Below are 57,671 nucleotides of genomic sequence, written 5' to 3' on the forward strand. Positions count from 1 at the left end.
ACACCCCGCAAACACCCGGTGGGCGGGCCGCAACCTCCCCCTTTCCCTTTTCTCCAAAAACCCCCCCCCCCCTGGGGGGCCGGCGGGGCGCCCGCGCCCCGGGCGGCACCGACCACCGAAGGCCACTCGACCAGAGGAGTCCAGATGGGTGTCACACGCAGAGTCTTCTTGAGGGCCGCGATCGCATCCACCGCGGTGGGAACCGTGGGAGCCACCGGCACCGTCCTCGCCCCGACCGCGGCGGCGGCCAGTGCACCGGGCGACGTGGTGGGCAAGGTCACCGTCGGCTACCAGGGCTGGTTCGCCTGCATCGGCGACGGCGCGCCCATCAACGGCTGGTGGCACTGGACCCAGAACTGGGGCCAGTCACCGTCCCCGACCAACACCGGCATCAGCTGCTGGCCCGATGTGCGGGAGTACACCAACACGTACCAGACGTCGTACGCCGCCCTGGGCAACGGCCGGCCCGCCAAACTGTTCTCCTCCTACGACCAGCAGACGGTGGACACCCACTTCCTGTGGATGCAGCAGAACAACATCGACACCGCGGCGCTCCAGCGCTTCAACCCCACCGGCGGCGAGGGCCCCACCCGCGACGCCATGGCGACCAAGGTGCGCGGCGCGGCCGAGTCGCACGGCCGGAAGTTCTACATCATGTACGACGTCTCCAACTGGACGAACATGCAGTCCGAGATCAAGACGGACTGGACCAACAAGATGTCCGCGCACACCGCGTCCTCGGCGTACGCGAAACAGAACGGCAAGCCGGTCGTCTGCGTCTGGGGCTTCGGCTTCAACGACCCCAACCACCCCTTCACCGCCGACGCCTGCCTCGACGTCGTCAACTGGTTCAAGGGCCAGGGCTGTTACGTCATCGGCGGCGTCCCGCGTGAATGGCGCACGGGTACCGGGGGCTCACGGCCCGGCTACCTGGGTGTCTACCACGCCTTCAACATGATCTCGCCGTGGATGGTCGGCGCCATCGGCAACGTGACCGAGGCCGACAACGCCTACACCACCTACACCGTCCCCGACCAGGCCGACTGCAACGCCAACGGCATCGACTACCAGCCCTGCGTCCTGCCCGGCGACGTCTCCGGCCGGCAGCGGGCGCACGGCGACTTCATGTGGCGGCAGTTCTACAACGTGGTGCGGGCCGGGGTGCAGGGCATCTACATCTCGATGTTCGACGAGTACAACGAGGGCAACCAGATCGCCAAGACCGCCGAGACCCAGGACTGGGTGCCCACCGACTCCGGATTCCTCGCCCTCGACGAGGACGGCACCGCCTGCTCCTCCGACTACTACCTGCGCCTGACCGGCGACGGCGGCCGCATGCTCAAGGGCCAGATCGCGCTCACCGCCACCCGTCCCACCCAGCCGACCCTCCCCACCGGCGGCGACACCACACCGCCCGCCGCACCGGGCGGCCTGACCGTCACCGGGCACACCAGCACCTCCGTCGCGCTGGCCTGGAACACGGCGACCGACAACGTCGGCGTGACCGGCTACCGCGTCCTGCAGGTCTCCGGCTCGACCAGCACACAGGTCGGCACCACCGGCGCCACCTCGTTCACCGTCACCGGACTCGGCGCGTCCACCGCGTACACCTTCGACGTCGTCGCCCTCGACGCGGCGGGAAACGTGTCCCAGCCCTCCAACCAGGTCACCGCCACCACCGACCCCCCTTCCGGCACCACCGACCTCGCCCTGCACCGCCCCACCTCGGAGAGCAGCCACACCCAGATCTACGCCTCGGGCAACGCGACCGACGGCGACAGCAACACCTACTGGGAGTCCGCCAACAACGCCTTCCCGCAGTGGATCCAGGTCGATCTGGGCGCCGCCACGGGCGTCAGACGGATCGTCCTCAAGCTTCCCCCGGCAACCGCCTGGGCCACCCGTACCCAGACCCTCTCCGTCCAGGGCAGCACCGACGGCGGCACCTTCGCCCAGCTGCTCGCCTCTGCGGGCTACACCTTCGACCCGGCGACCGGAAACACCGCGACCCTCACGCTCCCCGCCACCGTCACCACCCGCTACGTACGCCTCACCATCACCGCCAACAACGGCTGGCCGGCCGGGCAGGTCTCGGAGTTCCAGGTCTTCGGGGCCTGACGCGAACGTGCACGGCCGCGGAACCGGAGCTTCCCGCCGGCGGTTCAGCCGCGACTTCGATCGGCACACGGTTGACCTACAGTGGGTCGCATGAGCCGTTGGCAGGACCTGACCGGGGGGACGTCCGGGGCGGACTACGCCGCACGGTTCGCGGCCGTGGCCCGCAGCGGGAAGGACGTGCACGGCGAGGCGCGGTTCTGTGCCGCGCTCGTGCCCGCCGGAGCGCGGGTACTGGACGCCGGGTGCGGGACCGGTCGGGTCATGATCCGGCTCGCGGAGCTCGGGTACGACTGCGTCGGAGTGGATCTCGACGCGTCGATGCTCGCGGTGGCGCGGCGGCAGGCGCCCGGACTGCCCTGGTTCCAGGGAGATCTGACCGCATTCGACGCCGGCCTGCTCGGCATCGCGGCGGACTTCGACCTCGTGGTCGCCGCGGGGAACATCTTCCCGTTGCTCGCGCCCGGCACCGAGGCCGCGGTGGTCGAGCGCCTGTCCACGGCCCTGCGCCCCGGCGGCCTGCTGGTCGCCGGCTTCGGCCTGGACGAAGCCCATCTGCCCGTGCCGCCCGGCATCACCCTGCCCGAGTACGACGACTGCTGCGCCGCGGCCGGCCTCACCCTCGTCGACCACTTCGCCACCTGGGACGCCACCCCCTACGACGGCGGCGGCTACGCCGTCAGCGTCCACCGCCGCCGGACACCCTGACCACCCTCGCGCCCGCCGGACGGCCGGCGGGCCCCCCAGGGGCGCGTGAACCACCGGTGGAAACCCTGTGGAAGTGCTGTCGGTGGTGCCGCTTATGCTGCACCCGATGATCACGCGGATCTTGGGGAGGGCGCGGCATGTTCGGCAAGCTGTTCGGCAGAGGCGGGGAGAGACCGGCGGCGGACCCGCACGCCCTTCCCGTGCCGCGCAAGCAGAACGGGGTCTACAAGCTGCAGGCCCTCGGGGACACCCGGGTGATGGCGCTGGTGGTGGCGGCGGAGTCGGGTGATTGGGACGCGGTCAAGATGGCGTCGGCCCGCTTCGACCTCGGCCGTGACCACCAGGTGCTGGGCGAACTGTCCGACGTGGACGGAGTGCAGGACTGGATCGGCCGGGCCGTCGAGGAGGACAAGGAGCACCGCGCGACGGCCCTGCTGATATCCGGCTCGCGCCACATCATCTGGGGCTGGGAAGCGCGCACCTCCGCGCGTGCCTCGGACGTCTCGCGGGATCAGTGGCGCGTCTTCTACGAGCGGCTCCGCATCGCCGAGGAGCACCTGCTCGAAGCCGCCGAGCTGCGGCCCGAGTGGATCACGCCGTGGCGCCGCCTGCTCACCTCCGGCCGTGGCATGTCGCTGGGGACCGCCGTCAACGAGGCCCGGCTCGACGCCGCGCTGCGCCGCGACCCGCTGGACCTGGAGACCCACATCGAGTGGGTGTCGCACCTTCAGCCGCGGTGGCACGGTGAGCCGGGCGAGGCCCTGGAGTTCGCGCGCAAGGCGTTCGCCGACGCCCCCGACGGCCATCGTCTCGGCTGTGTGGTCGCCATGGCCCATATCGAGGACTGGGTGGAGTCGGACGACAAGAACCGCCTCGACACCCCGGAGATCCAGCGGGAGTTGAGCGACGCGGCCAAGCGCAGCATCCTCCACCCCGGCTACCAGCGGCGCCCGGGCTGGCAGGAGGACTTCAACATCTTCGCCATGGCCCTGTCGCTGGCCTCCGAGAGCGTGGTGGCCCCGCGCGTCTACCACGAGCTGGACGGTGCCTTCACCCGGTGGCCCTGGACCTACATGGCGCAACCGGAGAAGGCGTACGCCCGTTTCCGGCGCCACGCCTGAGCCGGCCACCGTCACCGGTGCCTCTCGCACCGCCCGGCACACCGCCCTCTCGCCACCCTTCGACCACCCCACCCCGGACTCCTTGATGACTCTGCCCCACGCCCCCGTGAGCCCGGCCGGCGCCGACCGCACCTTCCAGGTGGATCTGCGCGGCCTCGTCGATCTCCTCTCGCACCACCTCTACTCCAGCCCCCGCGTCTACCTGCGTGAACTCCTGCAGAACGCGGTGGACGCGCTGACCGCTCGGCACGTCCTCGAACCGGCCGCCCCCGCCGACGCGTTCGGCATCCGCCTGTACGCCGACGGTTCGGTGGTCCGGGTGGAGGACGACGGCGTCGGTCTCACCGATGCCGACGTGCACACCTTCCTCGCCACCATCGGCCGCAGCAGCAAGCGTGCCGAGAAGATCGCCGAGCAACGCGCCGATTTCATCGGCCAGTTCGGCATCGGACTGCTCTCCTGCTTCCTGGTCGCGGACGAGATCCACGTCCTGAGCCGGTCCGCCCGCACCCCCGACGCCCCCGCCGTCGAGTGGCGGGGCCGCGGCGACGGCAGCTACTCCGTCCGCGCCCTGCCCGCCTCCGCCCGCCCGCGGCCCGGCACCACCGTCACCCTGACGCCCCGCGCCGACACGGGCGACTGGACCCGGCCGGCCCAGGTGCACGCGCTGGCCCGGCACTTCGGCTCCCTGCTGCGCCACCCGGTGACGTTCGACGACGGCACCGGCGGCCGGGGCGCGTCCGTCAATCCCGAGCCCGCACCCTGGGCGCGCACCTATCCCACCCCGGGAGCACGCGCCCGCGCGCTGGCCGCCTATGGCGAGGAGACCTTCGGGTTCACGCCGCTGGACACCATCGAGCTGGACCTGCCGGCCGTGGGCCTCAAGGGCATCGCCTGCATCATGCCCGACGCGGTACCGGCCGGGCGCCGTCACGGCCATCGCGTGCACGTCAAGGGCATGCTGCTGTCCGAGCAGGCCGAGGAGATCCTGCCCGAGTGGGCGTTCTTCGTCCGCTGCGTCCTCGACGCCGAGAGCCTGCGCCCGACCGCGTCCCGCGAATCCCTGTACGAGGACGACACCCTCGCCGCCGTCCGTGACGCCCTCGCCGAACGGCTGCGCGCCTGGATCGCCCGCACCGCCGCCAGCGACCCCGACCTCCTCGGCCGCTTCCTCCAGGCCCACCACCTGGCCGTGAAGTCCCTCGCCGTGCACGACGACGAGATCCTGCGGATGCTGCTGCCCTGGCTGCCGTTCGAGACCACCGCCGGACACGCCACGCTCGACGAGTTCGCGCGCACCCACCGCACCGTGCTCGTCACCTCCAGCGTCGAGGAGTTCCGGCAGGTCGCGGCGATCGCCTCGGCCGCCGGGCTCGGCGTCGTCAACGGCGGCTACACCTACGACCGTGAACTGGTCCACCGGCTCCCGGAGATCAGGCCCGAGGTCAGCGTCGCCGACCTCGACCCGGCCACGCTCACCGCCCACCTCGACCCGGTCGACCGGGAGACGGAACTCGCCGCCGCGGCCTACCTCGCCCAGGCCCGTGACGCCCTCGCCGTCTTCGACTGCGACGTCGCGCTGCGTACCTTCCAGCCCGCCTCGGCCCCCGCCCTCCTCCTCGACAGCCGCGAGGCCCGGCACGAGCGCACCCGCTCCCAGCTCGCCCGCGAACAGCAGGGCGGGGTGTGGGGCGACATCCTCGGCCACCTGCGTCAGGAGGCCCCGCGGGCCCAGCTGATCCTCAACCAGCTCAACCCGCTGGTCCGCACCGCGGTCACCATCGACGAACCCGACCTGGCCCGCACCAGCGCCGAAGCCCTCTACGGGCAGGCCGCGATGCTGTCCCGGCGCCCGCTCAGGCCCGCCGAGTCGAGCCTCATCAACCGCTCCTTCCTCGACCTCCTCGCCCACGCCCTCCGCAAGGACAGCTGACGATGCCCACCGCACCCCATCCCCAGAACACGGACGAGCTGTACCGGGCGCTCCAGGAGAACGACCGGCGCCCCTACGGCCGTACCCGCACCGTCACGGCCGAGGAACTGGTCGACGCCGCCGAGCAGTTCGCGGAGCCCCGCCCGCTGGTCCACGCGCTCCTCGCACTCCAGAAGGCGTACAACTACGGCTCCGAGCCCCGGAAGTCGCCCGTCGTCTTCGCCCGCGTGCTCACCCTCTTCGACGAGCAGCCCGACGTCTTCGACGAGCCGCTGCGGCACACCCTGTTCTGGCGGTTCAAGTGGGTCGCCGGCGCCCTGCTCGCCCTGCCCGAGATACCCCTGGCCAGCCTGCGCCAGTGGCTGACCGAGATGCGTGACCGGTACGAGAAGGCCGATCTCGGACTCCAGCCCTACTACGGACAGGCGTACCACCTCGCCGCCCACGTCGGCGAGGACACCGACCTGGCCTACGAGCTGTGGGCGGGACGGGCCCGTACCCAGCTCAGCGACTGCGAGGCCTGCGAGATCTGCGAGCGCGCCCTGCACCACCTCGCGGCCGGCGACGACGAACGGGCGCTGCGCACCTGGGAGCCCGTCCTGGCCGGGAAGGAGTCCTGCCAGGAGGAACCCGCCCGCTCCGTCTCCTACGCGCTGCTTCCCCTGCTGCGCACCGGCGGCGCCGACCGGGCCCGCGAGCTGCACCTGGCCGGCTACCGCGCCTGCCGCCGCAACCCCTCGATGTCCGGCGAGGTCGGCCGGCACCTGGAGTTCTGCGCGCTGACCGGCAACGAGGCACGCGGCCTGGAACTCCTCGCGGAGAACCGGAACCTGTTCGACGACGTCGACTCGCCGCTGGACCTGCTCGCCTTCCTCACCGGCGTCGAGGTCCTCCTCCAGCGCGTAGAACTCCTCGGCCACGGCGACCTGCCCGCCGCCGGATACGCGGGCCGCGGCTGGACGGTGGCCGGCCTGCGCGCCGAGGTCCGCGGCCGGGCCGACGACCTCGCCGCCCGTTTCGACGCCCGCAACGCGACCACGGCCCACGCCGACCGGCGCCGGGCCCGGCTCGACCGCGCTCCCCTCCTGGACGCGCTGGAGCTGACCCTGCGCACCCGCGGCCTCGACGACGTGGCCCCGGCCGCCGTGCCCGCCGCCCGCCCGGCCGCCACCGCCGTCCCCGAGTCGCTGCCCGAACTCATCATCCGGGCACGGGAGCTGGAAGAGCAGGGACATCCGGACACGGTGGTCTGCTGGGCGCGGCTGCGCACCCTCGTCGCCGACCCCGGCTACACCCACCCCGACGACCCGGCCGTGGGTCCGCTCGCACAGCTGCGCGCGGACCTGCTGGCCGACGAGGCGGGCCGGGTGGGCCAGAAGGACGATTTCCACCAGGCGGCCGCCCTGTGGGAGGCGGCCGCGAGCCTGTACGACGAGGCCGGAGCGCCGGGTCACGCGGCGCTCGCCCGTGCCTGCGCCGTGCTCCCCACGGGGGACATCCCCGCGGAGGGTGGCGACGGACCCGAGGCGAAGGCCGCCGCGCTGACCGCCGCTCACGAGGCTCTCGTCCGGCTGCACGAGGAGACGACCGGCTTCGCCCCGTACCAGGAGGCCCGGGTGCTGCGGCTGCGGGCGAGCGCGCTCGGCCTGCGGCTGCAGACGACGAGGGACGAGGAGCACATCGCGCCGGTCCTCGCCGAGGTGGACCTGCTGCTCGCCTTCGCCACCCGGCACGAGATCGCCGGACAGGTCTCCGGCGCCCGCCTGCTGCGGGCCACCACGCGCGCCCTCACCGGCGACCTGCCCGCCGCGGTCACCGAGGTCGACGCCCTCCTCGACCGGCTGGCCGCGGACGGCCCCGCCTGGCACCTGCCCCGCACGCTCGGCCTGCGCGGCCGGCTCCGGCTCGGCCTCAGGGACGCGCAGGCCGCGCACACGGACCTGACCGAGGGCCTGCGGCTGGCCGCCGACTGGCCGTCCGACTCCACCGACACGGCACGCCTGCACGGTGACCTGGCCCAGGCCTGCATGCGTCTGGGCCGGCCCGACGAGACGCTGCGGCACCTGACGCGCTCCGCGGAGCTGGAACTGCGCCACGGCAGCCGGACGGAGGCGTTCTGCACCTACAGCAACGTGGCCCAGCTCAGCCTCGAACTCGGCCGCGTCGAGGACTGCATCGCGCTGCTCGACTCCCTCCTGGCCGAACCGGACGTCGCCGCCGGCGAGGTGGACGACCGTCTCGTCGCCCAGCTGCGCCTGTACCGGGCCCGCGCGCTGCACGCGGGGGAGGACCTCAAGGCCGCCACGGCGGAGTTCGCCGCCCTCGCGGCCGAGTCGGCCGGCTGGGACGACGACCCCGCGAGCCACGCCGCGATCGCCGCGGAGACCGCCGTACTGCTCGCCGAGTCCGGCGAGTTCGGCCGCGCCCGCGAGGCCGCTGACCAGGCCCTCGCCGCCCACGCCCGGGCCCCGCGCTACGAGCAGCTCAGCGGCAGCCTGCGCGAGATCGCCCGCCTCCAGGCCCAGCGGCAGGGTGCCGAGGGGCTGGCCGACGCCCTCGCCCTCCTCGCCGACGCGGGCAGGCTCGCCGACGAGGCCCGGGCCGCGGAGTACGAGGCCCGGGACCGCTCCCTGGACAGTGCCCTCGCCTACGAACACGGGCGGGTCAACGCCTACGCCGGCGAATACGAGACCGCCCTGGCCGCCCTGGACAGGGCCCTCACCCTGCTCGGCGAACCGGGACCCGACGACGACCACGCCGGCGAGTGGGCCGAGTGCGTCCGTCTCGCGTCCGTCGTCGAGGGCCTCTACCTGGAGCGCCCCGCCCCCGCCCTCACCCGCCTCGACGCCGCGGTCTCCCGCCTCACCGCCCTGGACCGGACCGAGGAGACGGAGTCGCTGACCTCCCTGGCGGCCCAGTTGCGCGACGAGGGGTGAGGACGAGGGGGAAAGGGCACCGCCCTTTCCCCCTCGTCCCCGGCGCACCCACCGTGGCCTGGGGCTCGGCCGGCCCGCCCGACGCTCCGGAGGTGCTGCCGCCGCTCCGGCCGAGGCTCGCCCCCGCCGGAAGAGGGGCCTTTGCCGAGAGGCCGTAACTCTCGCAAGGAATCGCACGGTTCGGCGCGGCTCCCGGTCTCTCCCGGGCCGGTGGCGGGCGCGCGTCCGCGACGCCACCGACCCGCGTGGACGGGCCGGCGGGGGCCTCGGTCGCCGGGGTCCGGCAGGCGGGCGCCCATGAACTTCGCACTCAGAAAGTCTTGTTGGCCTCGTTGACACGCCACAAGCACAGGCGTTTCACTCGACACTCGTGCATGGCAACGTTGTCAGGCCGTGGGAGCGACCCGAACCGTTGCCTGTCGCCGGCATTCCGGTGTTTTTCGGCGCGCCGACACCTGATGTGCGAAGCACGAACTGCTGCGGAGGCAACCGATGGTGAGACCCCGACGTCCAGCTGCACCAGCCGACCGAGCCAGATTCCGCCGACGCCTCGTCGCGGTGTGCGTCCTGGGCATGGCAGCGCTGCCGCTCCAGGCGGTCGGAAGCGCCCAGGCCGCGGGCAACGCGACACCGCCCCTCGTGAAGGACCCCGCGTCCCTCGTCAACCCCCTCATCGGCACCTCCGGTGCGGTGGACACCTTCCCCGGCCCCGACATGCCGGCCGGCATGGTGCAGTGGGGCCCCGACACCACCCCCCACCGCCCGGACGGCGGCGGCTACGAGTACGCCGACAGCAAGATCTCCGGCTTCAGCCTCACCCATGTCTCCGGGCCCGGCTGCCCCGTCGCGGGCGACCTGCCCGTCCTGCCGGTGACCGGTGCGCTCTCCGGCGACCTCGGCAACACCTCCGTCGGCTTCGGCCACGCCGACGAACAGGCCGGCATCGGGTACTACCGGGTCACCGATGCCCACGGGGTCAAGACCGAACTGACCGACACCACCCGCGCGGGGCTGGGCACCTTCACCTTCCCGTCGGACCAGCAGGCGAACCTGCTGTTCAAGCTCAGCGGGGGCGCCACCCAGGTGGACGGAACCCGTGTCCAGGTGGTGAACAGCAAGGAGATCAGCGGCGCGGTCGACAGCGGGCACTTCTGCGGCGCGAGCAACCGGTACACGCTGCACTTCGACATCAAGTTCGACCGGCCGTTCACCGCGAGCGGCACCTGGGTCGGCTCCACCATCACCCCCGACGCCACGTCGCTGAAGGCGGGCAAGGTCAGCCGGGCCCCGCAGGCGTCCAAGTCGGCGCCGCTGAAGGAGAAGCACTTCACCGTCCCGGCGAAGCCGGCCCCGACGATCCACGGGAGCGGTGCCAAGTCCTCCGGGGCGGCCTCCCTGGCGCCGAGCGCCAGTGCCGCGTCCCGGTTGTCGAAGACCGCCAAGGCCGCCCAGCCTCCCACGACCGGTGCGAACGGCATGTACCTGACCTTCGACACCTCGTCGAACCCCAAGGTGACGGCAAAGGTCGGTATCTCGTACACGAGTGACGCGAACGCGTCGGCCAACCTCGGCGCCGAGATCGGGAACTGGAACGTCGGCGCCGTCGAGCGGGCCAACCACGACGCCTGGAACACGGTGCTGAAGAACATCCAGGTCGGCGGCGGATCAACCGACCAGCAGACGCAGTTCTACACCGCGCTCTACCACGCCCTGCTGCACCCGAACGTCTTCTCCGACGTCAACGGCCAGTACATGGGCATGGACAACCAGGTCCACAAGCTGGCCAAGGGACAGAAAGCCCAGTACGCCACCTATTCGGGCTGGGACACCTACCGCTCCCAGACCCAGCTGATGGCGATGGTCGAGCCCAAGGTCGCCTCCGACGTCGTCACCTCGATGCTCAACGGCTACGACCAGACCGGCCTGCTGCCCAAGTGGGCCTCGAACAACGGCGAGAGCTACGTGATGGTCGGTGACCCGGCCGCCGGTATCATCGCCGACGCGTACGCCTTCGGCGCGACCGACTTCGACACGGACAAGGCCCTCGCGGCCCTCCAGCACGAGGCCACCGTCCCGAACAACGACCGCCCCGGCGAGTCGGTGCGGGACGCGAAGGGTTACCTCCCACTGGACGAGAGCTACGGCTGCTGCAACTTCTACGGCCCGGTCTCCACCCAGCTGGAGTACGACTCCGCCGACTACGCGCTCGCCGCCTTCGCCAAGTCGCTGGGCAGGACGTCCGTCTACGAGAAGTTCGCCACCCGCGCCCAGGACTGGATGAACGTCTTCAACCCGCAGACCGGCTACCTCCAGGCCAAGAACAAGGACGGCCAGTTCGCGACCGGTTTCACCCCCGGCACCTCCAACGGCTTCGTGGAAGGCACCTCGGCGCAGTACACGCCCATGGTCCCCTTCAACCTGAAGCAGCTCATCCAGGCCCGCGGCGGCACCAAGGCCTACTCGTCCTACCTGGACAGCCTGCTCGACGACATCACCCGGCCGGGCAACACCGACGCCGACCTCAGCAACGAGCCCAGCGTGGAGATCCCCTGGGAGTACGACTACACCGGCGAGCCGTGGAAGACCCAGGCGGCCGTCCGTGACGCCCAGCAGAACCTGTACTTCAACGCCCCGGTCGGCTCGTTCGGCAACGACGACCTCGGCGCCATGAGCTCCTGGTACGTCTGGTCCGAGCTGGGCCTGTACCCGGAGACCCCGGGCGCGGACACCCTGGTGCTCGGCAGCCCGGTGTTCCCGGCGGCCCAGGTGACCGTCGGCGGGAAGACCGTGCGCATCAACGCCCCGCAGGCCGCGACCGACGCGCCGTACGTGCAGTCCCTCGACGTCAAGGGCAAGGCATGGAACGCCTCCTGGCTGACGTACCGGCAGTTCAAGGGCGCGGGCACCATGGACTTCACGCTCGGTACCGCACCCGACACCTCCTGGGCGTCCGGCCCGTCGGTGGTGCCGCCGTCGGACACCACGGGCGGCGGCCGGGTACTGGCGGCGACCGGTCCCAGCAACGGTCTGGTCCTCCAGCCGGGCACGAGCGACGACGCCACCCTCGACCTGACCAACCTCGGCGGCAAGGCCGTCACGGTCGACTGGACGGCGACGGCGCCCGCCGGCGTCACCCTGGACACCGCGTCCGGCTCACTGACCGTGCCCGCCTCGGGTAGCGCCGAGGCGAAGGTCCACGTCACCGCGGGCCCGGACGAGGGCACGTTCCCGGTCACCTTCACCCTGGCCGACCACGACACCGGCGCGGCACTGTCCGGGGCGGCCCTCCGGGTCGCCGTGGCCAAGGCCGGCGCACTGTGGCCGTACGACACCAACGAGGGCATCTACCCCGACGGCAGCAGCTACTCGGGCGGTTTCGACGGCGGCGGCTGGGCCTTCTCGCAGAACGCGCTGTCGGCGGCCGGTGTCACCAGTGGCTCCACCCTCACGGTCGACGGTGTCTCCTACACCTGGCCGACGGCGAAGTCCGGACAGCCCGACAACCTGGAGATGGCCGGCCAGACCATCCCCATGCCGGCCGGTACCTCGGGCGCGTCGCTGGGTCTGCTGGGCGCGGCGGTCAACGCGCCGACCGACGGCAGCGGGGTCTCGGGCACGCTGACCGTCACCTACACCGACGGCACCACCTCGCGGGCGACGGTCGGCTTCTCGGACTGGACGCTCAACGGCGGGCCGAGCAAGCCGCTGCCGGGTGACACGACGGCCGTCAGCACGGCCTACCGGAACACCGGGGGCGGCGGCCGGGACAACGTGAAGACCTATGTCTTCGCCACGAAGGTCCCGCTGGACCCGTCCAAGCAGGTCGCGTCGGTCACGCTGCCGGTGACCGGCTCGACGGGCACCGACCACCTGTTCGCCTACGGCTTCGGCCGGTAGGAGCACCTCGGCACCGACGAGCAGGGGCGGTTCCCGGACGCACGTCCGGGAACCGCCCCTGCTGCGCGCGGACTTCGCTCAGGCGAGGCTGAAGTCGTCGGCGTTCACGGCTGCCTGGCCGTACCAGCCGTGGACGTAGACGGTGACCGTTCCGCTGCTGCCGGTGGTGAAGCTGACCTTGAGCTGGTTCCAGCTCGTGCCGTTCGACCAGGTGCTCGCGGTGGCACCGCCGCTGACACCGACGTAGGCGTACGGGCCCTGCACCCAACCGGAGAGCGTGTAGGTGTGGTTGGGGGAGAGGGTGACGGTCTGGTCGCATTCGCCGGTGCCGCTGGAGCTCGGCGTGACCTGGAGGCTGTGGCTGCCGCTGTGGACCGGGCTGGAGACGACCGTGCTGCCACCGGTGCAGGTCCAGGGGCTCGGACTGCCGGTCTCGAAGCCGGCGTTGGTCAGGGAGCCCCCGCCGCCGCCTCCGCCGCCGGAAGAGGTGACCGTGAGCGTGTAGGTCGCGCTGTGGCTGCCGCTCGCGGCGGTGCCGGTGACGGTGATCGGGTAGCTGCCCGCGGCCACCGAGGAGCCGACCGTCGCGGTCAGCGTCGAACTGCCCCCGGAGGTCACGGAACCCGGGCTGAAGGAGACGCCGACCCCGGAGGGCGCGCCGGACGCGGAGAGAGCGACGGACTCGGCGCTGCCGGAGGTGACGGCGGTGGAGACGGTCGCGGTCGCGGAACCTCCCTGGGCGGCCGACGCGGAGCCGGGCGACAGGGCCAGCGAGAAGTCGGTGGTGGTGCCTCCGCCGCCGCCCGAACTGCCCTCGTAGGGCACGAACGCGTCGGTGAAGGCGAGCGGGTTCTGGCTGATCTCACTGCACGTGGACAGTGAGTTGGCGCTGCCGCTGCACGGCTGGTCGCGGTTGGCCGACCAGAACGCCAGCCGCCCGACGCCGTTCTGCGCGGCGAAGCTCTCCACCGTCTGGGCGTCGGCCAGGGTGAAGGTGGACCCGTCGTCGTTCTTGCCGATCATCGGGGTGATGCCGAGGTTGGCGTAGCTGTAGCCGGAGTCGACGGACTGCATCTGCGCCAGCGTGGCGCGGGCCGCGGAGAGGGCGGCCTGGCCCATCTCGGTGCCGGTGCCGGCGTAGTAGTCCATGGTCATGATGTTGACGACGTCGATCTTGACGCCGGCGTTCTTGGCGGCCTTGAGGATGTTGACGCCGTCGCCGGTCAGCCCGCTCGTCAGCACCGGCAGGGTCATGGAGAACTGGAGGCCCGGGTTGGACGCCTTGAGGTCCTTCATCGCCTGCATCTGACGGGCCGTGGCCGCGGTGTCGGCCACGGCGGCGCCCTCGACGTCGAAGTCGAGCTGGGTGACGCCGTAGTCGTTGACGAGGGCCTGGTAGCCGGCGTCGATGCTGCTCTGGTTCGAGCACGTCCACGCGAGCGGCTCGCCGCTCGCCCCGCCGGAGGAGATGATCACGGAGGCGCCCTCGGACTTGGCCCTGGCGATCTCCGGGTCGGTGTAGGAGTCGTTGCCGATGGGGAGTGTGTCGCCCCAGATCTGGTTGCAGCCCACGCCGAGGACGAAGGCCGCCGTGTAGGCCTTGAGGTGGTGGCCGGTGATGGCGGTGTCGAGCAGGCCTTCCTGACCGTTCGACATGTCGACGTAGGGAGCCACGGAGTAGACGCTGCCCGCCGCGGCGTTGCCGGCGGGGGCCAGTGCGACGGCGGCGCCGGTGGCCGTGAGGGCCAGGGCGCACGCGGAAGCCGCGAGTCTTGCCAGTCTTGCCAGGTGCATGACAGATCCCCTTTCGGGGTGCCCAAGGAGGGCGGAGGGGTGGGGGAGGGGCCGGGATGGGTATTGGTACATACCAAACTCCCCGAGGTCTTCGCCGTCAAGAGGACTAGACCAAAGGCTCTGCCAAGACGCGCGTCGCCCGTCTCCGGCGGGCGGCCGGCCGGGCCGGAGACGGGGGACACCGCGCTACTTCGCGGTCAGGAACTCCTCCCCGGACAGCGGGCGGTTGACAATCCGGATGTCACCGATGCCGCCGTGGAACACGATGTCGACGGTCCCCGCGTACTCGTGGCCGCCCACCAGCCAGGGCAGCCCGAGCGAAGTGAGGCCGACCGAAAGGCGCTTCGGGTTGTCGACGACCGGCGCGCCCTCGACGTACAGCCTCGTGCGGCGGCCGTCGTTGACCACCGCCAGGTGCCACCACCTGAGTTCCACCAGGCCGTGGCCCCAGTTGGTGGTCGGGTAGGTGTCGTTGAGCGGGTAGTGGTTGAACTGCGGCTCGCGGCCGTTGTTCGAGATGGCGAGCTGGAGCACCGGCTCGCCTGGGTCGGTGTTCCTGCCGTGCTTGCCGGCGTCCGCGGCCGAACCCCGGCGGCTGAGTATCGACGCCCAGCCGTTGCGGCCGGCGTCCCAGTCCAGCGGCATCCGCACGAACGTCTCGATGGTGTATCCGGACTCGAAGGTCTCGGCGTTCAGCGGAGCCTTCTCCCCGGTGGTCAGGTACGAGCCGTGCAGCGGGTTCCGGCCGCCCGCGAACGTCAGGCTGGCGTGTGCGGGCTGGTCGGGGTGGTGGTCGTCGGACCAGGTCAGCGCGGAGGCGGCGGTGCCCGGCAGGGTCACCACCGTCAGGTCGTTGCCCTTGCCGGAGAGGTCGGGCACCGTCTGGCCCGCGGTGAGCGCGGTGCCGGGCGTGCCCTGCCCGTCGAAGCGCCAGTACGCCAGCGTGCCCTTCACCAGCTCCCGGGCGGCCGGACGGGCCGGCCGGACCGGCATCGGGGCGAAGCCGGAGAACCGCTCGGCGAAGTCGATCGGCACCGAGAAGTTGTCGACCGGGCCGGTGATCCGGGCGTGCTGGGCCGCCAGTTCGGTGCGGGACTCCGGCTTCTGGGCCAGGATCCAGGGGTTGACCGTCTCGACGTCGATCGTGTTCCGGGCCAGGTCGAAGTGGTACAGCCGGATCATGCCGCCACCGCCGAAGTAGCGGTTCTGGTAGTTGGTGATGTGCAGGTGCACCTCGTTGCCGGCGGCGTTCTTCGCGGTCGTACGCGCGGGCGGCCAGTAGTGGCCGTTGAGGGTGAGGAAGATCTGGTCGTTGTCGTTGATCAGCCGGTCCCAGACCGTGCGGCCGTAGTCGGAGAGTACGGCGTTGTCCTCCGGGTCGCCGGACTCGTACGGGAAAACGTTGTCATCGTAGTTCGAGTAGACGAGGTCGTGCGTCGTGAGGATCACCGGCAGCTTAGGGTGTGCCTTGATCACGCCGTCGGCCCAGGCGAAGCCCTGCTCGCTGGTTCGCCAGTCCAGGGCCAGCAGCAGCCAGGAGCGGCCGGCGGCCTCGAAGACGTGCGCGGTGTTGTAGCCGGTCGCGTCCGCCCCGGCGAACGTCTTCGCGCGCTTGAACCGCTGCGGGCCCATGGTCCGCAGGTACGCCGTGTCGCCACGGCTGTCGTCGCCGCTCACGTCGTGGTTTCCGGCCAGCACGCTGTAGGCGGCGCCGTGCGCGTCCAGCAGGTCGAAGGCCCTGTCGACCTGCTGGAACGAGGACGGGTCCGCGTCCTGGGTCAGGTCGCCGAGGTGGGCCATGAACACGATGTTGTCTTCGGAGGCCTTGCCGCTGTTGCCGATGACGTAGCGGAACGACTCCTCCTGCGGCGTCCGGTCGACGCTGTCCTGGCTGCCCCAGTAGAGGAACTGGGTGTCCGGCATCACCGCGAGGGTGAACCGGAGGGCGGTCGGATCCGGTCTCCAGGTGCCGGTCCTGCCGGCGGCGGTGTCCGCGGCGTACGCGGGTGTGCCGCCGAGCGTGGCCGCGCCCACGGTCGCCGCGCCCGCACCGGCCAGCGCCGCGTTGCGGAGAAAACCACGCCTGCTCTGTCCGGCCGCTTCTTGTGACGGGGTGTCATCCTGCATGGACATGGGGCCTTCCCGGGTCGATGGTCCAAACGGCGACGACGCTACCCAGCAGGGCCCGTGGGCGGGCGGACAGGAGATGACGGGCGATGGCCGGGCGGCTGTCCGGGATCGAAAGACTGGCGTATACGCCGTCGTTCGATCCCGGCTGCTGTCCGACCGGCCGGTCGGACGCTCAGGCCGAGGACTCCGTCACGGTGTGCTCGCCGCGCCGGACGAAGACCAGGCCCGCCCACGCCATGGCGGCCAGCGGGATGGCGCCCGAGATGATCACCTGGCCCTGGCTGGAGACCAGGTGGTTCGGGGTGCCCAGCAGGTAGCCGAGGCCGATGCAACTGCGGGACAGCGCCTGGAAGCAGGCCCAGGCACTGCCGTGCACCTCGGCCGGTACCCGCGAGTGCACCGCGTTGCGCAGGCCGACGTTGCACGCGCCGTTGCCGAAGCCCGCGATCAGGAACAGCGGGAAGATCACCGCGGCGACCGGGATCAGACCGGTGAGGAGCAGGCCCAGGCCGATGCCGGCGATGCCGCCGACGATCAGCAGGGTGTGCCGGTCCGACCAGCCCGCGCGGCCCGCGAGCAGCGCGCCGGGGACGGATCCCAGGGCCCAGGTGGCCAGGAAGAGGCCGAAGACGGTGTCGTTGCCGTTGACGACGTCGCGCAGGTAGAAGACGCCGGCGACGTTCTCGATGCTGGTGGCCAGCATGGCCGCCGCCAGCGCGGGCATCAGCGTGCCCACCACCGGGGCGTCGCGCAGAGCCCGGTAGCCGTCCCCGAGCTTCGTGGCGGGGCGGCGGCCGATCACCACGTCCACGGTGCTCGGCACCGCCAACATGGTGCAGCCCGCGAGCACGAGGAAGGACGCGGCGTCCGCCCCGAGGAGCACGCCGGTACCCCACCGGGGGTTGAGGAAGCCGGCCAGCGCGGGCCCGAGCAGCCCTGCCACGGACATTCCGGCCATCAGCAGGCTGTTCGCCCGGCCCGTGTACCGGTCACCGGCGACCGCGGGCAGCATCTTGAACCCGGCGGCCACCGAGGCCACTCCGGCCAGGGCGGACAGCGCGATCAGCGCGACCCGCACCTGGAACCCGCCGACGGCGGTGGCCGCGGCGAGGCACAGCGACTGGGTCAGCAGCGCCCACAGACACACCGTGCGCGCGCTGAACCGGTCCACCACGGTGCCGATCAGCGGTGCCGCGAGCACCGTGGGGATGAGCTCGGCGAGCATCACCGCGGTCACCCCGAAGCGGAAGCCCCGGTCCGCCGCGTTCAGCACCAGCCCCAGCGAGGCGAGGGTGTCTCCGAGACGGGAGAACAGCGTTCCCGCGATGAGCACCTGCGCGGCGACCGGCATCGCGGTACCCCGGCGCAGCGCGGCGAACGGCGCTCTCCGCGTCTTTTGCGTGTCCAATCCAGTCCAATCCGTCCACTTGCCGTACGCATTAGGTCTGCTCGCCGATCAGATTAGGCCTGTTCGTCGAGTGGTGGTGCATCCACCGGCCACCGGGACGGGGTGCTTTCCGGCCTTTGGTGCCCTGCCGGAACCCGGTGCGCGATCCCAATTTCTCAGCCACAAGCAGCGCTTCACCGAATATCCACACATGTTCCACATCAACTCCGGCCGGGCTGGAACGGGTCGGCGTGTTCCGCCTGCCACCCGCGAGGATGCGCATCCGGGGCGTTCCGGACGTCCTTTCCCGAGTCGGGAGGGCCGGTGGGGATATGAGCGTCCCGATGTCCCGCTGGGAGCCGTAAAGCGCGTTTTTCGGCCAATCGCTTGAGTTGCGGCGTTCTCTTCCGGTGGGCCTGCTCCGCGCCGTTCGCCGAACCGGAAAGCGCCTTCCGGGGTGGCGGGGTTATGGATGCCGGCCGCGTGAATGTCCGGAAAATGTCGGGGCGGCGAGTCGCCCCTTTCCCCGAGGGGTGGCGCAAAGGGAACGAACCGGTATCTCCGGGAAGCGCAAGCCCCCTGGTCGGAAAAGCGCGTGCCGTGTCCGGCGTTCCCTGCCTACACTCGCTCGGTATCACGCACCGTAGCCGCGGAAGGCGGTCGCGGCGCTTTACCGTGACGAGTTCGGACGATGAGGGGAGAGGGCCATGCGCGACCGCGCGACTGCCGTCTCTTCCCGTTCCCGCTACGAGGTGATCCTCGTGTCCCCGTCCCTCCGGTACCCGCTGCGCGGCCGGTACCGGACTCCGTGACGCCCGGCCGGTCTCCACAACAGCTGGCATATGCCAGTGAATTGACGTCCCGTCAGTTGTGACTCGGTGAACTTCGCGGCACGGAAATTGCGCTGCCCATTCCAGGACCCGTTCCGGGACCGCATTCGAAAGGCAACGGGCCATGCGCGCCGAACTCCACCCGAACTCCGTCAACTCCCTCACGGCCGTCCGCAACCTGGGCATCCTCGCCCACGTCGACGCCGGAAAGACCACCGTCACCGAACGCATCCTCTTCGCCACCGGCACCATCCACAAACGCGGCGAGGTGCACGACGGCACCACAGTCACCGATTTCGACCCTCAGGAACGCGACCGCGGCATCACCATCTTCGCCGCGGCCGTCAGCTGCGCCTGGGACGGCCACCGCGTCAACCTCATCGACACCCCCGGCCATGTCGACTTCGCCGACGAGGTCGAACGCTCCCTGCGCGTCCTCGACGGCGCGATCGCCGTGTTCGACGCGGTGGCCGGCGTGGAGCCGCAGAGCGAGTCGGTGTGGCGGCAGGCCGACCGGCACGGCGTCCCGAGGATCGCCTTCGTCAACAAGCTGGACCGTGCCGGTGCCGCCCTCGACAGAGCCGTCGAGTCGATCCGCACCCGGCTGCACCCGGCCCCGCTCGTCGTCCAGTTGCCCATCGGCGCGGAGGACGGCTTCACCGGCGTCGTCGACCTCGTGCGCATGCGCGCGCTGGTCTGGCCGGACGACGGCGGTACGGCGGTGCCGGGACCGGTCCCCGACGCGCTGCGGGCGGAGGCGGCGCGCCGGCGGCGCGCGCTGGAGGAGACGGTGGCCGCACTGCACCCGGCCGCGCTGGAGGAGTTCTGCGCGCCGGCCGGCGGGCTGTCCGACGGCACGCTGCGCTCCGCCCTGCGCGACCTCACCCTGACCGGTGAGGGCGTCGTCGTCCTGTGCGGCTCCGCCTACCGCAACCGGGGCATCGAACCGCTGCTGGACGCGGCCGTGGCCTATCTGCCCTCGCCGCTCGACGTCCCCGCCGTACGCGGCACCCACGAGGGTGCCGAGCGGCGGCGGGCCGCCGACCCCGAAGGGCCGTTCGCGGCGCTCGCGTTCAAGGTGACCGCGACGCCCACCGGACGCCTCACCCATGTCCGCGTCTACTCGGGCACGATCGAGAAAGGAGACACCGTGTGGGACCCCACGACCCGCCGCACCGAACGCGTCGCCCGCATCCTGCGCGTCATGGCCGGGCGCCACGAGCCCCTCGACCGGGCGGTGGCCGGTGACATCGTCGCCGTCGTCGGACCGAAGTCGGCCCGCCCCGGTTCCACCCTGTGCGCGCCGGACGCCCCGCTGCTCCTGGAGCCGCCCCAGGCCCCGGAACCGGTGGTGTCCGTCGCCGTCGAGGCCCGTCGCCGTACCGACACCGGCCGGCTGGCCCAGGCGCTGGCCCGGCTGGCCGAGGAGGACCCCTCGCTGGTGGTGCGCACCGACCCGGAGACCGGGCAGACCGTGCTGTCCGGGATGGGCGAACTGCACCTGGAGGTCGCCGTGGCGAAGATCCGCGCCGACGGCGGCCCCGAGGTGGCGGTGGGCCGGCCCCGGGTCGCCCTCAGGGAGACCGTGGTGCGCGGGGTGACCGGCTTCGTCCACCGGCATGTCCATCAGACCGGCGGCGCCGGGCAGTTCGCGCACGTCGTCCTGGACGTCGAACCGCTGGAGCAGGAGGCCGGCTTCGAGTTCCGCTCCGCGGTCGTGGGCGGCCGGGTGCCCCAGGAGTACGTCCGCGCGGTCGAGGCCGGCTGCCGGGACGCGCTCACCGAGGGCCCCCTCGGCGGGCATCCGGTCACCGGGCTCCGGGTAACCCTCACCGACGGCTCGACGCACGTGAAGGACTCCTCCGACACGGCGTTCCGTACGGCGGGCAGGCTGGGTCTCCGGGAGGCCCTGCGCGGCTGTGCGATGCTCCTGCTGGAGCCGGTCGCCGAGGTCACGGTCACCGTGCCCGAGGACGCGGTGGGCGGGGTGCTGGGCGACCTGTCCGCGCGGCGCGGCCGGGTCACCGGATCGGTGGTCCGGGGCGGGTCGGCGGTGCTGACCGCCACCGTGCCGCTGGCCGAACTCTTCGGCTACGCGACCCGGCTGCGCGGCCGCTCCCAGGGCCGAGGCACCTTCACCACCCGGCCGACCGGCTACGCCCCGGCACCGGCCGCGGCGACGGCTCGGTGACACCGGGGCGGGGCCCGGGGACAACCTCCCCGGGCCCCACCGTCGTACCCGGTGGCCCGCCCCTCGCCGCACCGCGCCGCCCGTCGAAACACAACCGTTGTGGAACGCCCCGTGAGCGCTCTCTGCCCAGGTCACCCGGCTTCGGCGCAGGTCACGCCGCTTGGCGTGGGGAGAGTACCGGGCCGGAACCGGGTGTTCCCCGGCCCGCCTGCACGGATACCCGTGCCGGATCCCTTGACGAGCTACTGTTCGGGGGATTAACTCACGTCCTAAATTAAGCCATGAGGGGCTTCGGGAGCCGAACGGTGGTCTCGGCCTTCGCAATCGCGGGTGCCGACCTTCGCGAAGCCCTCTCGGGGTTCTCGTCTCCCGGAAAGGCACAGCTGGAGCCATGCGCAGCATCCGAGCCGCGGCCGTAGGCGCCGTCACCATGTCTCTCGCCCTCGCGGCCACGGCCTGCGGTGGCGGGTCGTCCACCGGGGGCGGGTCCAACGACTCCCCGAAGACGCTCACTTACTGGGCCTCCAACCAGGGTGCCAGCATCGAGATCGACAAGAAGGTACTTCAGCCGGAGCTCGACAAGTTCCAGAAGCAGACCGGCGTGAAGGTCAAGCTGGAGGTCGTGCCCTGGTCGGACCTGCTCAACCGGATCCTGACCGCGACCACCTCCGGCCAGGGCCCCGACGTGCTGAACATCGGCAACACCTGGAGCGCCTCGCTGCAGGCGACCGGCGCGCTGCTGCCCTGGGACGCCAAGAACTTCGACAAGATCGGCGGCAAGGACCGCTTCGTCGACTCCGCGCTCGGCTCCACGGGCGCCGAGGGCAAGGACCCGGCGGCCGTACCGCTGTACTCGATGGCCTACGCCCTCTACTACAACAAGAAGATCTTCGCCGACGCGGGGATCGCCAAGCCGCCGGTCACCTGGGACGAGCTGATCGCCGACGGCAAGAAGATATCCGCCAAGGGCAAGTCGGTGCTCGGCGCCGAGGGCGGCAACGTGTCGGAGAACATCCACCACACCTTCGTCTTCGCCAAGCAGCACGGCGCCGACTTCTTCACCGCCGACGGCAAGCCCAACTTCACCGACGACAAGGTCGTCGCCGCGGTGAAGCAGTACGTCGACCTCATGGCCAAGGACAAGGCCATCCCGACCAGCGACGCCGAGTACGCGCAGAACCAGTCGGTGAGCGACTTCGCCAAGGGCAAGCTGGCGATGCTGCTGTGGCAGTCGGCGTCCTCCAACCTCAAGTCGCAGGGCATGAGCGACAGCGACTACGGCATCGCCCCCGTGCCCGTGCAGTCCGGCACCCCCGGCACCGGCGCCCAGGTCAACTCGATGGTCGCCGGCATCAACCTGGCGGTCTTCAAGAACACCAAGAACCTCGACGGCGCGACGAAGTTCGTGAAGTTCATGACCAGCGACGACGAGCAGAAGATCCTCAACACCGCCTACAGCTCCATCCCGCCGGTCAAGGCCGCCCAGGAGGACCCGGCCTTCAACACCCCCGCCAACTCGGTCCTGAAGAACACGCTCGCCACCAGCGCCGCGGCCCTGCCCCAGGTCGCCGCCGAGTCGCAGTTCGAGACGACCGTCGGCACCGCCGTGAAGAACCTGTTCGCGGCCGCGGCCGCCGGCCACGCCGTCACCACCGACTCCGTGAAGGCCGAGCTGGAGAAGGCCCAGCAGCAGATGCCGGCGGCCTGAGCACCATGACGACCACCACCACCGCCGTGCACGAGCCGGTGCGTGCGAACTCCCCCGGGGCGGCGGGCGGCTCGGGCCGCCGCCCCGGGCGGATCCGCCGGATCGGACTGCCGTACCTGCTGCTCCTGCCCGCCCTGCTGCTCGAACTCCTCGTCCATCTGATACCGATGGTCATCGGCGTCGTGATGAGCTTCAAGGAGCTGACCCAGTTCTACATCCGCGACTGGGGCACCGCCCCCTGGTCCGGGTTCGACAACTACCGGACGTCGATCGAGTTCAACGCCCCGGTCGGCAAGGCCCTGTTGCACTCCTTCCTCGTCACCGTCAGCTTCACCCTGCTCTCGGTCGGCCTGTGCTGGCTGCTGGGCACCGCGGCCGCGGTGTTCATGCAGGACACCTTCCGCGGCCGGGGCCTGCTGCGGACCCTGTTCCTGGTGCCGTACGCGCTGCCGGTCTACGCGGCCGTCATCACCTGGGTGTTCATGTTCCAGCACGACAACGGCCTGGTGAACCACGTCCTGCACGACCAGCTGCACCTCACCGACAAGCCGTCCTTCTGGCTGATCGGCGACAACAGCTTCTACGCCCTGCTGACCGTGTCGGTGTGGAAGGGCTGGCCGTTCGCCTTCCTGATCGTGATGGCCGGACTCCAGAACATCCCGAGGGAGCTGTACGAGGCGGCCGCCCTGGACGGCGCCGGCATGCTGCAGCAGATCCGCCGGATCACCCTGCCCTCGCTGCGCCCGGTCAACCAGGTGCTGGTCCTGGTCCTGTTCCTGTGGACGTTCAACGACTTCAACACGCCGTACGTCCTGTTCGGCAAGGCCGCTCCGGAGGCCGCCGACCTCATCTCGGTCCACATCTACCAGGCCTCCTTCGTCACCTGGAACTTCGGCAGCGGCTCGGCGATGTCCGTGCTCCTGCTGCTCTTCCTGCTGGTCGTGACCGGCGTCTACCTCGCGCTCACCTCACGCGGACGGAGGACCGCCGATGTCTAGCCCCAGTTCGCCGATGGCCCCGCCGCGCTCCTTCCTCTGGGCCCGGGCGATCTTCCTCACGCTGCTCACCGGGTTCGTCCTGATCCCCGTGTACGTGATGATCTCCAGCTCGCTGAAGCCGCTCGCGGACGTCACCGGCAAGTTCCGCTGGCTGCCCAGCGGGCTGACCATCCGCCCGTACATCGACATCTGGTCGACGGTCCCGCTCGCGCGGTACTTCGTGAACTCGCTGATCGTGGCGGTGGCGGCGACCGTCTGCTCGGTCGTGGTCGCGGTGTTCGCCGCCTACGCGGTCAGCCGCTACGAGTTCCGCGGCAAGCGGGTCTTCACGGTCACCGTGCTGTCCACGCAGATGTTCCCGGGCATCCTCTTCCTGCTCCCGCTGTTCCTGCTGTACGTCAACATCGGCAACGCCACCGGCATCGCGCTGTTCGGCTCCCGCGGCGGCCTGATCCTCACCTACCTGACGTTCTCGCTGCCGTTCTCGATCTGGATGCTGATCGGGTACCTCGACTCGGTGCCCAGGGACCTGGACGAGGCGGCGCTGGTGGACGGCTGCGGGCCGCTCGGCGCGCTGTTCCGGGTGGTGGTGCCGGCCGCGATCCCGGGGATCGTCGCGGTCGCCGTCTACGCCTTCATGACCGCCTGGGGAGAGGTGCTCTTCGCGTCGGTCATGACCAACGACACCACCCGCACCCTCGCCGTCGGCCTGCAGGGCTACTCCACGCAGTACGACGTCTACTGGAACCAGATCATGGCCGCCTCGCTCGTGGTGAGCGTTCCCGTCGTGGCCGGCTTCCTGCTGCTCCAGCGCTACCTCGTGGCGGGGCTGACGGCGGGCGCCGTCAAGTGAACCCCCCCAGTTCCGAAGCTTGTCGCGAAAGGAATTACGTGACCATCGACCTCGCCGCACTCCCGCACGACTTCCTGTGGGGCACGGCAACCGCGGCGTACCAGATCGAGGGAGCCGTCGCCGAGGACGGCCGTTCACCCTCCATCTGGGACACCTTCTCGCACACCCCCGGGAAGATCGCGGGCGACGACAACGGCGACATCGCCTGCGATCACTACCACCGCTGGCGCGAGGACATCGGCCTGATGGGCCGGCTCGGAACCAACGCCTACCGGCTGTCGATCGCCTGGCCGCGGGTGCGGCCCGGCGGCGACGGCCCGGTCAACGCCAAGGGCCTCGACTTCTACGACGAGTTGATCGACGCCCTGCTCGCGGCGGGGATCACCCCGTCGGTCACGCTGTACCACTGGGACCTGCCGCAGGCCCTGCAGGACCGGGGCGGCTGGCCCGAGCGGGCGACCGCCGAGCACTTCGCCGCCTACGCCTCCGTGGTCGCCGAACGGCTGGGTGACCGGGTCCGGCACTGGACCACCCTCAACGAGCCCTCCTGCTCGGCCTGGATCGGCCACCTGGAGGGCAAGATGGCCCCGGGTCTGACCGACCTCACGGCCGCCGTCCGCGCCTCCTACCACCTGCTCCTCGGCCACGGCCTGGCCGCCCAGGCGATCCGTGCCGCCGCGCCCGGCGCCGAGGTCGGCATCGTGAACAACCTCTCCACGGTGTTCGCCGCCTCGGACCGTCCCGAGGACGAGGCCGCCGTCCGCCGCCACGACGGGCACGTCAACCGCTGGTGGCTGGACCCGGTGCACGGCCGCGGCTTCCCGGCCGACATGGTCGAGACGTACGGCGTCGAACTCCCCGAGCGCCCCGGCGACCTGGAGACCATCGCCACCCCGCTCGACTGGCTGGGCCTGAACTACTACTTCCCGGCCTACATCGAGGACGACCCGAACGGCCCCGCCCCGTACGCCCGTTCCGTACGCCGACCGGACGTCCCGCGCACCGGAATGGACTGGGAGATCGACGCGAGCGGCATCGAGACGCTGCTGCTGCGCCTCACGAACGAGTACGGCGCCCGCAAGCTCTACGTCACCGAGAACGGCTCGGCCTACCCGGACGTGGTGCGCCCCGACGGCACGATCGACGACCCCGAGCGCCAGGAGTACCTGGTCGGGCACCTCGCCGCCTGTGCCGCCGCGGCCCGCAAGGGTGCCCCGCTGGCCGGGTACTTCGCCTGGTCGCTGCTGGACAACTTCGAGTGGGCGTACGGCTACGACAAGCGGTTCGGCCTGGTCCACGTCGACTACAAGACCCTGGTCCGCACCATCAAGGGCAGCGGCCACCGGTACGCGGACATCATCCGCGACCACCGGGGACAGGCCCGCCGGGCGGCCTGACCGGAACGGCGGTGGGCGCGGCACAGGGGAGTTCCGCGTCCACCGCACCGCTTTCTCCCACGCATGCACGACGGGCCATGGACACCACCCTCTGAACTGTCATGAACACAACAACATGTGCACCATCGACACTCAGGAGACCCGCATGCCGACCCGCATTCCCCGCACCCTCCTGGCCGCCCTCGCGACGGCCGCCCTGCTGGCCTCGGGCCCGGTCCTGGCCGTACCGGCGTCCGCCGCCGCTGCCGCCGTGACCTGGGACACCGACCGCGCGAACACCGCCTACACGGCGAACCCGAACGCCGTCACCGCCTCCGGCAGCGAGAACGGCGGCACCACCCCCGGCCTGGCCTTCGACGGCAACGGCGCGACCCGCTGGTCCAGCAACTTCGCGGACGACGCCTGGATCCGGATCGACCTCGGCACCACCGTCCGTATCGACCGGGTGGTCCTCGACTGGGAGGCCGCCTACGGCAAGAGGTACGTCCTGGAGGCCTCGAAGAACGGCACGGACTGGACGCCGTTCTACACCGAGACCGCGGGCACCGGCGGCTCGGTCACGGCGAGCACCTACCCGCAGGAGGTCACCGGCCGCTACGTCCGGATGCGCGGCATCGAACGCGCCACCCCCTACGGCTACTCGCTCTGGAACTTCAAGGTCTACGGCGGCGAACCGGCCCCCGCGTCCTCGACCGTCACCAACCTCGCCCTGAACCACCCGGCCTACTCCAACTACTACCAGCACGCGGGCAATTCACCGGCGTTCGCCACCGACGGCGGCTGGCCGGCCGACCTGAAGGGCGACTACACCCGCTGGTCGAGCGACTGGAACGCCGACCGCTGGATCTCGGTCGACCTGGGCGCCACCTCCACGATCTCCTCCGTGGACCTGTACTGGGAGTCGGCGTTCGCGGTCGACTACCTGCTCCAGGTCTCCGACGACAACGTCAACTGGCGCACGGTGTACGAGCCTTCGGCCGCGGCCATCGCCGCCCGCCGTGCGAACATCGCCGCCCCCGGGGACGCGGCGGGCCTGCACGACACCGTCACCCTCCCCTCCCCGGCCACCGGCCGCTACGTCCGGATGCTCGGCAAGGAGCGCCGCAGCTTCTACAACCCCGCCCCTTACACCGCGCAGTTCGGCTACTCCCTGTACGAGTTCCAGGTCTGGGGCACCGGCGGCAGCGCGTCGGCGGCCTACCCCGCCCTCCCGGGCGACCGGTCGGGCACCTACCAGACCACGTTCTTCGACGACTTCACCGGCGCCGCACTCGACCGCTCCAAGTGGCGGGTGGTCCGCACCGGCACCGAGATGGGCCCGGTCAACGGCGAGTCCCAGGCGTACGTCGACTCGACGAACAACGTCCTGACGCAGAACGGCGAACTGATCCTCAAGGCGAAGTACTGCAAGGGCTGCACCCAGGCGGGCGGCGGCACCTACGACTTCACGTCCGGGCGCATCGACACCAACACCCACTTCGACTTCACGTACGGTCGCGTGAGCGCCCGCATGAAACTCCCGGTCGGCGACGGCTTCTGGCCCGCCTTCTGGCTGCTCGGCAGCAACGTCGACAACCCCTCGGTCTCCTGGCCGGCCTCCGGCGAGACCGACATCATGGAGAACATCGGCTACCCGACGTGGACGAGCACCGCGCTGCACGGCCCCGGGTACTCGGCCGACGGCAACATCGGCGCCCGCCAGACCTTCCCGAACGGCGGCACCGTCGACCAGTGGCACACCTACGCGGTGGAGTGGACGCCGACGGCGATGCGCTTCTACGTCGACGACACCCTGGTCCAGGAGACGACCCGCAACAAGGTGGAGTCCACGCGCGGCCAGTGGGTCTACGACCACAACCAGTACGTCATCCTCAACCTTGCCCTCGGCGGCGCCTACCCGGCCGGCTGGAACCAGGTCACCACCCCTTACTGGGGCCTGCCGCAGGCCAGCGTCGACAAGATCGCGGCCGGGGGAGTGCAGGCGGAGGTGGACTGGGTGCGGGTGGAGCAGAAGAAGTAGGGGCTCCGGGCCGGGCGGCGGTCCGCCGTCGTCCGGCCTCCGCCCTCCGCCCTCCGCCCTCACAGCGAACCGCGGCCTTCGCACGGGAAAACCCCAGCCGTGAGTGAACGGGGCGTCCGTGCCTCGCGTATCCCCCCACCGTGGGAGGATCGCTCACCATGAATGCGTCACCGGCGGTACGGAGCCTGCGTGCCGCGGTGTTCGCCGCGGTGTGCGTGCTCCTGGCTGCCGCCGGACATGCGCTGGCCATGGGGCAGATGCCGCCGCTGTGGGCCGACGCGGCCGGGTTCGTCGCCGTGTTCGGTCTGGGGCGCGCCCTCGCGGGGCGTGAGCGCGGACTCCCGGAGATCGGCGTCGGCATGCTGCTCACCCAGGCCGGCCTGCACTTCGGCTTCGACGCGGCCCGCGCGGTCACCCCGGCTCCCGCGTCCACCATGACCATGACCCGCATGAGCATGCACGGTCATGTCATGGTCGGTATGGGTGGCATGGGCGGTATGGCCGGTAGTGGTGGTATGGGTGGCGTGGCGCAGCAGTACCCGCACGCCCACGCCCTGACCGCGCATGCCACTCTCGCCCATGTCCTCGTCGCCCTGGTCGCCTCCTGGTGGCTGCGGTGCGGCGAGGCGGCGCTGTGGTCGCTGCTGCGCCGTGCGGTCGCCCTCGTGCCCGGTCTGGCGGCCTGGTGGCGCGACGCCCCGCTGCCCGGCCCGGCCGCCGGCCCGCACCTGGCCCCGGGCGGTCCGATACGCCGCCGCCGACTCCTCGCCCTACGGCACGCGGTGAGCCGACGCGGCCCGCCTGCCGCGATCCCGTACCCGGTCTAACACCCGCGAGACCCCCCAACAGACTTCACTCGTACGGAGATCCCTCACCCATGTCTGCCAACTCTGCCCTGCGCCGCGCCGCCACCGTCACCGCGCTCACCGTGGCGTCGGTCCTCGCCGCCGCCGGCGTCGCCTCCGCGCACGTCACCGTCCACCCCGAGAGCTACGCCAAGGGAGCCACCGACGGTGTGCTGACCTTCCGTGTGCCCAACGAGGAGGACACGGCCTCCACCACCAAGGTGCAGGTCTTCCTGCCCACCGACCACCCGGTCCTGGGCGTCCTCGTCTCCCCGCAGGACGGCTGGACCGCCAAGGTGACCACCACCAAGCTCAAGACGCCCGTGAAGACCGACGACGGCACCATCACCGAGGCCGCCTCCGAGATCACCTGGACCGGCGGAAAGATCGGCGCCGGCCAGTTCGAGGACTTCGACGTCGCCTTCGGCCAGCTCCCCGAGGACGCCGACCAGCTGACCTTCAAGACCCTGCAGACCTACTCCGACGGCAAGGTCGTGCGCTGGATCGAGGAGTCCGAGAGCGGCGGCGAGGAGCCGGAGAACCCGGCGCCGACGCTCAAGCTCACCGCGAAGGGCACCGCCGACGACAGTGCCGCGGCCGCACCGGCAACGCAGAGCAGCGCCAAGGCGACGACGACCGCGTCGGCCGACTCCAGCGACTCCATCGCGCGCGGCCTCGGCATCGCGGGCCTGATCGTCGGCGTGCTGGGCCTGGCGGCGGCCACGCTCGCCTTCGTCCGCACGCGGGGTGCGCGGTCGTAGGTGTCAACGGGTGTGGGCCCACGCGTGTGGGCCCACATGAGTAGGTCAACGCCCGTGGGCCCGCACGCGTAGGTCAACACCCGTGGGCCCGCACGCGTAGGTCAGCACCCGTGGGCCCACGCACGCAGGCCAACGCCCGTTGGCCCGCACGCGCAGGCCAACACCCGTAGGTCAACACCCGTTGGCCAACGGTCGTTGATGTACCGCCCGTTGACGCAACGCCTGTTGGCCCACGCTCGTAGGCAAACAGGCACAACGCCTGTTGGCCCACGCTCGTAGGCAAACAGCAGGGGCCCGGACCATCCCCCGGTCCGGGCCCCTGCGTCGTGCTCGGTCAGGTCACCTGACCGCCAGTTCCAGCATCTCGCTCTCCTCCGCGCGGACCTCGACCCGCGCCTCGGCGCGCACCGTCAGCCGCAGCTCGGTCGCCGTCCGGGCCGCCACCCGCTCCTCCTCCGTGACCGCGACCGCGACCGCGACCGCGGCCACCGCCGGGGCCGCCTCCCGCTCCGTCACCGTCACCGTCGGAACGGATTCCCGCTCCGACACCGTCACCGTCGCCTCCGCCGTCCGCGAGTTGCGCCACAGCCACACCACATCGCGTCCGAACGACCACAGCAGCGAGCCGAGCGCCAGCAGGACCACGGCCAGGTTGGCCAGGTACGGCAGCAGGTCCGCGCCCGCGAGGAGCAGGCAGATGCCCTGGATCGCGGCGACCGTCTTGCGGGCCATCGACGGCGGCAGCGGGGCGTTCAGCCAGGGCGCCACCTTCGCCGCCGCGACGAACGCGTAGCGCATCGCGCCGATCAGCAGCACCCACGGGCCCAGCTGCGTCGAGACGTACACGCTCAGCACCAGGATCAGGAACGCGTCGACCTCCATGTCGAAGCGCGCGCCCAGGGCCGTGGAAGTACCCGTGTGGCGGGCCACCTTGCCGTCCACGCCGTCGAGGATGAGGGCCACGGCGGTCAGGCCGACCAGGAGCGAGACCGGCGGGGAGCTCTCGAAGGAGTCGGCGACCAGGGCCGTCACGCCGCCGACCAGGATCGCGCGGCCGAGGGTCACCCGGTTGGCGGGGCCGAACGAGCGCGGCCGGGTGCGGTGCAGGGCCCGGGAGAGCACCGCCCAGGTGGCTATCGCGAACGCGAGCCCCGTCAGCCATCCGGCCGGCCCCATGCCGATCGCCGACCCGAGCAAGGTCAGCAACAGGATCTGCACGCCCGCTCCCACAGCGGTCTCCTGCTGGACCAGCCTGGCTTCGTAAGTGTTGTTCAGGGCCACCGCACGTCCTCCGGCCGAGTGACAGAGTCGATCAACGCCGCGTACTGTGCGCGGCCTGTGCACTTCTCGCTGTGCACATCTCGGTACGTGAACAACATCCCGATCGTTCAGGAGGATGCCGATGAACCGCTCGGCCCGCGCGTTCTGGCTCCGCTCTCCGGGCCACGGAGAGCTGCGTGACGTCACCCTCACGGAGCCCGCCGAGGGCGAGGTGCTGGTGCGCGCGCTGTACTCCGGAGTCAGCCGGGGGACCGAGACGCTGGTGTTCCGCGGCGGGGTGCCGGAGAGCCAACACGCGGTGATGCGGGCGCCGTTCCAGGTGGGCGAGTTCCCCGGGCCGGTGAAGTACGGCTACCTGAGCGTCGGCGTCGTGGAGGCGGGCCCGGTTGAGCTGATCGGGCGTACGGTGTTCTGCCTGTATCCGCATCAGACGCGTTACGTCGTTCCGGTGACCGCGGTGACGGTGGTACCGGACCGTGTACCACCGGCGCGTGCGGTGCTCGCGGGCACCGTGGAGACCGCAGTGAACGCACTCTGGGACGCCGCGCCCCTGGTCGGCGACCGGATCGCGGTTATCGGCGGCGGCATGGTCGGCTGCTCGGTCGCCGCCCTGCTCGCCCGCTTCCCCGGCGTACGGCTCCAGCTGGTCGACGCCGACCCGGCCCGCGCCAAGACCGCCGAGGCCCTCGGGGTGGACTTCGCGACGCCCGAGGACGCCCTGGACGGCTGCGACCTGGTCGTGCACGCCAGCGCCACCGAGCAGGGCCTCACCCGCGCCCTGGAGCTCCTCGCCCCCGAGGGCACGGTCCTCGAACTGAGCTGGTACGGCGACCGGCGGATCGCCCTCCCGCTCGGCGAGGCCTTCCACTCCCGCCGCCTCACCGTGCGCAGCAGCCAGGTCGGCACCGTCTCCCCGGCCGCCCGCGCCGGCCGCGGCTACGCCGACCGGCTCGCCCTGGCCCTGGACCTGCTGGCCGATCCGGCGCTGGACGCCCTCATCACGGGAGAAAGCGCGTTCGAAGAGCTCCCGGAAGTCCTCCCGAAACTCGCCTCGGGGGAGATCCCGGCCCTCTGCCACCGGGTCCGCTACGGCGACGTCGGCTGACGGAATGTCCAATGCGGGCCGCCAAGAGGTCCTGACCTGAGAAAAGAGTGAGAGTGGACTGAACACGGGGAAGCCACGAGCCGTATTAAGGGCATCCCCCGGCAGGGATCAGCCGGGGGACCAGACGCGCCGCACCTGGAGGGTCGTCCGTTGTTCAGCATCACCGTCCGCGATCACATCATGATCGCCCACAGTTTCCGCGGCGACGTGTTCGGACCCGCGCAGCGACTGCACGGCGCCACGTTCCTGGTGGACGCCACCTTCCGCCGTGAGCAGCTGGACGACGACAACATCGTCGTCGACATCGGTCTTGCCACCCAGGAACTCGGCGCCGTGGTCAGCGAGCTGAACTACAGAAACCTCGACAACGAGCCGGACTTCGCCGGGATCAACACCTCCACGGAGTTCCTGGCGAAGGTCATCGCCGACCGGCTGGCCGAGCGGATCGAGAAGGGCGCCCTGGGTGAGGGCGCCCGGGGCCTCGCGGGCCTGACCGTCACCCTGCACGAGTCGCACGTCGCCTGGGCGAGTTACGAGCGTGCCCTGTGACCGACGTGACCCTCGGCCGGGCACCGGCCCTGACCTACGTGCCCGCGCAGCGCGCGGCGACCACCGACCCGGCCGGCGAGAACGCCCCCGCGAACATCGGGATCCTGCCCATGTCCCTGCGCATCGTGCACTTCGTCATGCCCGGTGGTGTCGACGACCTGGCCACCCCGAGCGGTGGCAACGCCTACGACCGGCGGGTCTGCCTGGACCTGCCCGGCTTCGGCTGGCAGGTCACCAGGCACCCGGTGCCCGGCTCCTGGCCGCGCCCCGACGCGGCCGCCCGGGACACCCTCGCCCGCACCCTGCGGGAGCTGCCCGACGGCGCCGTCGTCCTCCTTGACGGCCTGGTGGCGTGCGGGGTCCCCGAGGTCGTCGTACCGGAGGCCGAACGGCTGCGGCTCACCGTCCTGGTGCACCTGCCGCTGGGCGACGAGACCGGGCTCGACCCGGCGGTGGCCGCCGACCTGGACGCCCGGGAGCGCGCGGTGCTGCGCGCCGTGCCGGCCGTGGTGGCGACCAGCGACTGGGCGGTACGGCGGCTGGTCTCGCACCACGGCCTGGCACCCGAACGGGTGCATGTCGCCGCCCCGGGTGCCGACATCGCCCCGCTGGCCGGCGGCACCGACGGGGTCTCGCACCTGCTGTGCGTCGCCACCGTCAGCCCGCGCAAGGGCCAGCACCGGCTGGTCGAGGCGCTCGCGGCGGTCCGGGACCTGCCGTGGACCTGCACCTGCGTGGGCGGCCTCGGCCAGGACCCCGAGTACGTCGCCCACCTGCGCTCGCTGATCGCCCGGCACGGCCTGACGGACCGGCTGCACCTCGCCGGCCCCCGCTCCGGCGCCGACCTCGACGCCAGTTACGCCGCCGCCGACCTGATGGTCCTCACCTCGTACGCCGAGACCTACGGCATGGCCGTCACCGAGGCCCTCGCCCGGGGCATCCCGGTGCTCGCCACCGACGTCGGCGGGTTGCCGGAGGCGGTCGGCAGGGCTCCTGACGGCGGGGTACCCGGCATCCTCGTACCGCCGGAGGACCCCGCCGCGCTCGCCGCCGAACTGCGTGGCTGGTTCGGCGAGGCGGACGTACGCCGTCGTCTGAAGGCCGCCGCGCGCGGCCGGCGGGCGGCGCTCGACGGCTGGGCGACCACCGCCCGCAGCCTGGCCGGAGTCCTGCTGAGACTCCCCGACGAACCCCGGAGGGCGGCATGACCCGCGAGACGACGGCCACTACGCCGGTCGGCGCGATCCCCGCGCAGCCCGGGCCCAGGGATGTTACCGATGCAGGGGTGGGACGAGAGCACATGGATGCCGCAGCCTCCGGGGAGCCCGGGCGGTCCGAGGTCATAGCCGGGGCCGGACCTGTCGTACGCCTGGGCGAGCGGGCCACCGTACGCCTGCGCGAGAGCGAGCCCGAGGAGTCGCCGCGGTACGCGCCCGAGTGGCTGGAGCTGCGGGAGAGCGCGGACGCGGCCGCCCGGTCACACGATCTGCTGGACCCGCTGCGGATCCGGCTGGCCAACCTGCCCGGCAAGGCGGGCGGTCTGGTCGTGCACGACCTGGGCTGCGGCACCGGTTCCATGGGCCGCTGGCTGGCGCCCCGCCTGGACGGCCCCCAGCACTGGATCCTGCACGACCGCGACCCCTACCTCCTGCACTTCGCCGCCGTCGCCTCGCCCCGGGTGGCCGCCGACGGCAGCCGGGTCACGGTGGAGACCCGCCGGGGTGACGTCGCCCGGCTCACCCCCGACGCGCTGATAGGCGCCTCGCTGGTGACCGCCTCCGCACTCCTTGACGTGCTCACCCGGGAGGAGGTCGACACCCTCGCCGAGGCCTGCGCCGGGGCCGGCTGCCCCGCCCTGCTCACCCTCTCGGTCGCCGGACGGGTCGAGTTCGACACCCCCCACCCGCTGGACGCGGAGCTGACGGAGGCCTTCAACGCCCACCAGCGGCGCGGCGGGATGCTCGGCCCGGACGCCGTCACCGCCGCCTGCGAGGCCTTCGCCGACCGCGGCGCCACCGTGAAGGTGAACCCCAGCCCCTGGCGGCTCGGCCCCGACGAGAAGGCGCTCACCGAGCAGTGGCTGCGCGGCTGGGTCGGCGCGGCCGTCGAGGAGCGTCCCGAACTGGCCGAGCGCGCCGAGGCCTACCTGGCCGAGCGGCTCGCCGCCTGCGCCGCCGGTGAACTGCGGGTGGTCCTGCACCACAGCGACCTGCTGGCGCTCGCCCGGCCGACCGGAGGCACCTCATGACCACCCCCACCCTGGTCCGCGAGACCGCCCCCGTCGTCCCGGTGACCGCGCCCCGGCGTCTGACCTTCCGTGCCGTCCGCGCCCACCTGGGCACCGTCGCCGGAGTCGCCATCATCGCCGTGCTGCTGTGGCGGCTCGGCACCGGCGTCTTCGTCGACGGACTGCGCCGCATCGACACCCCGACGCTGGTCGCCGGCCTGGTGATCGGGGCGGTCACGACCGTACTGAGCGCCTGGCGCTGGCAGTTGGTGGCCCGCAGCCTCGGCCTGCGGCTGCCGCTGGGGCCCGCCGTCGGCGACTACTACCGCGCGCTGTTCCTCAACGCGGCCCTGCCCGGCGGGGTGCTCGGTGATGTGCACCGGGCGGTCAGGCACGGGCAGAGCGAGGGCGACATCGGGCGCGGGGTCCGCGCGGTCGTGCTGGAACGGGCCGCGGGGCAGATCGCGTTGACGGCGTTCGGCGCGGGCGCGCTGCTGATCCTGCCCTCGCCGGTCCGCGACCAGGCGCGCAGTTTCGCCCCGTTGGTGGCGGCCGGCCTGGTGGGGGCCTGCGCGGTCGTGGTCGCGGTCCGCATGAACAGGGGCCCGGGCAAGCGTGGCGGCGCCCTGCGCGCGACGCTCGCCGAGGCCCGCCGGGCGCTGCTGTCACGGCGGAACGGGCCGGGCGTCGCACTGTCCTCGGCGGTCATCCTCGCCGGGCACGTCGGGATGTTCGTGGTGGCCGCGCGGGTCGCCGGTTCCGCCGCCTCCGTGGCCGCGCTGACGCCGATCGCGGTGCTCGCCCTGGTCGCCATGGGCCTGCCGCTGAACGTCGGCGGCTGGGGCCCCCGGGAGGGCGTCACCGCCTGGGCGTTCGCCGCGGCAGGCCTGGGCGCGGACAGCGGGCTCGCCACCGCCGTCGTCTACGGCGTCCTCAGCTTCGTGGCGGCCCTGCCGGGGCTGGTGGTCCTGGTCGTCCGCTGGTACGCGGGGATGCGCTACTCCCGCCCCGAGGTGAGCAGTTCGAAAACCGCGCCGAAGGAATCGGTGAGGCTCGCCAGGAGTTCCTTCCCCTTTTCCGCCGACCCCAGGGAGGGACGGCCGATGACGCCGGATTCGGTATAAGCGGACATTCCCAGGGTGAGGAGATGGCGGCGGTCGTCAGCGGTGAAATCGGCGGACTCGTGACCAGGGCGGACCAATTCGGGATGAGCGTGCAGCAGAATCGAGGTCTCGATTTCTCCCGCGTGCATGTCGGTGAGCGCCGAGGTCTCCACCCCGGCCCGCGAAAGCGCTGTCTCCCAGTCCTCCGCGGCCGGGTACAGGGCCATCCGCTCGCCCCGCGCGGACGCCTCCTGGACGACGTTGCCCAGCACGTAGTTGCCGCCGTGGCCGTTGACCACGACCAGTGCCCCGACGCCCGAGCGGTGCAACGATTCCGCGATGTCCCGGACCACTGCGTGCAGGGTCACCGAGGAGATGCTGACGGTCCCCGGCCAGGCCGCGTGCTCGTGCGAGCAGGAGACCGTCACCGGCGGAAGGAGGTGCACCGGGAACGCGTCGGCGATCTCCCGGGCGACGGCACAGGCGACGAGCGTGTCCGTCGCCAGCGGAAGGAAGGGACCGTGCTGTTCGAAGCTCCCCACGGGAAGGACGGCGACCTGAGTTGAAACGCCCGCCCCCCTGGTCCGTACCTCTTCCGTGGTGTCCGTCGGCAACAAGCCGTATGCCGCCGTACGCGCGCCCGAACCATTCATCTTTTTCACGGCCTTTCGTCTCCTCTTAGGAATCAGATCATGACAGAGAACATCGGCGTACTCGGCAAGAAGTCCCCACGGCGTTCGGGCGTGGAACGCGTCGTCAATGCACCGCTGCCCACCGTCTACGGTAAATTCCAGGCGATCGGCTACCTGGACCACGACCGCGGTGACGAGCAAGTGGCCCTGGTCTACGGGGACATCGACAGCGACCGGGTACTGACCCGGCTGCACTCGGAGTGCCTCACCGGTGACGCGTTCGGCTCCCAGCACTGCGAGTGCGGCGACCAGCTGGCCGCCGCCCTGCGCGCGGTCGTCGCCGAAGGCAGCGGCATCGTCGTCTACTTGCGGGGGCACGAGGGCCGCGGCATCGGACTGCTCGGCAAGCTGCGCGCGATGGCGCTCCAGGCGGAGGGCCTGGACACGGTCGAGGCCAACCTCGCGCTCGGTCTGCCCGTCGACGCCCGCGACTACGGCGTCGCCGCCGGCATCCTGCGCGACCTCGGGGTGGGTTCGGTACGCCTGATGTCCAACAACCCGCGCAAACGCGAGTCCCTGGTCCGCCACGGCATCGAGGTCGCCGAGACGGTCCCGCTGCTGATCGAGCCGTGCGAGAACAACATCACCTACCTGCGGACCAAGCGCGAGCGCCTCGACCACGTGCTGCCCCACCTGGACGCGGTGGCGCACTGGTCCTGAGGTACCGGGTGCCCTCCTGGGGAAGGAACAGGGGAGACCGACAGGAGGCGCACGCGTGAATCTTCGGGCCCAGGTCGTGATCATCGGCGGCGGGGTGATGGGCACCAGCATCGCCTACCACCTGGCGAGCGCGGGTGTCCGTGATGTAGTCCTCGTCGAACGGGACGAACTCGCCGCCGGATCCACCTCGAAGGCCGCCGGCGGGGTGCGCGCCCAGTTCTCCGACGAGCTCAACATCCAGCTGGGCGCGCGCAGCTTGGAGGCCTTCGCCCGCTTCGGGCAGGAGATCGGGTACGACATCGGGCTGCGCCGCGTCGGCTACCTCTTCCTCCTGTCCACCCCCGAGGAGGTCGCCTCCTTCGAGGCCGGCGTCCGGCTCCAGAACCACCTCGGTGTGCCCAGCCGGATGCTCACCCCGAAAGAGGCGGCCCGGCTCTCCCCGCTGATCGCCACCGACGGACTGCTGGCCGCCGCGTACTCCCCGGACGACGGACACTGCACCCCCGAGTCCGTCGTGCACGGCTACGCGGCCGCCGCCCGCGCCCACGGCGCCCGCGTACTGCGCCACACCGAGGTCACCGGCATCGAACGGGACGGCGCCCAGCTCACCGCCGTGCACACCACCCTCGGCCGGATCGCCACCGAGACGGTGGTCTGCGCGGCCGGCGCCTGGTCGAGGGCGGTCGCCGCGATGGTCGGCGTCGACCTGCCGGTACAGCCGCTGCGCCGCCAGATCGCGGTCACCGAACCGGTCCCGGGACTGCCGCCGACGCTCCCCATGACCATCGACTTCGCCACCAGCCTGTACTTTCACGCCGAGGGCCCCGGACTGCTGCTCGGCATGTCCGACCCGGACGAGCAGCCGGGCTTCGCCGCCGACCCGCACGACCGCTGGATCCCGCGCCTGTGCGCGGCGATGGAACGGCGCGCGCCCGCCCTGCTCGACCTGCGCCGCACCGGCGGCTGGGCCGGCCTGTACGAGAACACCCCGGACCACAACGCGCTGATCGGCGAGGCGACTTCGGTCTCCCGGTTCCTGTACGCCACCGGGTTCTCCGGCCACGGCTTCCTGCAGGGCCCGGCCGTCGGCGAGGTGATCCGCGACCTCTACCTGGGCCGCGCCCCCTTCCTGGACGTCGGCCCGCTCGGTGCCGACCGGTTCGCGGCCGACGCGTCCCGGCCGGAGACCAACCTGGTCTGACGGGACGCCCCTTGGTCCCGGACTGTCCGGGTCCGGGATGGTCCTGGTCCGTCCTGGTCCTGGACCGTCCTAGTCCTGGATCGTCTCGTGGACCAGCCGGCGCAGCTCCGGGAGGATCTTCAGGGTCTTGGGGCGCACCTGCGTGTGGAACTGCACGGTGAGGTCGTGTGTCGGGTCGACCCAGAAGGCGGTGGTGGCCGCTCCGGTCCAGCCGTAGGTGCCGGGGCTGCTCGGCGAGAGGGTGCGGTCGGGGTCGATCACCACCGAGACGCCCAGGCCGAAGCCGAGGCCGTCGTTGCCGGGCTCCTGGTGGGGAGGGGCGCCGAAGGCGCGCAGATCGGTGCCGCCGGGCAGGTTGTTGCTGGACAGCAGGGCTACCGAGGCGGGGGAGAGCAGCCGGACGCCGTCCAGTTCGCCGCCCCGCCGCAGCATCTCCGTGAAACGGTGGTAGTCGTACGCCGTCGCCGCGAGGCCGCCGCTGCCGGACAGGAGGCGGGGGCGGCCGCGCAACGGCAGCCCGGGGATCGCCGCGAGGCCGCCGTCCTCCGTCTCGCCGTACAACTCCGAGAGCCGGTCGGCCTGTTCGGGCACGATGTGCAGGCCCGCGTCCGGCATGCCGAGCGGGCGGAAGATCCGGTCCGCGAAGAACTCGTCGAGCCGCTGCCCGGAGACCACCTCGATGACGCGGCTGAGCACGTTGAAGCCGACGGAGTAGTTCCACTGGGTGCCCGGCTCGAACTGGAGGGGCATCCGCGCGTACACCTCCATCGTCTCGGCGAGGTCCGCGCCCGCCGGCACCGAGAACTCCAGGCCGGCCTCGCGGTAGCGGGCGTCCACCGGGTGCGAGTGGTAGAACGCGAAGGTCAGTCCGGCGGTGTGGGTGAGCAGGTGCCGGATCAGGATCGGCCCGTCGGCCGGCCGGGTCACCATGTCCGCGCCCGAACCGCTCACGTACACCCGGGGATCGGCGAACTCCGGCAGCAGGCGGCCGACCGGGTCGTCCAGGGAGAGCAGGCCGTCCTCCACCAGCAGCAGTATCGCCACCGCGGTGACCGGCTTGGTCATCGAGTACACCCGCCAGATGGTGTCCGGCTCGACCGGCAGTCCGGCCGCGCGGTCACGGTGGCCCTGCGTGGTGAGGTGGGCGATCCGGCCGCCGCGCGCCACGGACACCAGGTAGCCGGGCAGGCGCCCTTCGTCGACGTAGTGGGCGAAGTGCTGGTCGAGGCGGTCCAACGCCTTCACGTCCAGCCCGACCTCACTGGGGTCGACTTCCTGTCGCAGCTGTGCCATCGCTCTCCTCCGGTCGTGTCGTCCCGCGTTGCGGTCCGACCTCGGACCTCATCGTTGCGCAGGAAGCGGTGAACCGACCCGCTCATCCGCGTGTGGTGTGACGGACGCTATAGAAGGGGCGTCGGGTAAGGGGCAGGCGGCCGCCACGCCGGGCGCGGCCGGGAACGCCAGTACGAGCAGCGGTTTCGCGGCCCCGGGCCCCGGCAGGGCACCCCCGTGTACATGCCCCCGTCTTCCCGTGTGCACTCCGGGTACACCCGGCCCGGCGGGCGGTCTCCCCGCCGAACCGGTCGGCGGGAATGCGGTGCGGGTCCGGCGAAGTTTCCCCTGACATGACCCAGGACGCTCTTCTGAAGCTGCTCGCCGAAGGCCACGACGGGGTGCTGGTCACCCTCAGGAGCGACGGCCGTCCCCAGCTGTCCAATGTCAATCACGCGTACTACCCGGACGAGCGGACCGTCCGGGTCTCGATCACGGACGACCGCGCCAAGACCCGCAACCTGCGCCGTGACCCGCGTGCCTCGTACCACGTCACCAGCCCCGACCGCTGGGCGTACACGGTCGCCGAGGGCACCGCCGAGCTCTCGCCGGTCGCCGAGGACCCGTACGACGGGACCGTCGAGGAACTCGTCCGCCTCTACCGCGACATCCGCGGTGAGCACCCCGACTGGGACGACTACCGTGCCGCGATGGTCCGCGACCGCCGGGTGGTGCTGCGGCTGCGCGTGGAGCGGGCGTACGGCATTCCGCGCGCCTGAGCGGATCCCGGGGCCGGGCCTAGGACCTGTGATCGAGGTCGATCGGCCGATGGCCGCACACGGGGGCGGATGCCTAGGCTGCTGAGCAGGGAACGGCAGCTCAGGAAGAGGTCACCATGCCCGTCAACGGCCGCAGTCACATCCGCGTAGCCCGGCCCTCCCGGGATCTCGCCGCGGCCGAGCGCTTCTGGGTGCGCGGGCTGGGCCTGGGTGTGGTGTGGCGGGCCGAGGGCGGACCGGAACCCGGCGAGCACGACCTGCTGATGCTGGGCTGGCCGGACGCCGGCTGGCATCTGGAACTGGTCCATGAACCGGCCCGGCCGGTCGAACCGCGGCCCACCGAGGAGGACCTGCTGGTGGTCTACGTCGACGGCCCGGTGCCGGACGACCTGGTCGCCCGGCTGGAGGAGCACGGCGGCCAGCGGGTGCCGTCACCGAACCCGTACTGGAACCGGTGGGGCGTCACCGTCGAGGACCCGGACGGATACCGGCTCGTGCTCTGTGAGCGGGGCTGGTCCAACGCGTAGCCGGGAGTGCCTGCCGCCCGTACCGTCCGGCGCCGCCTCGCCGACCTCGATGCAGCCACCACCGAACTCGCCGCGATGGATGACGAGTTCAGCCGACCCGTCCAGGACGCGGCCTGGGACCGGGTGACGGGTTTTCGGTTGGGCGGAGACGAGGTCGCCTCGTACCGGCCTCGTCACCCGTGCGCCCGGCGCCGGTCTCCTCCCGCACCCAGCTCTCCAGCGTGTTCGTGAACTCGGCCGCCTTGTCGGGCCAGTTGAAGTGCGTCACGGCCGCCTCGCGGCCGCGCTGGGCCGCGGTGTGACGCAGTATCGGGTCGGTGCTCAGCAGCCGTATCGCCTCCGCCGCCGCGCGCGGATCCTCGTACGGGACGACCAGGCCGCAGCCGTGCCGCTCGACCATGTCGGCCGCCAGCGGGGTCGGCGTGGTGACTACGGGGACGCCGTGGGCCATGTACTCGACGACCTTGGTGGGCCGTGAATGACGGTAGTTGGGCTGGTCGTGCAGGAGGGAGAGGCCGGCCAGGGCGCCCGTGAGCAGTGCGAGGGCGCGGTCGTTGGGCAGGAAGCCGTGCCAGCGCAGCACGCCGTCCCGGTCGGCGGCCGCCAGCGCCTCCCGGACGTCCGGGTCGGCCGCGCCGGCCACCTCGACGCGCAGGCCGGGCCCCAGGTGCCGGGCGGTCTCGATCAGGTCCAGCGCGCCGCGCGCCCGGGACAGGTGACCGACGTAGACGACCCGTTCGCTGCCCGGCGGTTCGGGCGCCTGCACCGGTGCCGTCGTGAAGTTGGGCACCACCGGGTGGGCGCGGCGGAACCGCTCCTGGTAGGCGTCCTCGGCGAGCAGCAGCCGCAGATGGCGTTCCGCCAGCCGCTCGGCCGCCCGCACGGCGAGCCGCAGCGGAGGCCGCAAGGGCCGGGGTATCCAGCGTTTCATGGTGAGCGCGGCGGCGGTGTCCTCGTGGACGTCCCAGACGACCACCGGCGCCGCCCCGGACCGCCGCCAGCGGCGCAGGGTGCCGGGCAGGGCCAGGAGCAGTTCCGGGTCGTGGAGGAGGATCACGTCCGCCTCGTGGCCGCGGTCGGCGAGCAGGGCGCGGGCCGCGCCCACCGCCGCCCGGCGGCTGCGGCCCGCCGCCCGGGGCAGGTCGATGCCTTCGAGGTCGGCGCGGGGGCGCACCTCACGGGCCGAGAACGGCGCCGCGTACACGACATGGTGGCCGCGGTCCCGGAGCGCGGTGATCTGCCGGTGCAGTATGCGCGCGTCCTCCGGGTGGTGGACGACGGTGACGACGAGTATCCGCATCTGAGCGCCTTTCAACCCCGCCGCCCGGAGCCCTCGGACTCCGGGCGGCGGAAGGGAGTTGCCGCCGAGGTCGCCTACAGCACCTCGACGCCGGGCCGGAAGATCCGCCCGCGGGTGTCGAAGAGCAGCCGGGCCTCGTCGCCGATGGCCGGCAGGTCGTAGGCGGAGTGGTCCTGGAGCAGGATCGTCAGGTCGTGCGAGCGCACGGCGGCCATGACGTCGGTGACGCGCGGAACGGCCTCCCCGTCCACGAACCAGGCGGGCACGAACGGGTCGTGGAAGGCGATCTCGGCCTCCCGGGCCCGCAGCAGCCGGGCCACCGGCACCGCCGGTGCCTCGCGCCGGTCGGCGACGTCCGGCTTGTAGGTGACGCCGAGCAGCAGCACCCGGGAGCCGTGCAGGGCGCGGCCCTCGTGGTTGAGCAGATCCTGTGCGCGCCGGACGACGTACTCCGGCATGTGCGCGTTGATCTCCCGGGCGAGTTCCACGAACCGGAACTCATAGCCGATCGAACGCACCTTGTAGGACAGGTAGTTGGGGTCGATCGGGATGCAGTGGCCGCCCACCCCGGCGCTCGGCCGGAAGGCCTGGAAGCCGAACGGCTTGGTACCGGCGCAGCGGATCGCGTCCCATACGTCGACGCGCAACTCCTGGCACAGGATGGCCAGTTCGTTGACCAGGGCGATGTTGACGTGCCGGTAGGTGTTCTCCAGGAGCTTGGCCATCTCGGCTTCCCGGGTGCCCTTGGCCTGTACGACGGTGTCGACGAGCTTGCCGTAGAAGGCGGCCGCCCGGGCCGCGCACGCCGGGGTGCAGCCGCCCACCACCTTCGGGGTCTCGCGCAGCCCGTGGGTGGTGTTGCCGGGGTCGATGCGCTCCGGTGAGAACGCCAGCGAGAAGTCGTCGCCGACCCGTAGCCCGGACTCCTCCAGGATCGGCTTCACCACCTCTTCGGTGGTGCCCGGATAGGTCGTGGATTCGAGGACGACGAGCCGCCCGCGGCCCAGCCTGCGCGCCACCGCCCGCGCCGCGGAGGTCACCGCGCCCAGATCGGGACCGCCGTCCTCGCTGAGCGGGGTCGGCACACAGATCACGATCGTCTGCGCACGGGCCAGACAGGCGTCGTCCGTGTACGCGGTGAAGCCGGCCTGCCGCATGCGGGCGACGTCGTCGTCGGAGACGTCGTCGACATGGGAGTGTCCGGCGTTGAGGCCCTCCACGACCCGTGGGTCGAGGTCGAGCCCCGCTACTCTCAGCCCGACCAGCGACGCCTCCCGCGCGAGCGGAAGTCCGACGTAGCCGAGCCCGATGACGGCCAGTTCGAAGCCGTCGGTCCGTTCTGCGTCCCCGAGCGATTCGCTCAATTCCCCGAGCGGTACGGCCTTTTCGACCTGCATAGGGATTCTCCGCCCTCAACGGCAGACGCCGTATGGATCCGAAGGGCCCGGACGGTGCGATTCCGGGCGACGGGGGCCTCAGACACATCCAAGAGCGCGATACGCGTCTCGGGTCGTGGCAGCGACCCTCTTCCAGGTGCGATCACGCGCTACCAGAGCGCGGGCGGATGCTCCCCATTCATGCCGCCGTTTTCGACTGTAGAGCAATACTTCGAGAGCTTCTGCCCAAGCATGTGGTGATTCAGCAGCGATCAGCTGTCCGTTGACGTCCGGTTCGACCAGTTCGCGTAGGGCTGTGAGATCACTGGCCGCCACGGGAAGACCGCTCGCCATCGCTTCGACCGGCTTGAGCGGGGTGACCAGTCGGCAGACCCGTTCATCGGTGCGCGGCACCGCGAAAACGTCCAGAACCGCGTGGTAGGAGCGCACTTGGTGGTGCGGGACGCGACCGGTGAACAGCGCGACGCCGGCGCCGAGCCCCAGCCGGTCGGCCAGCGCCTCCAGCGCCCCGCGCTCGGGTCCGTCACCGACGATCAGCAGCCGCAGCGGAACCCCCCGGCGGCGCAGCTCGGCACCCGCATGGAGCAAGGTGCCGATTCCCTCGTGTGGAGTAAGGGTGCTGACGGTGCCGACCACATAGTCGTCCGCCGCGATGCCGAGCCGGGCCCGCAGTTCCGCCCCGTCCGGCGGCGGGGCGAGGAAGGCGTCGTCCACCGCGTTGGGCACGATCAGGACCCGTTCCTCGGGCACCCCGCGGGACACGATCTCGGCCTTCATCGCCGCGCCCAGGGTCAGCACCCGGTCGGCCTGGCGCATGCAGTACGTCTCCAGGGCGCGCCGGGCACGGTAGGTCGGGTCGTCCGGAGTGCGGCCCGCCGTCTGGGTCAGCCAGGTCTCCTCCAGGAACCCGCGCACCTCGTAGACCACCGGCAGCCCGTAGGTCTCCCGCAGGGCCAGCGCCACCCGTCCGTTGCCGTGGTCGGTGGCCGCGTGCAGCACGGCGGGCCGCAGCCGCTCCACCAGGCGCCCGGCCAGCTCGGCGTTGCGGGCCAGCACCGGGCCCTGCCCGTAGGGCAGGTTCAGCGGCAGCAGCCGGTGCTGCGGCACCCCGTTCACGATCTGCAGCGGGCGGGCGTCCAGGACGCCCTGCGCCACCGGGAACCCGATCCGGGTCACCACGTGCGGATCGAGGCCGGCGGCCCGCTGGGCCTCGGCGAGGGCCTGGGTGCGCACGGTGTAACCGGCGTGCTTGAACGGCAGCCCGTTGGTGACCAGATGGAGCACCCGGCCCGGTTCGGGCCGCACCGGCCGCCCGGCGGACGCCGGGATCCGGGCCGCGGACGGCGCGGCGGTCGGCCCGGCCGAACGGGCCCGGGCGGCGAGCCGCCGCTCGACCGGCCGCAGCCCGCGCCGCACCCGCGCCGGCAGCAGCCGGAGGCCGAGCAGTGCGGCCCGCGCGGGATCGTTGCGCAACTCGCCCCATGCGACGGATGCGGCCAAGCTGAGTGCACGGGGGATCCAGAAAACACGGCGCGGCATGGGACGGAACAGAAGTCGGGCCATGTCGTCAAGGTAGGCCGACAGAGCGGAGAACGTACGACATGAACGGCCGCGTACTCCATGTCGTAGGGACCAGGCCGAACTTCGTGAAGGCCGCGCCCGTCGTCGCCGCCCTGCGTGCGACCGGGCACGACCAGGTCCTGGTGCACACGGGTCAGCACTACGACGAACGGATGTCGCACATCTTCTTCCGGGAGCTGGGCCTGCCCGCCCCGGACACCGATCTGGGCGTCGGCTCGGGCAGCCAGGCCCGGCAGACCGCCGACCTGCTGGTGGCGCTGGAGGGCGAGCTGCTGGCCCGCGCCCCGGCCCTGGTCGTCGTGTACGGCGACGTGAACTCCACCCTGGCGGCGGCCCTGGCCGCCGCCAAGCTGGGCATCCCGGTGGCCCATGTCGAGGCGGGCCTGCGCAGCTTCGACATGGCGATGCCGGAGGAGGTCAACCGGCGCCTGGTCGACCAGCTGGCCGAGCTGCTCTTCGCGACCAGCCCGGAAGCCGTCGGACACCTGGCCCGCGAGGGCGTCGACCCGGGCCGGACGCACCTCGTCGGAAACCCGATGATCGACACCCTGCTCACCCATCTGGACCATTTCGACCCGGCCGCCGCCCGCGCCGCCCACGCGCTGCCCGAGCGGTACGGCGTGGTCACCCTGCACCGGCCGGCCAACGTCGACGACCCCGAGGCCGCCGCGGCCGCCGCCCGCGCCCTGACCGAGGCGGCCGGCCACCTCGACCTCGCCGTACCCCTGCACCCGCGCGGCCGGGAGGCGCTGCGCAAGGCGGGCCTCGCCGACGCGCCCGGTATCCATCTGCTCGAACCGCTCGGCTACGTCGAGTTCATGGGCCTGGTCCGGGGCGCCGCCGCCGTGATCACCGACTCCGGCGGGGTCCAGGAGGAGACCACCGTGCTGGGCGTCCCCTGCCTGACGCTGCGCACCACGACCGAACGCCCGGTCACCGTCACCCACGGCACCAACCGGCTGGTGAGCCACGGCGAACTGGTGCCCGCCCTGCGCAAGGTCCTGGACGGACCGCCGGCGGCCGACCCCGAAGGCCCGCCGCTGTGGGACGGCAAGGCCGGCCCCCGCATCGCCCGCGTCCTCACCGAGTGGCTGGAGCGCCATGACTGACGCCACCCGCACCCGCCCCGACGGTCCCCGCCCCCTCGGGCACACCGTCCGCACCTACTGGGACACCCGGCACCGCGAACGCGACGACCTCGCCTCCGGCGGCCACATCGGCCTGGACCGGCCCGGCAACGAGATCTTCTACGCGGTACGGCTCGGCCAGCTCCTCACCCTGATCGGCGACCTGTCGAGCCCGGCGGCCCCGCTGTTCGTGCTCGACGCCGGCTGCGGCAAGGGGCACTTCGCCCGCGCCCTGGCCCGCTGCGGCCACCACGTGGACGCCTTCGACGCCAGCGAGGAGGCCGTCACCCAGGCCCGGGCCGAGGGCGGCGGACCCCGCTACGCCCTGGCCGCCCTCGACGAGTGGCGCAGCCCCTGGCTCTACGACGTGGTGATGTGCGTGGACGTCCTCTTCCACGTCCTGGACGACGCGGAGTGGGCGGCCGGCCTGCGCAACCTCGCCTCGCTGGTCCGGATCACCGGCCGGCTGATCGTCACCGACGAGCACATCGACGAGCCCGTGCCGCGCGGCGACTACATCGTGCACCGGCCGATCGCCGCCTACCGCAAGGAACTCGAGCCCCTGGGCCTGAGCCACTCCCTCTTCCGGCCCTACGGCTTCCGCGAGAACCGGGTCGGCTTCCATGTCTTCACAAGGACCCGCTGATGCGCCTGACCGATCTGCTCCACCCGCACCTGGACGACGTGACCTCGGTCGTGGACGCGACGAGCGGCGGCCTGCGTCTCGACCCCTATCTGCACCTGCCGCCGGGCGTCGACTCGACCCGGCACGAACAGCCGGTCGGCGAGGGCGAGTTGATGCTCCTCTGCTACGGCCCCGACGCCGCCCTGCACGGCGACGAGGCGGACTGTCTCGCCGCACTGGAACGGATGCGGCCCGGCGGCCGCGGCCTGATCGTCTTCGGCCACCCCGGCACCGACCTGCCCTACCACCGCCTCCTCGACGCCCTGGTGGCCCACCGCTGCCAGGTGCTGCACGCCGCCGCGCTCGGCTACACGCATCTGCACGCCGGCGCGGTCTTCGCCTGTACCGAGGAAATCCTGCCGCCGCACGACTGGTTCGGCCATCCGCTGCCGGCCGACGGGTTCGCCACGGCCCTCCGGATCGCCGACGAGTACGTGCTCGCCGACTTCGTCTCCCGCTCCCAGCGGGCCCGCCTGATCGACCTGGAGCGGGCGGCCGAGGAGACCGCCCGCGCCCTGGAGAACGGCCGCGAGGACGGCCTGGCCGAACGGCTGGCAGCCGCCCTGCGGGACAAGGACCAGCTCACCTCCGCCCTGCGCGGGGCCCGGGAGCGGACCGGCGTGCTGGAGGCCCGCGTGGCCATGCTGGAGGGCTCCACCTCACTGCGGGTCGGCAAGGCACTGGTGTCGGCGGCCCGTTCACCCAAGCGGGGCGCGGCCAGGCTGCCCGGAGAGCTGTACGGGCTGTGGCGGCAGCGGAAGGTCAAGGGGCGGCCCACGCGGGCCGCGAGCGCCGCCCCGGCACCGGAGGCAGCCGCCGACGACCGCTTCTACCTCTCCCACCGCGCGCTGTCCGTGGCACCCCGCGACCGGCTGGTGATCACCGGCGTGCTGACCGACCGTACCGCCGCCGACTTCGCGGCCGACGCCGTCGTCAGCCGGGTGCTGCCGCACGACGGCCGGCTGCTGGTCGAGCGCACCGACCCGGACGTCTTCCTCGTCCAGCTCGGCGCCTGCACCGCCGAGGCCGGCCCCTGGACGCTCACCGGCACCGGACACGCCCCCGACCTGGACCGCCGCCTCGCCGAACTGATCAGCCAGGCGCGGGGACTGGGCCGGGCGGCGGTGCTGTGGCGGGACGGCCCCGCGTCCTTGGCACCGGGCCTGTCCCAACTGCCCTGGGACGCCGTCCTCGACGGCGACACCGGGACCGCGCTGTCCCGCCTCGACCCGGTCACCGACGGCCGCGACCGGCTCCGGGACGTCTTCCAGCAGGACAGCACGCGGGTACGGCTGGCCCGCCTCGCCGCACTGGCCGGCGCCCCCGCCCCGACGGCCGAGCGCCGGGTCGCCGTACTGGCCGCCCCCCGGGACGCCACCGACGTCGCCCGGCTCGTCGCCCAGACGCTCGGCCAGCTGCACCGGCCGACCGAGGTCGTCGTCGCCGACCCGGCAGGGCTCGACCTCGGCGAACTCACCGCCGCCTCCGTCACCGTGCACTCCGGACCGCCCACCGCACCCTGGGTCGCCGACTGGACGGACCTGACCGAGGACCGCCCCGACACCCTGCTGCTCGACCTTCTCTGCGCCCAGGAGTTCTCGGGCGCCGACGCGGTGGGACACACCCCCGCCGCCGACGACTACGCCTTCGTACCGACCCTGAAACCGCTGCTCGTGCGCCGGTCGCTGCTTGACACCGGCACCCCACCGGACACCTGGTCGCGGGCCGGGCACCGCCTGTTCGCCGTGCGTGGAAAGGAGCCGTCATGACCCGCACCCTCAGGGCGCTCGTCTACGGCGACGTGGACCTCAACCTCATCGACGGTTCCGCCGTCTGGGCCCAGTCGACGGTACAGGCGCTGTCCCGCGCGGGCTGCCGGACCCGGCTCGTCCTCAAGGCCCCCGTGGAGACCGGCCGGCTGACCGACCCGCTGGCCGGACTGCCCGGGGTCACCGTGGTCCGCCCGTACGAGGAACACCTCGTCCCCGGCCAGGGCGCGCACCCCCTGTCCCCCTACCAGGCCTCGCAGTTGCTCACTCGCCTCGACGAGGAGGAGCCCTGCGACCTGCTGGTGCTGCGCGGCCGCCGGCTGGTGAAGCAGATCGTCGGCGACGGTCACTTCCACGGACGCGTCTGGGCCTACCTCACCGACATCCCGCAGTCCCCGGCCGAGATGACCGAACAGGACCGCGTCGACCTCGCCCGCATCGCCAACGCCTCCCGGCAACTCCTGTGCCAGACCGAGGAGTTGCGGTGCTTCCTGGAGGCCTGGGTGCCGGAGGCCTGCGGCCGGGCCGTGCTCTGCCCGCCCGCGGTGCCCGAACCCGGCCTCCCGGTCCCGCAGCGCGACGGACTGCACGATCCCGTACGCCTCGTCTACACCGGCAAGTTCGCGCCCCGCTGGAACACCCTGCCCATGACCCGGCTGCCCGCGCGGCTCGCCGAGCGCGGCATCCGGGCCGAACTCCACGCCGTCGGCGACAAGATCCACAAGGATGCCGCCCATCCCGGCTTCGACACCGCCATGGCCGAGGCGCTGCGCACCACCCCCGAGGTCGTCCACCACGGCGGCGTGCCCCGCGAGGAGGCCATGCGCATCGCGGCCGACTGCGACCTCGGCCTCGGCTGGCGCGACTCCTCTCTCGACGCCAGCCTCGAACTCTCCACCAAGGTGCTGGAGTTCGGCTCCCTCGGCCTGCCCGTCGTCCTCAACCGCACCCCCGCGCACGAGGCGCTGCTCGGCACCGACTACCCGCTGTTCGTGCCCGGCGACGCGACCCTCGCGGACGCGGTGGAAGCGGTCACCGTCGCCGTACGCGACACCGAGGCCAGGCACCTCGCGGCCGACCGGTGTGCGGCCGCGGCCCGGCAGTACACCATGGAGGCCGCGGCCGCCCGCTGGCGCGCCCACCTCGACGGCGCCTTCCCCAAAGCCCCCGCCGCCGTCGCCGGCCGCGGGCGCCCGCTGCGGATCGGGGTGGCCGGCCACGACCTGAAGTTCCTCACCCGGCTGCTCGACCACTTCCGCGCCCTGCCCGGCCTCGACGTGCGCGTCGACGCCTGGCCCGCGCTCGCCCGGCACGACCCGGCCGCGAGCCGTGAACTCGCCGACTGGGCCGATGTGGTGGTCGTCGAGTGGTGCGGCCCGGCGGCGGTCTGGTACAGCCGTCACAAGCGGCGCGGCAGCAGGCTGATCGTCCGCCTGCACCGCTTCGAGCTCGACGCCGGCTACCCGCAGCAGGTCGACATCGACGCCGTCGACCGCGTGGTCTGCGTCAGCCCCTACTACGCCCGCAGCACCCGGGAGCGGACCGGCTGGCCCGCCTCGAAGATCACCACGATCGGCAACTGGGTCGACGTCGACCAGCTCGACCGGCCCAAGGCGCCCGGTGCCCGGCACCGGCTCGGCATGATCGGCATCGCGCCCAGCCGCAAACGCCTCGACCTCGGCCTCGACGTCCTGGAGGTACTGCGCGCCCACGACCGGCGCTGGCACCTCTCGGTCAAGTCCAAGCCGCCGTGGGAGTACTGGTGGATCTGGAACAAGCCGGAGGAACGCGCTCACTACGAGGCGATCCTGCGCCGCATGCAGACCTCGCCGCTGCTCGAAGGGGCCGTCGTCTTCGACCAGTTCGGGCCGGACGTGCCGAACTGGCTGCGCCGCGTCGGCCATGTGCTCTCCACCAGCGACGACGAGAGCTTCCACCTCGCCCCGGCCGAGGGCATGGCCTCCGGTGCCGTACCCGCGCTGCTGCCGTGGCCGGGTGCGGACGAGATCTACGACCGGCGCTGGATCCACGACACCCCGGAGGCGATGGCCGAGTCGATCGCCGGACTGGGCGAGCAGGATGACTGGCGGTCGGCCGGCGAAACGGCCCGCGGCCAGGTACGGGAGGGCTTCTCGCTGGAACGGGTGGCGAAGGAGTGGACGGAGCTCCTGGTGTCCGGCTGAGTCACGCGTTGCCCGGGCCACCTGCCCGTTCGCATCCTCCAGGTCATGCCCGAAGACCCCGCCCGCGGCGGTTTCGCCGTGGGCGGGGTCCTCGCCGCCGGGCGTCAGGCCGCGGACTCCTGCTGGGCGGCCGGTTCGGGCAGCAGGCGGGCGCCGAGACGGTCCGCGCTCGGCCAGCGGACGTCGTGGGCCCAGCCCAGCTTCTCGAACATCCGGATCAGGCGGGCCGACGGGTCGATCTGGCCGGGCAGCACACCGTGGCGCGCCCCCGTGGGGTCGGCGTGGTGCGAGTTGTGCCAGCTCTCGCCGAAGGACAGCAGCGCGAGCGGCCAGAAGTTGGTCGCCTTGTCCCGGCTGGCGAAGGGGCGCCTGCCCGCGACGTGACAGACCGAGTTCACCGACCAGGTGACATGGTGCAGCAGCGCCATCCGCATCACACCGGCCCAGAAGAACCCGGTCAGCGCCCCGGTCCAGGTGCCGGTGACGAGCCCGCCGACCAGCGCGGGAGCCAGCAGTGACACGACGGTCAGCGGCCCGAAGAGCCGGCCGACGAGCCGCAGGTCGCGATCGGCGGCGATGTCGGGGGCGAACCTGGCCCGGTTGCTCAGTTCCCGCTTGAGCATCCAGCCGATGTGCGCGTGCAGCAGCCCCTTGAGCAGTGCGCGCGTGTCGGTGCCGAAGCGCCAGGGGGAGTGCGGGTCGCCCTCGCGGTCGGCGAAGGCGTGGTGGCGGCGGTGGTTGGCCACCCACTGCACCGGCGAACCCTCGACCCCCAGCGAGCCCGCGACGGCCAGGGCGATGCGCAGACCCCGCTTTGCCTTGAACGAGCGGTGCGTGAAGAGGCGGTGATAGCCGACCGTGAGACCGAAGCCGGACACCAGGTAGGCGACCACGGCCATGGCGACGTCCAGCGCGGACAGGCCCCGTCCCCACACCAACGGCACCGCGACGACCAGGCCGATCAGCGGGCCGACGACGAAGATCCACATCGCGATGCCCGCAGCGGCCGTCTGCGGGGTGTCGAGCAGCGGCCTGACCCCGGCCGCGGTATCGGCGTCGCCTTCGGTGACGACCTGTTCGGGACGGTCGGTGCTGCTCGGTTTCATCGGTTCCCCGCCGTTGCTCAAGGGTGTCGGACACGGTGCCGGACCGACCGGGAGAAGGCACACGCGCGCGCTGCGGAGCATGCTCGGCGGCCCCTGTTCACACGATCGCACCGGACGGCATCCCTGCAGGTCATCACTCATGTCCAGGGTGTGAACGGCGCGGGACCAAATCGCCGTCGCCCTTCCGAGAGGGAACGCTTGATCTCAAGTCCGGTTGAGGTTCTAGAGTCGAGTGCGCTGACGCCGATGTACGGGAGGGGAACGGCTATGAGGACACTGGTACTCGGGAGGACGCCCGCCAGGGTGACGGCCGTGCTGGCCACACTGCGTGCGGACGGCTTCGACGCGGAGGGGGTGAGCACCGACGACGAGGCCCGGAAGCTGTTGGCGACCGGGGAGTTCGAGGTGCTGATCATCGGTGGCGGAGTGGGGCCCGAATCCCGCGCCCGGATCAAGGAGTTCGCGGCAGGTCACCAGGTGCGGCGGGTGATCGACGGCGCGCTGTCGGAGCCGTTCGACGCCTATGTGCGGCGGGAGTTCGAGCCGCTGATCCGGCAGGCCGCCGAAGGCTGACGGCCACGGTCCGCCCGGACACCGGTCCGGGCGGACGTACGCCTGCCCTCGCGCCCGCGAAGGGGCTCAGGCCGTGACCGTCTCCGGGGCACCCGCGAAGAGGCTCAGGCCGTGACCGTCTCCGGGCGGGACGCCTCCCGGGGGATGCGTGTGCCGAGGTCCTCCGTGGCCAGCTTGCAGGTTTCGCGCGCGGAGAGGGCGGCGATGACCGGGGGCACGCACAGCGCCGCCGTGAACAGCGCCACCGCCGACCAGTCGTCCCCGCCCGGACCCGCGATCTGCGCCGCGAAGGTCACCGCGAACCCGGCCACCGCGAATCCGATCTGGGTGCCGATCGCCATGCCGGACAGCCGTACCCGGGTCGGGAACATCTCGCCGTAGAAGGACGGCCAGACCCCGTTCGCCGCGCTGTAGACGACACCGAAGGCCACGACACCGAGGACCAGGATCAGCGGGTAGGAGCCGGTGGAGATCGCCCACAGGTAGCCGGACATCGCCGCCGCGCTGCCCGCCGCGCCGATCAGGTACACCGGCCGCCGGCCGATCCGGTCCGACAGCGTCGCCCATGCCGGGATCGCGCCCAGCGCCACCAGGTTCGCCAGCGCGCTCACCCACAGCATCGAGGTCTTCGACATCCCGACCGGGTCGCTCGTCGCGTACGCCAGCGCCCACACCGTGAAGATCGTGCTGACCGAGGCGATCAGCGCGCCTCCGATCACCCGCAGGACGTCCGCCCAGTGGTGCCGCAGCAGCGTCACCAGCGGCAGCCGGACGACACCGTCGGTCGCCGCCTGCCGCGCGAAGGCCGGCGTCTCCTGGACCGTGCGGCGGATGAACCAGCCGGCCACCGCCACCGCGGCGCTCAGCCAGAACGGCACCCGCCAGCCCCAGGACAGCAGTTGGTCCTCGGGCAGTTGGGAGACCGGGATGAAGACGAGGGTGGCGATCAACTGACCGCCCTGGGTGCCGCTCAGGGTGAAACTGGTGAAGAAACCACGCCGGTCCGGCGGCGCGTGCTCCAGACTCATGGAGCTGGCGCTGGCCTGCTCGCCGGCGGCCGAGATGCCCTGCAGCACCCGGCACAGCACCAGCAGCACCGGGGCCAGGCCGCCCACCTCGGCGCGCGTCGGCAGACAGCCGATCAGGAACGTCGACAGGCCCATCAGCAGCAGCGTGAAGAGCATGACCTTCTTACGGCCGATCCGGTCCCCGAAGTGGCCGAGGAACAGGGCGCCGACCGGACGGGCCGCGTAGGCGACACCGAAGGTGGCCAGAGAGAGCAGGGTGGCGGTGGCCGGGTCCGACTCGTCGAAGAAGACCTTCGGGAAGATCAGCGCGGCCGCGCTGCCGTAGACGAAGAAGTCGTAGTACTCCAGGGCGCTGCCGATCCAGGCGGCCAGAGCGGCCTTCTTCGGCTGGCCGCCGGGTGGTACGGCGGTGGCGGCGGGCGGGGCGGGGACGGACACGGCGGTGCTCCTTCGGAGAACTCCGACGTAGGCGGAGAGAGCGGCGGGGGAGAGGGCCGGTTCCCAGGGATGACGGGTCGGCGGACCCAGCGGACCGTGCTAATTAACCCACTGGATAGTTAGTCGCGATGGGTAGGGATGTTGCGCTCGCGTTTCCCCGCTGTCAAGAGGTCGTGCGGCTTCCCCGCCCGCGGCGGTCGGCCCGCCGCTCCGCCGCGGGGGTCAGTCCGCCGCGCGCTCCGCGGTGAGGTAGGCGATCACCATGTCGCCGAGCATGGTCCGGTAGTGCGCGCGCCGCGCCGGGTCCACCAGGTCGCGGCCGAAGAGAGCGCCGAAGGTGGCCCGGTTCGCGACCCGGAAGAAACAGAACGAGCTGATCATCGCGTGCAGGTCGACCGCGTCGACGTCGGCCGTGAACAGGCCGGACTCCTGGCCCTGGCCCAGGATCCGGCGGATCACCTCCAGGGCCGGTGAGCCGATCCTGCCGAGCTTCTCGGAGGCCGCGATGTGCTCGGCGCCGTGGATGTTCTCGATGCTGACCAGGCGGATGAAGTCCGGGTGCTGCTCGTGGTGGTCGAAGGTCAGCTCGGCGAGCCGGCGGATCGCCGCGACCGGGTCCAGATGCTCTACGTCCAGCTGCTGCTCGGCCTCCCGGATCACGCCGTACGCCCGCTCCAGGACCGCCGTGAACAGCTGTTCCTTGCCGCCGAAGTAGTAGTAGATCATCCGCTTCGTGGTGCGGGTACGGGCCGCGATCTCGTCGACGCGGGCACCGTCGTAGCCGGCCCGGGCGAACTCCTGCGTGGCCACGTCGAGGATCTCGGCCTGGGTGCGGGCGGCGTCACGGATCCGCCCGTTGGTCTGTGCCGGTTCTTCGACGCTGGTCATCGGGTTCCTTCGGGAGTACGGCTCCGGTGCCGGAGATTCTAGAAGGCGGTCCGGGCCCGGCGGCCAGGGTCTTCCCGGAGGGCGGCTCGCCTGATATAGCTAACGTACTAGTTCGTACATTAGAACTCGGCTCAGGAGGTCCCCGTGGCCAAGGACTCGTTTCTCGTCGGACTGATCGGCTCCGGAATCGGACCGTCGCTCAGCCCGGCCCTGCACGAGCGCGAGGCCCACCGGCAGGGCCTGCGGTACCTGTACCGGCTGATCGACATCGACGTGCTGGGCGTACCGCCCGAGGCCGTGGGGGATCTGGTGCGGGCCGCGCGTGACCTCGGCTTCGACGGGCTCAACATCACGCATCCGTGCAAGCAGCTGGTCATCGAGCACCTGGACGCGCTCGCCCCGCAGGCCGAGGCGCTGGGCGCGGTCAACACGGTGGTCTTCGAGGCCGGCGGGCGGGCGGTCGGCCACAACACGGACGTCACCGGGTTCGCGGCGTCCTTCGCGCGGGGGCTGCGGGACGCTTCGCTGGAGCGGGTCGTGCAGCTGGGCGCGGGGGGTGCGGGGGCCGCCGTCGCCCACGCGACGCTCACGTTGGGGGCGGAGCGGGTGACCGTGGTGGATTCGTTGGCCGACCGGGCCACGGATCTCGCGGGCGCCCTGAACCGGCACTTCGGCGCGGGGCGGGCGGCGGCCGGGACGCCGGACCGGTTGCCGGAACTGCTGGCCGGTGCGGACGGTCTGGTGCATGCGACGCCCACGGGGATGGCCGCGCATCCGGGGTTGCCGGTGGCCGCGGAGTCGCTGCGTCCCGGGTTGTGGGTGGCCGAGGTGGTGTACCGGCCGTTGGAGACGGAGCTGGTGCAAGCCGCCCGGGCGTTGGGGTGCGCCGTGCTGGACGGGGGCGGGATGGCGGCGTTCCAGGCCGCGGATGCGTTTCGGTTGTTCACGGGGCGGGAGGCCGACGGCGCCCGGATGCTGGCCGACATCGGGGAGTTGACCGGGTTCGTGGGGCGGAATGTCGGATGACCGGCGCGGGTCCGTCGTGGCTGGTCCCGCCCACGCGGCGGCAGCCGCGAATCGATACCCCCCGCGCCCCTGAGGGGCGCGTCGCAGTGGACGTGAGGAACAGGGCTGTGCGTACTTCCATCGCTACCGTCTCGCTCAGTGGGTCACTCACCGAGAAGCTCACCGCCGCCTCGCGGGCCGGGTTCGACGGGGTCGAGATCTTCGAGAACGACCTGCTGGCCGGCCCGCTGTCGCCTCGTGAGATACGGGCCCGGTGCGCCGACCTCGGGCTCACCGTCGACCTCTACCAACCCGTGCGGGACATCGAAGCCGTCCCCGCCGACGAGTTCGCGCGCAATCTGCGTCGCGCCCGGCACAAGTTCGAGTTGATGGGAGAGCTGGGGGCCGACACCGTCCTCGTCTGTTCCTCGGTCTCCCCACTCGGGATCGACGACGACGATCTCGCGGCCGAACAGCTCTCCCAACTGGCAACGCTCGCCCAGGAATCCGGCATCCGGGTCGCCTACGAGGCGCTCGCCTGGGGTCGGCACGTCAGTACGTACGACCATGCCTGGCGGATCGTGGAGGCGGCTGACCATCCCGCCCTCGGGACCTGCCTGGACAGCTTCCACATCCTGTCCCGCGGCTCCGACCCCAAGGGCATCGAGGCCATCCCCGGCGAGAAGATCTTCTTCCTCCAGCTGGCCGACGCCCCGTCGCTCGCCATGGACGTGCTCCAGTGGAGCCGTCACCACCGGTGCTTCCCGGGGCAGGGCGGCTTCGACGTCGCCGGGCTGGTCCGGCACGTACTGCGGACCGGGTACGACGGGCCGCTCTCCCTCGAAGTCTTCAACGACGTCTTCCGGCAGGCCGAGGCCGGGCCGACCGCCGTCGACGCGCACCGTTCACTGCTGGTGCTCAAAGAGGCCACGGGTGTCGGGGAGTTGCCCACCTCCGTGGTGCCGACGGGAGTCGCCTTCGCCGAACTCGTCACCCCAGACGCCGAACCCGTCTGCGCGCTGCTCGGCGCCCTCGGCTTCGCCCGGACCGCCCGGCACCACAGCAAGCCGGTCGACCTGTGGGAGCGGGGCGAGGCCCGGATCCTGGTCAACACCGGCCCCGCCGCCCGCCGCGACGGCACCCGACTCGCCGCGATCGGTCTGGAGTCACCCGATCCCCGGGCCGCCGCCCGTCGCGCCGAGGCCCTGCTCGCTCCCGTACTGCCCCGCCGCCGGGGTCCCAAGGACGCCACGCTCGACGCGGTCGCCGCCCCCGACGGCACCGAACTGTTCTTCTGCGCCACCGGCCGAGGCCCCGAACTCCCCGACTGGCGGGGTGACTTCGTCGGCACGTCGGACGCCCCGCAGCCCGACCCGGCACGCATCGACCACCTCGCACTCACCCAGCCCTGGCACCAGTACGACGAGGCGACCCTCTTCCACCGCAGCGTCCTCGGCCTGCACGCCCAGGAGAGCGTCGACGTCGCCGACCCCTACGGCCTGCTGCGCTCCCGGGCCGTCACCAACGCCGACGGCAGTGTCCGGATCGCCCTCGGCGTCGGCGCGGCCCCG

Annotated in this window: 40 protein-coding genes and 2 pseudogenes (1 of these 42 running past the window's edge); 30 read left to right on the forward strand and 12 right to left on the reverse strand. The window is 71.9% G+C overall.

Features of this window, described 5'->3' with window-relative positions:
- Positions 1 to 144: 144 nt before the first annotated feature.
- The 6 genes from ABZ642_RS24810 (at position 145) to ABZ642_RS24835 (ending at position 12,710) form a co-directional block, all read left to right on the forward strand.
- Positions 145 to 2,118, forward strand: coding sequence for a discoidin domain-containing protein (locus ABZ642_RS24810; protein WP_360488029.1), 1,974 nt, complete (start codon positions 145 to 147; stop codon positions 2,116 to 2,118).
- 90 nt (positions 2,119 to 2,208) lie between these two features.
- On the forward strand, positions 2,209 to 2,823 hold the full coding sequence (locus ABZ642_RS24815) for a class I SAM-dependent methyltransferase (RefSeq protein WP_360488032.1): 615 nt from the start codon (positions 2,209 to 2,211) through the stop codon (positions 2,821 to 2,823).
- Between the two features lie 137 nt (positions 2,824 to 2,960).
- On the forward strand, positions 2,961 to 3,944 hold the full coding sequence (locus ABZ642_RS24820) for a hypothetical protein (protein ID WP_360488035.1): 984 nt from the start codon (positions 2,961 to 2,963) through the stop codon (positions 3,942 to 3,944).
- 85 nt (positions 3,945 to 4,029) lie between these two features.
- The gene (locus ABZ642_RS24825; RefSeq protein WP_360488038.1) at positions 4,030 to 5,877 is read left to right on the forward strand and encodes an HSP90 family protein; all 1,848 of its coding nucleotides are present in this window, start codon (positions 4,030 to 4,032) and stop codon (positions 5,875 to 5,877) included.
- Positions 5,878 to 5,879: 2 nt separating this feature from the next.
- On the forward strand, positions 5,880 to 8,813 hold the full coding sequence (locus tag ABZ642_RS24830; RefSeq protein WP_360488040.1) for a hypothetical protein: 2,934 nt from the start codon (positions 5,880 to 5,882) through the stop codon (positions 8,811 to 8,813).
- A 573-nt stretch (positions 8,814 to 9,386) separates the two neighbouring features.
- Positions 9,387 to 12,710: a lectin gene (locus ABZ642_RS24835; protein WP_360488043.1), complete on the forward strand. Its 3,324-nt coding sequence runs from the start codon at positions 9,387 to 9,389 to the stop codon at positions 12,708 to 12,710.
- Between the two features lie 78 nt (positions 12,711 to 12,788).
- Here the strand turns inward: ABZ642_RS24835 and ABZ642_RS24840 are convergent, their stop codons facing one another.
- From ABZ642_RS24840 to ABZ642_RS24850, 3 genes are all read right to left on the reverse strand, one after another.
- Positions 12,789 to 14,504 (reverse strand): carbohydrate binding domain-containing protein, encoded by a 1,716-nt coding sequence (locus tag ABZ642_RS24840; protein WP_360488046.1) that lies wholly within the window; start codon positions 14,502 to 14,504, stop codon positions 12,789 to 12,791.
- 186 nt (positions 14,505 to 14,690) lie between these two features.
- Complete coding sequence (locus ABZ642_RS24845; RefSeq protein WP_360488049.1) at positions 14,691 to 16,637, reverse strand: LamG-like jellyroll fold domain-containing protein; 1,947 nt, start codon at positions 16,635 to 16,637, stop codon at positions 14,691 to 14,693.
- Between the two features lie 169 nt (positions 16,638 to 16,806).
- Positions 16,807 to 18,042 (reverse strand): MFS transporter, encoded by a 1,236-nt coding sequence (locus ABZ642_RS24850; protein WP_360488051.1) that lies wholly within the window; start codon positions 18,040 to 18,042, stop codon positions 16,807 to 16,809.
- Positions 18,043 to 18,975: 933 nt separating this feature from the next.
- On the opposite strand from ABZ642_RS24850, the gene fusA reads away from it, so the two are divergent.
- The 8 genes from fusA to ABZ642_RS24890 all read left to right on the forward strand — a co-directional run bounded on the left by fusA (position 18,976) and on the right by ABZ642_RS24890 (position 29,624).
- On the forward strand, positions 18,976 to 21,042 hold the full coding sequence (fusA, locus tag ABZ642_RS24855; protein WP_360488054.1) for an elongation factor G: 2,067 nt from the start codon (positions 18,976 to 18,978) through the stop codon (positions 21,040 to 21,042).
- Between the two features lie 391 nt (positions 21,043 to 21,433).
- On the forward strand, positions 21,434 to 22,750 hold the full coding sequence (locus ABZ642_RS24860) for a sugar ABC transporter substrate-binding protein (RefSeq protein WP_360488057.1): 1,317 nt from the start codon (positions 21,434 to 21,436) through the stop codon (positions 22,748 to 22,750).
- Between the two features lie 5 nt (positions 22,751 to 22,755).
- Entirely contained in the window at positions 22,756 to 23,748 is a 993-nt protein-coding gene (locus ABZ642_RS24865) for a sugar ABC transporter permease (protein ID WP_360488060.1), read from the forward strand.
- Positions 23,741 to 24,601: a carbohydrate ABC transporter permease gene (locus ABZ642_RS24870; protein ID WP_360488063.1), complete on the forward strand. Its 861-nt coding sequence runs from the start codon at positions 23,741 to 23,743 to the stop codon at positions 24,599 to 24,601. Before ABZ642_RS24865 ends, ABZ642_RS24870 begins: the two co-directional genes overlap by 8 nt.
- Before the next feature lie 38 nt (positions 24,602 to 24,639).
- The gene (locus tag ABZ642_RS24875; RefSeq protein ID WP_360488066.1) at positions 24,640 to 25,998 is read left to right on the forward strand and encodes a GH1 family beta-glucosidase; all 1,359 of its coding nucleotides are present in this window, start codon (positions 24,640 to 24,642) and stop codon (positions 25,996 to 25,998) included.
- A 145-nt stretch (positions 25,999 to 26,143) separates the two neighbouring features.
- Complete coding sequence (locus tag ABZ642_RS24880; RefSeq protein WP_360488069.1) at positions 26,144 to 28,018, forward strand: discoidin domain-containing protein; 1,875 nt, start codon at positions 26,144 to 26,146, stop codon at positions 28,016 to 28,018.
- Between the two features lie 158 nt (positions 28,019 to 28,176).
- Entirely contained in the window at positions 28,177 to 28,845 is a 669-nt protein-coding gene (locus ABZ642_RS24885; protein WP_360488072.1) for a hypothetical protein, read from the forward strand.
- Positions 28,846 to 28,895: 50 nt separating this feature from the next.
- Positions 28,896 to 29,624 carry a YcnI family protein gene (locus ABZ642_RS24890; RefSeq protein WP_360488075.1) on the forward strand — a complete coding sequence of 243 codons (729 nt, stop codon included), beginning with the start codon at positions 28,896 to 28,898 and terminating at the stop codon, positions 29,622 to 29,624.
- Positions 29,625 to 30,194: 570 nt separating this feature from the next.
- On the opposite strand, the pseudogene ABZ642_RS24895 reads toward ABZ642_RS24890, so the two are convergent.
- A pseudogene (locus ABZ642_RS24895) lies at positions 30,195 to 30,905 on the reverse strand (CDP-alcohol phosphatidyltransferase family protein); the annotation flags it as partial.
- A 121-nt stretch (positions 30,906 to 31,026) separates the two neighbouring features.
- Between ABZ642_RS24895 and ABZ642_RS24900 the strand changes: the two are divergent.
- The 5 genes and pseudogenes from ABZ642_RS24900 to ABZ642_RS24920 all read left to right on the forward strand — a co-directional run.
- Positions 31,027 to 32,010: a dehydrogenase gene (locus ABZ642_RS24900; protein ID WP_360488078.1), complete on the forward strand. Its 984-nt coding sequence runs from the start codon at positions 31,027 to 31,029 to the stop codon at positions 32,008 to 32,010.
- A gap of 150 nt (positions 32,011 to 32,160) precedes the next feature.
- Positions 32,161 to 32,559: a 6-carboxytetrahydropterin synthase gene (locus ABZ642_RS24905; RefSeq protein WP_351699293.1), complete on the forward strand. Its 399-nt coding sequence runs from the start codon at positions 32,161 to 32,163 to the stop codon at positions 32,557 to 32,559.
- On the forward strand, positions 32,556 to 33,767 hold the full coding sequence (locus ABZ642_RS24910) for a glycosyltransferase family 4 protein (protein WP_360488081.1): 1,212 nt from the start codon (positions 32,556 to 32,558) through the stop codon (positions 33,765 to 33,767). Before ABZ642_RS24905 ends, ABZ642_RS24910 begins: the two co-directional genes overlap by 4 nt.
- 92 nt (positions 33,768 to 33,859) lie before the next feature.
- Entirely contained in the window at positions 33,860 to 34,807 is a 948-nt protein-coding gene (locus ABZ642_RS24915; RefSeq protein ID WP_360488084.1) for a class I SAM-dependent methyltransferase, read from the forward strand.
- A pseudogene (locus tag ABZ642_RS24920) lies at positions 34,804 to 35,685 on the forward strand (lysylphosphatidylglycerol synthase transmembrane domain-containing protein); the annotation flags it as partial. The gene ABZ642_RS24915 and the pseudogene ABZ642_RS24920, both read left to right, overlap by 4 nt.
- A 98-nt stretch (positions 35,686 to 35,783) precedes the next feature.
- On the opposite strand, the gene ABZ642_RS24925 reads toward ABZ642_RS24920, so the two are convergent.
- On the reverse strand, positions 35,784 to 36,542 hold the full coding sequence (locus ABZ642_RS24925) for a creatininase family protein (RefSeq protein ID WP_360488592.1): 759 nt from the start codon (positions 36,540 to 36,542) through the stop codon (positions 35,784 to 35,786).
- A 39-nt stretch (positions 36,543 to 36,581) separates the two neighbouring features.
- On the opposite strand from ABZ642_RS24925, the gene ribA reads away from it, so the two are divergent.
- Complete coding sequence (gene ribA, locus ABZ642_RS24930) at positions 36,582 to 37,241, forward strand: GTP cyclohydrolase II (RefSeq protein ID WP_360488087.1); 660 nt, start codon at positions 36,582 to 36,584, stop codon at positions 37,239 to 37,241.
- 55 nt (positions 37,242 to 37,296) lie between these two features.
- Positions 37,297 to 38,442 carry an FAD-binding oxidoreductase gene (locus tag ABZ642_RS24935; RefSeq protein ID WP_360488090.1) on the forward strand — a complete coding sequence of 382 codons (1,146 nt, stop codon included), beginning with the start codon at positions 37,297 to 37,299 and terminating at the stop codon, positions 38,440 to 38,442.
- A 69-nt stretch (positions 38,443 to 38,511) separates the two neighbouring features.
- Here ABZ642_RS24935 and ABZ642_RS24940 read toward each other — a convergent pair whose 3' ends face one another.
- Positions 38,512 to 39,735: a serine hydrolase domain-containing protein gene (locus tag ABZ642_RS24940; RefSeq protein WP_360488093.1), complete on the reverse strand. Its 1,224-nt coding sequence runs from the start codon at positions 39,733 to 39,735 to the stop codon at positions 38,512 to 38,514.
- A gap of 332 nt (positions 39,736 to 40,067) precedes the next feature.
- Between ABZ642_RS24940 and ABZ642_RS24945 the strand changes: the two genes are divergently transcribed.
- Both ABZ642_RS24945 and ABZ642_RS24950 read left to right on the forward strand, forming a co-directional pair.
- A complete protein-coding gene (locus ABZ642_RS24945) occupies positions 40,068 to 40,493 on the forward strand; it encodes a PPOX class F420-dependent oxidoreductase (protein ID WP_360488096.1) in 426 nt (141 codons plus the stop codon).
- Positions 40,494 to 40,609: 116 nt separating this feature from the next.
- Positions 40,610 to 41,020, forward strand: a complete 411-nt coding sequence (locus tag ABZ642_RS24950; RefSeq protein ID WP_360488099.1) for a VOC family protein — start codon at positions 40,610 to 40,612, stop codon at positions 41,018 to 41,020.
- An 88-nt stretch (positions 41,021 to 41,108) separates the two neighbouring features.
- Here ABZ642_RS24950 and ABZ642_RS24955 read toward each other — a convergent pair whose 3' ends face one another.
- The 3 genes from ABZ642_RS24955 to ABZ642_RS24965 all read right to left on the reverse strand — a co-directional run bounded on the left by ABZ642_RS24955 (position 41,109) and on the right by ABZ642_RS24965 (position 45,217).
- Positions 41,109 to 42,320 (reverse strand): glycosyltransferase, encoded by a 1,212-nt coding sequence (locus ABZ642_RS24955; RefSeq protein ID WP_360488102.1) that lies wholly within the window; start codon positions 42,318 to 42,320, stop codon positions 41,109 to 41,111.
- Between the two features lie 74 nt (positions 42,321 to 42,394).
- Positions 42,395 to 43,717, reverse strand: coding sequence for a nucleotide sugar dehydrogenase (locus tag ABZ642_RS24960; RefSeq protein WP_360488105.1), 1,323 nt, complete (start codon positions 43,715 to 43,717; stop codon positions 42,395 to 42,397).
- A 78-nt stretch (positions 43,718 to 43,795) separates the two neighbouring features.
- Positions 43,796 to 45,217, reverse strand: a complete 1,422-nt coding sequence (locus tag ABZ642_RS24965; RefSeq protein WP_360488108.1) for a glycosyltransferase family 4 protein — start codon at positions 45,215 to 45,217, stop codon at positions 43,796 to 43,798.
- 101 nt (positions 45,218 to 45,318) lie between these two features.
- Here ABZ642_RS24965 and wecB point away from each other — a divergent pair, with 101 nt between their 5' ends.
- The 4 genes from wecB to ABZ642_RS24985 are packed head-to-tail and all read left to right on the forward strand — an operon-like array spanning position 45,319 to position 51,062.
- Positions 45,319 to 46,407 (forward strand): UDP-N-acetylglucosamine 2-epimerase (non-hydrolyzing), encoded by a 1,089-nt coding sequence (gene wecB / locus ABZ642_RS24970; protein WP_360488111.1) that lies wholly within the window; start codon positions 45,319 to 45,321, stop codon positions 46,405 to 46,407.
- A complete protein-coding gene (locus tag ABZ642_RS24975) occupies positions 46,400 to 47,071 on the forward strand; it encodes a class I SAM-dependent methyltransferase (protein WP_360488114.1) in 672 nt (223 codons plus the stop codon). The genes wecB and ABZ642_RS24975 overlap by 8 nt, the downstream gene beginning before the upstream one ends.
- Positions 47,071 to 48,879, forward strand: coding sequence for a hypothetical protein (locus ABZ642_RS24980; RefSeq protein WP_360488117.1), 1,809 nt, complete (start codon positions 47,071 to 47,073; stop codon positions 48,877 to 48,879). Before ABZ642_RS24975 ends, ABZ642_RS24980 begins: the two co-directional genes overlap by 1 nt.
- Positions 48,876 to 51,062: a glycosyltransferase gene (locus tag ABZ642_RS24985; protein ID WP_360488120.1), complete on the forward strand. Its 2,187-nt coding sequence runs from the start codon at positions 48,876 to 48,878 to the stop codon at positions 51,060 to 51,062. The genes ABZ642_RS24980 and ABZ642_RS24985 overlap by 4 nt, the downstream gene beginning before the upstream one ends.
- A gap of 104 nt (positions 51,063 to 51,166) precedes the next feature.
- On the opposite strand, the gene ABZ642_RS24990 is transcribed toward ABZ642_RS24985, so the two are convergent.
- Positions 51,167 to 52,051: a fatty acid desaturase gene (locus ABZ642_RS24990; RefSeq protein WP_360488594.1), complete on the reverse strand. Its 885-nt coding sequence runs from the start codon at positions 52,049 to 52,051 to the stop codon at positions 51,167 to 51,169.
- 384 nt (positions 52,052 to 52,435) lie between these two features.
- On the opposite strand from ABZ642_RS24990, the gene ABZ642_RS24995 reads away from it, so the two are divergent.
- Positions 52,436 to 52,741 (forward strand): hypothetical protein, encoded by a 306-nt coding sequence (locus tag ABZ642_RS24995; RefSeq protein ID WP_360488123.1) that lies wholly within the window; start codon positions 52,436 to 52,438, stop codon positions 52,739 to 52,741.
- A gap of 104 nt (positions 52,742 to 52,845) precedes the next feature.
- Here the strand turns inward: ABZ642_RS24995 and ABZ642_RS25000 are convergent, their stop codons facing one another.
- Together ABZ642_RS25000 and ABZ642_RS25005 are read right to left on the reverse strand one after the other, a co-directional pair.
- On the reverse strand, positions 52,846 to 54,207 hold the full coding sequence (locus ABZ642_RS25000; RefSeq protein WP_360488126.1) for an MFS transporter: 1,362 nt from the start codon (positions 54,205 to 54,207) through the stop codon (positions 52,846 to 52,848).
- A gap of 222 nt (positions 54,208 to 54,429) precedes the next feature.
- Positions 54,430 to 55,095: a TetR/AcrR family transcriptional regulator gene (locus ABZ642_RS25005; RefSeq protein WP_360488129.1), complete on the reverse strand. Its 666-nt coding sequence runs from the start codon at positions 55,093 to 55,095 to the stop codon at positions 54,430 to 54,432.
- A 144-nt stretch (positions 55,096 to 55,239) separates the two neighbouring features.
- Between ABZ642_RS25005 and ABZ642_RS25010 the strand changes: the two genes are divergently transcribed.
- Positions 55,240 to 56,121 carry a shikimate dehydrogenase gene (locus tag ABZ642_RS25010; protein WP_360488132.1) on the forward strand — a complete coding sequence of 294 codons (882 nt, stop codon included), beginning with the start codon at positions 55,240 to 55,242 and terminating at the stop codon, positions 56,119 to 56,121.
- A gap of 107 nt (positions 56,122 to 56,228) precedes the next feature.
- Positions 56,229 to 57,671, forward strand: partial view of a TIM barrel protein gene (locus ABZ642_RS25015; RefSeq protein WP_360488135.1) — the 5' portion only. 348 nt of this gene lie beyond the right edge of the window; 1,443 of the gene's 1,791 nt are visible here — the first part of the coding sequence; it begins with the start codon at positions 56,229 to 56,231; its stop codon lies beyond the right edge, outside the window.

The organism is Streptomyces sp. NPDC007157 (assembly GCF_040634235.1).
In the GTDB taxonomy this organism is placed as follows: domain Bacteria; phylum Actinomycetota; class Actinomycetes; order Streptomycetales; family Streptomycetaceae; genus Streptomyces.

Coding starts and splice junctions, on each gene's coding strand:
- ribA (WP_360488087.1), top strand. CDS start 36,582: ATGACAGAGAACATCGGCGTACTCGGCAAGAAGTCCCCACGGCGTTCG.
- ABZ642_RS24955 (WP_360488102.1), bottom strand. CDS start 42,320: ATGCGGATACTCGTCGTCACCGTCGTCCACCACCCGGAGGACGCGCGC.
- ABZ642_RS24880 (WP_360488069.1), top strand. CDS start 26,144: ATGCCGACCCGCATTCCCCGCACCCTCCTGGCCGCCCTCGCGACGGCC.
- ABZ642_RS24940 (WP_360488093.1), bottom strand. CDS start 39,735: ATGGCACAGCTGCGACAGGAAGTCGACCCCAGTGAGGTCGGGCTGGAC.
- ABZ642_RS24860 (WP_360488057.1), top strand. CDS start 21,434: ATGCGCAGCATCCGAGCCGCGGCCGTAGGCGCCGTCACCATGTCTCTC.
- ABZ642_RS24900 (WP_360488078.1), top strand. CDS start 31,027: ATGAACCGCTCGGCCCGCGCGTTCTGGCTCCGCTCTCCGGGCCACGGA.
- ABZ642_RS24890 (WP_360488075.1), top strand. CDS start 28,896: ATGTCTGCCAACTCTGCCCTGCGCCGCGCCGCCACCGTCACCGCGCTC.
- fusA (WP_360488054.1), top strand. CDS start 18,976: ATGCGCGCCGAACTCCACCCGAACTCCGTCAACTCCCTCACGGCCGTC.
- ABZ642_RS24885 (WP_360488072.1), top strand. CDS start 28,177: ATGAATGCGTCACCGGCGGTACGGAGCCTGCGTGCCGCGGTGTTCGCC.
- ABZ642_RS24830 (WP_360488040.1), top strand. CDS start 5,880: ATGCCCACCGCACCCCATCCCCAGAACACGGACGAGCTGTACCGGGCG.
- ABZ642_RS24825 (WP_360488038.1), top strand. CDS start 4,030: ATGACTCTGCCCCACGCCCCCGTGAGCCCGGCCGGCGCCGACCGCACC.
- ABZ642_RS25005 (WP_360488129.1), bottom strand. CDS start 55,095: ATGACCAGCGTCGAAGAACCGGCACAGACCAACGGGCGGATCCGTGAC.
- ABZ642_RS24995 (WP_360488123.1), top strand. CDS start 52,436: ATGAGGACACTGGTACTCGGGAGGACGCCCGCCAGGGTGACGGCCGTG.
- ABZ642_RS24915 (WP_360488084.1), top strand. CDS start 33,860: ATGGATGCCGCAGCCTCCGGGGAGCCCGGGCGGTCCGAGGTCATAGCC.
- ABZ642_RS24810 (WP_360488029.1), top strand. CDS start 145: ATGGGTGTCACACGCAGAGTCTTCTTGAGGGCCGCGATCGCATCCACC.
- ABZ642_RS24835 (WP_360488043.1), top strand. CDS start 9,387: ATGGCAGCGCTGCCGCTCCAGGCGGTCGGAAGCGCCCAGGCCGCGGGC.
- ABZ642_RS24845 (WP_360488049.1), bottom strand. CDS start 16,637: ATGTCCATGCAGGATGACACCCCGTCACAAGAAGCGGCCGGACAGAGC.
- ABZ642_RS24815 (WP_360488032.1), top strand. CDS start 2,209: ATGAGCCGTTGGCAGGACCTGACCGGGGGGACGTCCGGGGCGGACTAC.
- ABZ642_RS24990 (WP_360488594.1), bottom strand. CDS start 52,051: ATGTGGATCTTCGTCGTCGGCCCGCTGATCGGCCTGGTCGTCGCGGTG.
- ABZ642_RS24840 (WP_360488046.1), bottom strand. CDS start 14,504: ATGCACCTGGCAAGACTGGCAAGACTCGCGGCTTCCGCGTGCGCCCTG.
- ABZ642_RS24975 (WP_360488114.1), top strand. CDS start 46,400: ATGACTGACGCCACCCGCACCCGCCCCGACGGTCCCCGCCCCCTCGGG.
- ABZ642_RS24865 (WP_360488060.1), top strand. CDS start 22,756: ATGACGACCACCACCACCGCCGTGCACGAGCCGGTGCGTGCGAACTCC.
- ABZ642_RS24820 (WP_360488035.1), top strand. CDS start 2,961: ATGTTCGGCAAGCTGTTCGGCAGAGGCGGGGAGAGACCGGCGGCGGAC.
- ABZ642_RS24950 (WP_360488099.1), top strand. CDS start 40,610: ATGCCCGTCAACGGCCGCAGTCACATCCGCGTAGCCCGGCCCTCCCGG.
- ABZ642_RS24945 (WP_360488096.1), top strand. CDS start 40,068: ATGACCCAGGACGCTCTTCTGAAGCTGCTCGCCGAAGGCCACGACGGG.
- ABZ642_RS24985 (WP_360488120.1), top strand. CDS start 48,876: ATGACCCGCACCCTCAGGGCGCTCGTCTACGGCGACGTGGACCTCAAC.
- ABZ642_RS24980 (WP_360488117.1), top strand. CDS start 47,071: ATGCGCCTGACCGATCTGCTCCACCCGCACCTGGACGACGTGACCTCG.
- ABZ642_RS24960 (WP_360488105.1), bottom strand. CDS start 43,717: ATGCAGGTCGAAAAGGCCGTACCGCTCGGGGAATTGAGCGAATCGCTC.
- ABZ642_RS24925 (WP_360488592.1), bottom strand. CDS start 36,542: ATGAATGGTTCGGGCGCGCGTACGGCGGCATACGGCTTGTTGCCGACG.
- wecB (WP_360488111.1), top strand. CDS start 45,319: ATGAACGGCCGCGTACTCCATGTCGTAGGGACCAGGCCGAACTTCGTG.
- ABZ642_RS24870 (WP_360488063.1), top strand. CDS start 23,741: ATGTCTAGCCCCAGTTCGCCGATGGCCCCGCCGCGCTCCTTCCTCTGG.